Consider the following 56,954-nt stretch of genomic DNA (forward strand, 5'->3'; position numbering starts at 1 on the left):
GTCGTAGGACACCTCGATGAACTTGGCGCCCAGCGATTCGATCTGCTCCTTGACGCTGGGGCGCACGTCGCTGGCCTCGATCACCGCGCCCAGGCGCTTGGCCGTGGCAATCGCCTGCAGGCCCGCGACGCCCACGCCCAGGATCACGACGCGCGCGGCCTTGACCGTGCCGGCGGCCGTCATCAGCATCGGGAAGAAGCGCTGGTACTTGTCCGCGGCGATCATCACGGCCTTGTAGCCGGCGATGTTGGCCTGCGAGGAGAGCACGTCCATGCTCTGAGCGCGGGTGGTGCGCGGGGCGGCTTCCAGCGCGAAGCTGGTGAGGCCGGCCGAGGCCAGGCGCTGCAGGCCGGCGGCGTCGAAGGGGTTGAGCATGCCGATGACGACGGTGCCGGGCTTCATGCGCGCGGCCTCGTTGTCGAACGGGGTGCGCACCTTCAGCACGATGTCCGCGCCATAGGCGCCATCGAAGTCGGTGATCTCCGCACCGGCCGCCTGGTAGGCCGCATCGGGCACGCTGGCGGCGATGCCGGCGCCCGATTGAATGCGTACCGTGTGGCCCTGGGCTACAAGTTTCTTCGCCGTCTCGGGCGTTACCGCCACTCGGGTTTCGCCGGCGGTGGATTCGCCGGGCACGCCAATCAGCATAGATTTCTCCTCAGGCCAATCGCCTCTGATCCTCAATGAAATTCGCGGCAGACTTTAACTGAAGGGGCTACCGGCTCCCACTCCCCCGGTAAGCAATTGAACGGCTGCTACCAATTTGATAGCAACAGGGCGCATTTGAGGGTTAGTGCTGCCAAGGACCGTCATTGGTACTTTTGTCCATTTCTGACCATTGTTGACGATTAAGGCCCAACTCCGTGCGGAAGTTGACGATTGAGTTCCGTTTGGAGTGCGTTGGGCCACGAAGACGCCCCTAGACTCGGAGTTCTAATAAAACAAGATACAGGGAAACAGGCATGCGAATCGCAGCGCTGGATGATGAACCGTCTCAGCTCGAACTGGTACGGCACACGATAGAAGGCATCGGGCACGAATGCCATGGATACACCGAAGGGAAGGCACTGCTGCGCGATTTGCGCCATCAGAGCTTCGACCTTCTGGTCCTCGACTGGACGCTACCGGAAGTCTCCGGCCCGACGATCGTCAAGTGGATCCGCCAGGACCTTGCCAGCCGGATGCCGATCCTGTTCGTGACGAACCGTCGCGAAGAAGCCGACATGGTCGAGGGCCTCAGCGCCGGCGCCGACGACTTCATGGTCAAGCCGATCCGCGTGGGCGAACTCGAAGCGCGCGTCAAGGCGCTGCTACGCCGAGCCTATCCGAGCCAGCATGAGGCCGAAGTGCTGTTCGGACCCTACCACTTTCATCTCAATTCGCGCACGCTGCATGTCAAAGGCGTTCCCGTGGAACTCAAGCACCGCGAATACGAACTCGCGCTGTTCCTGTTCCAGAACATCGGCCGCCTGCTGTCGCGTGAACATCTGCGCGAAGCCGTGTGGGGCATCGGTCCGGACGCGCCGTCGCGCTCGCTCGACACGCACATGTCGCGCTTGCGCACCAAGCTCGACCTGCGCCCATTCAACGGCTTCCTGCTGTCGGCTGTCTACGGCCTGGGCTATCGACTCGAAGCCTTTGACGTCGATTCGCTCGGCTCGATGTCGGAGAGCCAGCTGGGCCCTCTCACCGCAACCACCTGAGCTTGCGATGGGCTCGCAAGACTGGTCGCCGGGGCGCGCCGCCATCGGGCTCGCCATGGTGCTCGGAAGCACCGGCGCATGGGCAGCACCGGCTGGCTACGTGCAATACCGCGTGATCGCGGGTGAAACGTTGGCGTCCATCGGTGCGCAGTATCTGCGCACGCCGACCCTGTGGCGCGAACTCCAATCGCTCAACAACATCGTCGATCCACAGCAGCTGACGCCCGGCAGCATCGTGAAGTTGCCACGCCGTCTGTTGCGGCCAGCGGGCATGGCCGTCGCACGAGTCGAGTTCGTGCAGGGCGCCACCACCGCCAGCAGGCCGGCAGGCAAGGCCGAGCAGGCACCGACACCGCTGGCCGCCGGTGACGCCGTCACCGAAGGCGCCCGTCTCAGCGTCCCCGAACACGGCTACCTTCGCCTGAAGCTGGCCGACGGCTCCGTGGTGCGGGTGCTGGCCGATTCGGACGTGGAACTCAAGCGCCTGCGCGGCAAGCGCCCCGGCAACTCCTACCAGTCGGTGATCCAGGTGAACAAGGGCAAGGTCGAGTCCGAAGTGGCGCCGCAGCCCAAGGGGCGGACCTTCGAGGTCCAGGCGCCCGGCGCCGTCGCGAGCGTCCGTGGCACCCGTTTCGACGTGGCCGTCGGCCAGGACGGCCAGACCTATGCGGCGGTCACGGAAGGGACGGTCCTGATGAAACCCCGCGCTTCCCGCAAGAACGGCACGACGGCCCTGATGGCGGCCGGGCAGGGTGCGGTGTTCGACGGCAAGGGCAAGCTCCATTCGCGCCAATCGCTGCCCGATGCGCCCGATCTCTCGACCTTGCAGCACGACTTCGAAGACCCCAGCGCATTCACGCTGTCGATGGCACCGTTGGCCAGGGCGGGCAGCCGCTACGAAGTGCGTATCGCGCGCGACGAAAACCTGCACAAGGTGCTGCGCAACGGCGTCTTCAGCGAGCAAGTGAAGTTCGCGGTGCTCGAGAACGGCGACTACACGCTGGGCGTCCGGGTGATCAATCCCGACGGCCTGGCCGGCCCGGAGGCACGGCACACGATCCGGGTGCATGCCAAAAATCGCGCCGGGCTGGCGACGAGCGATGGCGCGCCCGTCGAGCGTCCGTAGCGCGGCAGGGTTCCCGCCTCCATTGCGCGCAGTGCCCACCATTCATGCCGTACCGGCCGCCTTCGCCTATTGACGCCAACCGCCCGCAGCGCTGGCGGCGCAGTCTGCGCAAACGGGTTCACTGGATGCTGCTGTCGCTGGGCATGCTCACGTTCGTCGCGGTGCTGGTGCTGACGCAACCGCTGCCGCGCGTCGACCGCATGCTGCAGGACAACGCGAGCGCCGAGATCAGCCAGCCACCCACCCACGAGATCGTGATCGTCGCGATCGACGAAAAAAGCATCGGGTCGATCGGCCGCTGGCCCTGGCGCCGCGCCTTGCACGCGGAGTTGCTGCGCCGCATTGCAGCCGATTCGCCGCGCTGCATCGGCCTCGACCTCCTGATGTCCGAGCCGGATACGCGGCACCCGGATGACGAAAAGGTGCTGGCCAACGGCATTTCGGACAGCGGCTGCGTGGTGTTGCCGATGGCGCTGCAGGTGCGCGGCGGCAAGACGCAATCCGAACTGTTGCCGCTGCCGATCCTGGCCAACGCGGCGACATCCATCGGCCATAGCCATGTGTCGATCGACGACGACGGCGTTGCCCGCACCGTCTATATGCACGAAGGCTTTGCCGGCCGGACCTGGCCGCACTTCAGCAAGGCACTGGAAGAGGCGGCCAACGCCTATGCCAAGGGCACCGCATTGCCGCCCGCGCCCCAGCCGCTCACCGTCGTACCGGAACCAACCGGACCGTGGCTGCGGACCGGCCATGAGGTCGTCGTGTTCACGAAGGGCGACCCCCCCTTCAAGATCGTCTCGTATGTCGACGTCATCCAGGGACTGGTGCCTGAAGGCACCTTCACGAGCCGCTACGTACTGGTGGGCACCACGGCGGCCGGTTTGGGCGACCTGTATGCCACCTCGGCCACGTCCACTTCGGGGCTCACCCCCGGCGTCACCATTTTCGGCAGCGTGCTGCAAGGCCTGATCACCGACCGGCAGGTCGTCCTGGCGACGCCGATGCAGGATCTTGCGTTCAACCTCGGTCCGTTGGTGGTGGCGCTGCTGGGCCTGCTGTGGCTGCGACCCGTCGGCGTGGTGATCCTGATCTGCTCGATGCTCGCATTGCGGCTGGGGCTCCATGCATCACGGCCGTGGGTCGGCATCCAGTTCGCGCCGGCAGCGGGCTTTTTCGGGCTGTTGCTGGTGTATCCCTTCTGGAGCCTTTTGCGCCTGACGGCCACCATCCGCTATCTGCGCTGGGGCACCGAGCAACTCAACGAGGCGATGGCAGACCTGCCGCCGATGCCCCTGCGCCCGCCGAGCGGTGACTTTCTGGACCGCGAGATGGCCGTGACCTCGCAGGCCGGCCTGCGCATGCGCGACCTGCAGCGCTTCATTCGCGACGGCATCGACCACCTGCCAGACGCGACCATGAGCCTGAGCCGCGTCGGCGTGGTCTTCCTGGGCAACATCGCCGCGTCGCAGCACTGGCGGGCCGGGCCCGACGGACTGGTCGGGCGCGATGCCCACGAGTTGATGGGCGACCTGCGCTGGCGCACCACCGGCGCACCGATGATGCCGCCGGGCGCACTGGCGGGGCCCGAGCCGCAACCGATCCTCGGAGAGGGGCTGGATTCGCAAGGGCGCTTCGTGCTGCTGCGCTGCGTGCCGTTCTACAACGCCGGAAACTCGCACGCGGGTTGGATGGTGGCGCTGGTCGACATCACGCGCATGCGCCAGGCGCAGAGCCAGCGCGACGAAGCCTTGCGCTTCATCTCGCACGACATCCGCGAGCCGAGCGCGGCCATCCTCACCATCCTGGAACTGATGCGTGCCAGTCCCGGCACGCTCAGCGACGAGCAAGCGACGCAGCGCATACGCCGGCATGCCGAGACGGGACTGGAACTGGCCGACGGCTTCGTGAACCTGGCCCGCGCCGAGGCGCAACCGTTTCGTGCCGAAATACTGGACCTGGTCAGCCTGCTGGAGCAGACCACGGACGACGCCTGGGCACACGCGCGCAAGCGCAACGTGCGCATCGTGCTGTTCAACACCCTCGACGAGGCCCTGTGCCTGGCCGACCGCGGCCTGCTCGTGCGTGCGCTGAAGAACGTGCTCAGCAACGCACTCAAGTATTCGCCCGCGGGCATGGACCTGCGCTGCCACGTGATCGAGCGCCCGGCGCATTGGGCGCTGGCCATCCAGGACCAGGGACCGGGCATTCCGGCCGCGATGCAGTCGCAACTGTTCCAGCCCTTCCACCGCCTGCACAGCGAGTCGCACCCCGAGGTGCTCGGCGTCGGCCTGGGGTTGTTGCTGGTGCGCACCGTGGTGCAGCGCCATGGCGGTACCGTCGAAATCGACAGCGTGGAGAATGCGGGCTGTACCGTGACGCTGGTGCTGCCGAAGCCCACCGCCTCGGAGCTTGCCGCACTCGGCGACGACAAGGAAGACACATGAATCGGCCCATGAGGATCAAATTGCTGCTCGGCCTGTCGCTGCTCGCCGCCTGGCTGGTGCCGGCAACGGCGCAGGAAGTGGAAGCCAGCGACATGGTGCGCGGCGGCATGCAGGTGATCCAGATGGTCGACCAGGGCAAGACCGGCGAACTGTGGGACGGCGCCACGGCCGCGACCAAGAAGCAGGTGGCCCGCGGCGAATTCATGACGCAGATCTCCAAGGCGCGCGGCCCCCTCGGCGCGCCGGTGCAGCGGACCTGGGTTGCCGTCAATCGGCAGGTGGTGGCCGACAGCAATGCCGACGTGGCCGGCCAGTACGTGAGCATCGAATACGAAACCCGCTTCACCAATGCCGCAGCCAACCGCAACTCGATGCGCGAACTGGTGAGCTTTCACCTGGACGGCGACAAGGTGTGGCGCTTCAGCGGCTATCTCCTGCGCTGAAGCCACCGCAGACAGGCACCCTCATGCACAACCCCGAAAGCGCCCCCAGCCCGCTGCGCTGGAAGCCCAACGTGACGGTCGCCGCGGTGATCGAACGCGACGGCCGCTTCCTGCTGGTGGAGGAGCATACGGCCGGCGGCCTGAAGCTCAACACGCCGGCCGGGCACCTCGACCCCGGAGAATCGCCAGCCGAGGGTTGCACACGCGAGGCGCTGGAGGAAACGGCGCATCACTTCACGCCGACTGCGCTAGTCGGGGTGTACATGGCCCGGTTCCAGAAGCAGGCCGACGGCGAGGACATCACCTACATGCGCTTCGCATTCGCCGGCGACCTGGGCGCCTTCGAGCCCGACCGCGCGCTGGACACCGGCATCGTGCGCACGCTCTGGCTCACCGCCGACGAGATTCGCGCCAGCACGGAGCGGCACCGCAGCCCGCTGCTGCTGCAATGCATCGAGGACTACCTGGCCGGCCAGCGCCATCCGCTCGCCCTGATCCACGTCGACACGTCGGTCAAACAAGGCGGCCCCACCCCCTAGCCGCAACACCTCGCCCCCCTTCCAGCCTTGCCCCTTCCAGAAACACCGCGGAAACCGGCTTTGCCGGGCCGCTGGTGTTGCCCCCGGCAACGGGTGAGAGGAGCGCACGCAGTGCCGCGATCTTGGGCACGAGCCCCCAGGCTCGCCCTGCCCCTTCGTGAAACACCACGGAACCGGCTTTGCCGGGCCGTCGGTGTTGCCCCCGGTAGGGGGAGGGAGGAGCGCACGCAGTGCGCGGAGCCTGGGGGCGAGCAACATAATCCACGGTCATGAAAAAGCAACGCGTCGTGGTCGGATTGAGTGGCGGGGTCGACTCCGCGGTGACGGCGCACCTGCTCAAGCAACAGGGCCACGAGGTCATCGGCATCTTCATGAAGAACTGGGAAGACGATGACGACAGCGAATACTGCTCGTCGAACATAGACTTCATCGACGCGGCCAGCGTGGCCGACGTGCTGGGCATCGAGATCGAGCACGTCAACTTCGCAGCCGACTACAAGGACCGCGTGTTCGCCGAGTTCCTGCGCGAGTACCAGGCCGGCCGCACGCCGAACCCCGACGTGCTGTGCAACGCCGAGATCAAGTTCAAGGCCTTTCTCGACCATGCAATGCGACTGGGCGCCGAGAAGATCGCGACGGGACACTATGCGCGGGCGCGCTTCAACGAGGCCACGCAGAAGCACGAGTTGCTCAAGGGACTGGACCCATCGAAGGACCAGAGCTACTTCCTGCACCGGCTCAACCAGTCGCAGTTGTCGAAGACGCTGTTCCCGGTCGGCGAACTGCACAAGACCGAGGTGCGCCGCATTGCCGACGAAATCGGCCTGCCCAACGCGAAGAAGAAGGATTCGACGGGCATCTGTTTCATCGGCGAGCGGCCGTTCCGCGAGTTCCTGAACCGCTACATCAGCAAGGCGCCCGGGCCGATCAAGGACGCGCGCGGCCGCACCATCGGCGAACACCAGGGTCTGAGCTTCTACACGCTGGGGCAGCGGCAGGGCCTGGGCATCGGGGGTTTGAAAGAGAAGGGGGCGCAGCGCGGCAGTGGTGACCATTCGCCATGGTTCGTGGCGCGCAAGGACGTCGAGAAGAACACGCTGTGGGTGGTGCAAGGGCATGACCACCCGTGGCTTCTGAGCCATTCGCTGGAAGCCGACGACACGAGTTGGGTGGCAGGCGCTGCGCCCGTGATCGGCGGCTATGCGGCGAAATCGCGCTACCGCCAGGCCGACGCCGATTGCGCCCTGGCCGATGGCGCCAATGGCCGAATCCGCCTCGACTTCCCCGAGGCCCAATGGGCGGTGACGCCGGGCCAGTCGGCGGTGCTCTACGACGGCGAAGTCTGCCTGGGCGGCGGCGTGATTGCACAGGCCGGCTGAAATCCCGATTTCGCTGCGGCGGGTTCGGCGCGCGGCGCCGCCCAATCCGCACAAAAGCGCTGCGCATACGCTCGGCCTGCGAGTAGCATCGCGCGACGAGACAACTCCCGAGGAGACCGGCAACATGGCCAAGAGCGGACTATCCATACTCAACCCTTTGGAAATGTGGCGCGAAGCGCTCACGCAATGGGAAGGCACGACCAACAAGGTGGCTGGCAAGCAGATGAACACGGAAGAGTTCGCCAAGGTGCTGCACTCGGTTTCGGGCGCCACGCTCGGCGTGCAGCAGGCCGTGACCAAGGCCAACAAGGCGGTGCTCAAGGAGATGAACCTGGCGAGCCGGGAAGACCTCGTCGAGATCGGCGAGCGCCTTCACCGCATCGAGGACATGCTCGAGTACCTGTGCCGCCAGACGGCCGGCAAGCCGCCGTCCACGCCGACGTCCCCGCCCATGCCGCCGCGCACGCGCAAACCGCCCACGGCGGCTGCGCCAGTTGCCACGGCGCCCGCATCCGCAGTCGCTCCGAAGGTGGCCGCCGACGCCGCGCCCGAGCCTGCATCCAAGCCCGCCCCCAAGGCCAAGGCAACCCCCTCCGCCAAGCGCCCGGCCCGCAAGAAGGCCTGACCGCCATGGCCAGCCCCAAGGCAGAAGCAGCGGTGGCGCCCGACGAGTCCTGGGTGACGCGCGTGCGCGAGGAAATCGAACGTGCGGTGCAGCGCAGCGTCAAGGGTGCGGAATACCTTGTCGCCGGCCCGGCCACGGTGGGCACCACGCCCAAGGACGTGATCCACAACCGCGGCACGCTGAGCCTCTACCACTACCGCCCGATGGCCGACGAGATCTACCGGATCCCGTTGCTGCTGGTGATGGCGACGACCAACAAGGCCTACATCTTCGACCTGGCCCCGGGCCAGAGCCTTGTGGAGTTCCTGCTCAAGGCCGGCTACGACGTCTACGTCATTGACTGGAACCCGCCGCGCGCCGACGAAGCCGGCCTGCGCTTCGAGGACTACACACAGCGCTTCATTCCCGACTGCGTGCGCCGCGTGCAGGAACACTCGGGCGTGCAGGACGTCAACATGATCGGCTACTGCATGGGCGGCGTGCTGGCGACGATCTACGCGGCCACGCACGGCGACGGTCCGGTGAAAAACCTGGTGTGCTTCACCACGCCGATCGACTTCAGCAAGATGACGCAGTTCCAGGCCTGGTCGGACAAGCGCCATTTCAAGGTCGACGAGATGGCCGACCACATGGGCATCGTGCCGGCGCCCATCATCACCAGCGGCTTCGACGCGCTGCGCCCCACCGGGCGGCTCACCGGCACGATCCGCTTGTGGGACAACATCTGGAACGACGCCTACGTCAAGCAGTACCGCATGATGGACCGATGGGGCACCGAGACGCTGCCGCTGGCTGGCGCGTATTTCAAGCAGACCATCAAGTCGCTGATGTGGGGCAACGAGCTATACACCGGCACGCTCAAGGTCGGTGGCAAGACGGTCGACCTCGGCAACATCAAGGTGCCGCTGCTGTCGATCGTGGCCGAGCACGATCACATCGTGCCCTACGACTGCGCGCATCCGCTGATGGAGAAAGTCGGCTCGACCGACAAGGAAGAAGTGATCCTGAAGGGGGGACATGTGAGCCTGGTGGCGGGACCGAACGCCGTCAAGCGCATGTGGCCAAAGCTGGACCAATGGCTCGGAGAACGATCGACATGAAGCAGGCAGCCGCCACCAAGAAGGAAACCGCCGCCCACACCTACCCGCGCGGCGTGCACTGCAATGGCACCGATGTGCAGATCGACTTGCTGCGCGCCGGCGACGAGGCCGAACTGCTGGCTTTTGCGCAATCGCTGCCGGAGCACGACCTGCTTTTCATGTCACGCGACATCGCGCAGCCGCCCGTGTTGAAGGCCTGGATCCGCGAGTCCGTCGAGTTGGGTCGCATGCCGAGCCTGCTGGCGCGTGCAGGCGGCAAGGTGATCGGCTGCAGCGCGCTAATGCACGACGGTCATTCATGGTCGCCGCACGTGGGTGAGTTGCGCGCAGTGGTCGGCGCCGGCGCGCGTGGCCTCGGGCTGGGCCGGCACCTGATCCAGGAGAGCTTCGTGCAGGCGCTCGCGATCGGCCTTGAAAAGCTCGTGGCCCAGATGACCACCGACCAGCGCGGCGCCATCGCGCTGTTCGAGAGCATGGGCTTCCGGCCGGAAGCGCTGCTGGCCCAGCACGTGCGCGACCGCAGCGGGCGCAAGCACGACATCGTGGTGCTGAGCCACGACGTGGCTGCCGTGCAGGGAAGATTGGCGGCGTTCGGCGTGGGGGAGTAGAGAAAGACCCGGGCGCCGCCCTCGGCGGCGCGGTCAGGCTTTCGACAGCGCCCCGCGATGCACCTCGGCGAGCAGTTCATAGGAACGCAGCCGCGCCTTGTGGTCGAACACCTGCGAGGTGATCATCAGTTCGTCCGCGCCGGTGCGTGCGATAAAGGCATCGACCGCGGTGCGCACCGTGTCGGGTGAACCGACGGCCGAGCAGGACAGCACCGAATCCAGCAAGGCCCGTTCGGCCGGACCGACACGCTCGTAGTAGCCCTCGACGGGCGCCGGCAGGCGGCCCGGACGGCCGCTGCGCAGGTTGACGAAGGCTTGCTGCCACGATGTCGCATTGAATCTGGCCTGCTCGTCGGTGTCGGCCACGAACACGTTGAAGCCGAGCATCACATACGGCTTCTGCAATTGCGCCGAAGGCTTGAAGGTGCTGCGGTAGATCTCGATGGCTTGCATCATCTGCTGCGGCGCAAAGTGCGAGGCAAAGGCATAGGGCAGGCCGAAGTGCGCCGCGAGCTGCGCGCCGAAGGTGCTGGAGCCCAAGATCCACACCGGCACCTCGAGGCCCATGCCCGGCACGGCGCGCACGGCCTGGCGCGGCGCCTTGGACATGAAGTCCATGAGTTCGAGCACGTCCTGCGGGAACTGGTCGGCATCGGAATCGAGGTTGCGACGCAGCGCCTGCGCGGTGCGCTGGTCGGAGCCCGGCGCACGGCCCAGGCCGAGGTCGATGCGTCCGGGGTAGAGCGATTCGAGCGTGCCGAACTGCTCCGCGATGACGAGCGGCGAATGGTTCGGCAGCATCACGCCGCCGGCACCGATGCGGATGGTGGACGTGCCGGCGCCGACGAAGGCAAGCAGTACGGCCGTGGCCGCGCTCGCGATGCCGGGCATGCCGTGGTGCTCGGCCAGCCAGTAGCGGCGGTAGCCAAGCTTTTCACCGAGTTGCGCGAGTGCCAGCGAGTTGCGGAACGACTGCGCCGCGTCGCCGCCCTCGCAGATGGGCGAGAGGTCGAGGATGGAAAGGGGGAGCATGCGCGGCATGATGCCGCAGGTCTCAAGCCCGTGCCGCCGCGGGGTTTGTCTTGGCGGGCTGCGCCTGCTCCTGGGGCAATGGATCGAACTGGCTGTGCGGGCGGTCGTTGCCGGCGCCCTGCGCAACGCTGAACCCGACCGTCGTCATGCCGCCCTCCGAGCGCGCGAACACGGTGCCGTTGTGCATCACCGCCACGGCCTTGACGATCGCCAGGCCCAGCCCATGGTTTTCGCCGCTGTTGCGGCGAGACGTATCGACACGGTAGAAACGGTCGAACAGGCGTGGCAAGTGGTCTGCCTCGATGGGCGCACTGGGATTGGAAAAGGCCACCTCGGCCGAGCGCTCCCCTTGCGTGATGCGCACGCGGACATGCGAGCCGGGACGCGAATGCTGGATCGCGTTCTGCAGCAGGTTGGTGAGCGCGCGGCGGAACAGCGAGGTCTGGATCGGCGCGACCGCATCGCCTTCGACCTGCACCGTCATGCCGGCCTCGTCGAGCAGCAGATCGAGGAATTCGATGGTCTTGCCGACTTCCTGCGCAATCGACGATGCGACCAGGTCGCGCGCCCGCACGCCCTGCTCGGCGCGCGCGAGGAACAGCATGTCGGCGACGATGGCGCGCAGGCGCTCCAGCTCCTCCAGGTCGGACTGCAGCACCTCGCGCAGCGCATCGGCATTGCGCTCGCGCGCCAATGCGACCTGCGTCTGTCCGATCAGGTTGGCGAGCGGCGTGCGCAGTTCGTGCGCGACGTCGTCGCTGAAAGTGGCGAGTTGGCGGTAGGCCACGTCGAGCCGGTCCAGCGCCGCATTGAACGATGCGCCCAGGTCGGCGAGTTCGCCCGGCAACGCGGGCAACTGCAATCGCTGCGCACGGTTGTCCGGGCCGATGCGCTGCGCGTCGGCCGACAGCCGCTGCACCGGCGCCAGGCCGATGCGCGCGATCCAGTAGCCCAGCGCGGCGGAGAGCGCCGTGCCGAGCAGCGTGAGCACCAGCACGGCCGTCTCGAAGGTGCGCAAGGTGATGTTGAAGGGCTCCGCATCGACGCCTGCGATGAAGCGCACCGCCGGCCGCGTGCCGCTGGCGGGCATCGACAGCGCGCGCACCCGCATGCGCCGGGCCGGCGAGCCGACCATCACTTCCACATCGGCCTGCTGGTCGGCCGCGATCTGCGGCATGTCTTCGCCGAAGCGGTAGGACGGGTCCTCGCTCCACATCCACGAGCGGGTATGGGTGTCGGCCGCGCCGAGCGTGTCGAGCTTTTCCTGGATGCGCTGGCCGAGGTCCACGGCGCGGCCGTGCTGCAGCATGTAGCTCATGTCCTCGAGCCGCGCGCTGATCTGCCCCTGCTGGTGCCGTTCGAGCTCGCCGGCCAGCACGCGGTGCAGCGCGCCGCCGATGAGCGCAAAGCCCACCAGCGCCGCTGCCGCAAACATCAGCGCGAGCCGGACGGCAATCGACTTCTTCATCCCTTCTCGTCCAATTCGACAGTGCGTTCGTTGCTGCGGTCTTCCAGCAGATAGCCCATGCCGCGGATGGTGTGCAGCAGGTTCGTGCCAAATGGTGCATCGATCTTGGCGCGAAGGCGCTTGATGGCGACTTCGACCACGTTGGTGTTGCTGTCGAAATTCATGTCCCACACGAGTTCGGCGATCACCGTCTTCGAGAGGATCTCTCCCTGGCGTCGCGCCAGCACGGCGAGCAGCGCGAACTCCTTGGCGGTGAGGTCGATGCGCTGGCCCTGCCGCATCGCCTTGCGGCCGATCAGGTCGACGTGCAGGTCGCCGACGCGCAGCAGCGTCGATTCATGGCTGCGACCACGGCGCGTGAGGGCCTGCAGCCGCGCCAGCAGTTCGATGAAGGAGAACGGCTTGACGAGATAGTCGTCGGCGCCATCCTGCAGGCCGCGCACCCGGTCCGCCACGCCATCTCGCGCCGTCAGCATGATCACCGGCGTGTTCTTCACGCTGCGCAGCGACTTGAGGACCGAAAAGCCGTCGAGCCCCGGCAGCATCACGTCGAGCACGATCACGTCGAAGTCGTAGTGCAGCGCCATGTGCTGCCCGTCGATGCCGTCGAAGGCGAGGTCGACCGTGCAGCCCTGCTCGGTCAGGCCCTGCTGCAGGTACTCGGCCGTCTTGCGCTCGTCTTCGACGATCAGCACTTTCATCGGATGCCCGCCGTTGTCATTCGCTGGCGGCGCCGGCCGGCGCGGCTTGCGGCGGCAAGCCCTTGCGGCGCTGGCGCGCATCCTTGCGGCGCACGTACCAGTGGTGCGCGCGGTCGAGGTAGAGGTACACCACGGGCGTGGTGAACAGCGTGAGCATCTGCGACAGGATCAGCCCGCCCACCATCGCGTAGCCGAGCGGCCGGCGCAGTTCGGAGCCGGCGCCATGGCCCAGCATCAGGGGCAGGCCGCTCAACAGGGCACACATGGTGGTCATCATGATCGGTCGGAAACGCAGCAGGCAAGCCTCGTAGATCGCATCTTGCGGCGACATGCCCTTGTCACGTTCGGCATGCAACGCGAAGTCCACCATCATGATGCCGTTCTTCTTCACGATGCCGATCAACAGGATGATGCCGATGAGCGCGATCACGCTCAGATCGTACCCGCCCGCCATCAGGATCAACAGCGCGCCCACGCCGGCCGAAGGCAGCGTCGACAGGATGGTCAGCGGATGGATGTAGCTCTCGTAGAGCAGGCCCAGCACGATGTAGACCGAGATCAGCGCGGCGGCGATCAGGTAGGGCTGCGTGCGCAGCGAATCGCCGAAGGCCTGCGCCGTGCCCTGGAAGGTGCCCGTCAAGGTCTGCGGCACGCCCATCCTGGCCTGCGCGACGTTGATCGCATCGACCGCCTGTCCCAGCGAGGTCCCAGGCTTCAGGTTGAACGAGATCGTTACGGCCGGGAACTGGCCCTGGTGCGCGATGGCGAGGTAGCCGGTCTTGCTGGTGTCGACCGAGACGAAAGTCGACAGCGGGATCTGCTGCCCGTTGATCGGCGACGTGAGGTAGAGATGGGAGAACAGCGAAGGATCACGCTGCAGCTCGGGCGTGACTTCGAGCACCACGTTGTAGCTGTTGAGCTGGGTGAAGTACTGCGCCACCTGGCGCTGGCCGATCGCGTCGTAGATGGTGGCATCGACCATCGCGGGCGAGATGCCGTAGCTCGACGCGCGCTGTCGGTCGACCGTGACCATCGCGGTCGGCGCGCGGTTCTGCTGGTCCGACGTGACGTCGGTGAGTTCCGGCAGTTCCTTCATCGTCTCCAACAGGCGCGGCGACCAGGTGTTGAGCTCGGCCAGGTTGGAGTCGGTGAGCGTGTACTGGTATTGGGTGCGCGACAGCCGGCCGCCGACGGTGATGTCCTGCCCGGCCTGCATGAACAGCGTGACGCCCTGCACCGCCGCGAGCTTCGGCCGCAGGCGGGCGATGACTTCATCGGCGTTGGCCTTGCGCCCTTCGTCCTTGGGTCGCAGGCCGATGAAGAAGTTGCCGGAATTGAAGGTGCTCGCACCGGCCTGCAGGCCGAAGGTGCTGACGTCCGGATCCTTGCGGATGATGTCGGCCAGCTGCAGCATGCGGTCGTGCATGATGTTCGAGGATGAGTCCTGCGCCGAGTCGGCCGAGCCGAAGATGAAGCCGGTGTCCTGCTGCGGGAAGAAGCCCTTGGGGATCACGATGAACAGTGCCACGGTTGCGGCCACCGTGGCGATGAAGCTCATCAGCGTGATGAACGGATGGTCGAGCACCACATGCAGGCCGCGCTTGTAGCCATTGAGCATGGCATCGAAGAAGCGCTCGAACAGCTGGTAGAGACGCCCGTGCTTCTCGCCGTGCTCGTGCGTCTTCAGGAACTTCGCGCAGAGCATCGGCGTGAGCGTGAGGGAGATGATCACCGACACCGCGATGGTCAGCGTCACCGTCACCGCGAACTCGCGGAACAGCCGCCCGACGATGCCGCCCATCAGCAGCAGCGGAATGAACACCGCCACCAGCGACACCGAGATCGAGATGATGGTGAAGCCGATTTCACCGGCGCCCTGCAGCGCGGCCTCCATCGGCTTCATGCCGTCCTCGATGTGCCGGTAGATGTTCTCCAGCATCACGATCGCATCGTCGACGACGAAGCCGACCGCGATGGTCAGCGCCATCAGCGAAAGGTTGTCGAGGCTGTAGCCGACGACGTACATCACGGCGGCGGTGCCCAGCAAGGCGAGCGGCACCGTCACGCTCGGGATCAGCGTGACCGTCACGTTGCGCAGGAACACGAAGATCACCGCGACGACGAGTGCGATCGACAGGATCAGCGTGAACTCCACGTCCTTCACCGAGGCGCGGATGGTCTGGGTCCGGTCGATCAGCGTGTCGACCGTGACGCTGGGCGGAATGGCCGCGCGCAGCTTGGGCAAGGCGGCCTGGATGCGGTCCACCGTCTCGATCACGTTGGCGCCGGGCTGCTTGGTGATGGCCAGCAGGATCACGCGGCCGTTGTTGATGTCGGTGTCCTTGTCGGCCGCGGCGCCGGCGTAGCCCCAGGCGGCGATCTTCGCGTTCTCGGGGCCGTCGACGGCCACGCCCACGTCGCGCACGCGGATCGGTGCGCCGTTGCGCCAGGCCAGCACCATGTCGTTCCAGGGCGCGGCCTTGAGCAACTGGTCGTTGGTGTAGACATTGAGCGCCTGCGTGTCGCCGTCGAGCGTGCCGGTCGGCTGGCTCACCGTGGTCGTGGCGATCACGCCGCGCACGTCTTCCAGGCTCAGGCCCACGGCCTTGATCCTGGTCGGGTCGATCTGCACGCGCACGGCGGGTTTCTGCGCGCCGAAGATGTTGACCAGGCCGACGCCCGCGATGCGCGAGATCTGCTGCGCCAGCACGTTGTCGGCGTAGTCGTTGACCTGGATCAGCGGCAGCACCTTCGATTGCACGCCGAGGATCAGCACCGACGAATCGGCCGGATTGATCTTGCGGAAGCTCGGCGGACTCGGCAGGTTGTTGGGCAGTTGCCCGCCGGCCGCGTTGATCGCGGTCTGCACGTCGAGCGCCGCTGCGTCGATGTTGCGGTCGAGATCGAACTGCAGCGTGATCTGCGTGAGGCCGAGCGAACTGCTCGAGGTCATTTGCGCCAGACCGGCGATGAGCGAGAACTGCCGCTCCAATGGCTGCGCGACGTTGGAAGCCATCGTCTCCGGGCTCGCGCCCGGCAATCGGCCGGTGACCTGGATGGTCGGGAAGTCGACCTGCGGCAGCGGCGCAACCGGTAGCAGCGGCCAGGCCACACAGCCGATCAACAGGATGGCGAGCGCGAGCAGCGAAGTGCCGATGGGCCGCTTGATGAAACCGGCGGAGATGCTCACGGCTTTGCTCCCGCGGCGATGGTGGCCTGACCGGCCGATGGCGATGCTGGCGGCGATGGCGATGGCGATGGCGATGGCGATGGCGATGGCGATGGCGATGGCGATGGCGATGGCGACGGCGACGGTGATGGCGATGGTGATGCGGCAGCCGTCGCGGAATCCGCAGGCGTTGCGGCCGATGCCTGCGCGGGCGACGTGGTCGCCGCCGGTGCCGCCGCGCCCTTCGACTCGACGATCTTCGCGCCGGGCGTGAGCTTGTACTGGCCGTCGACCACGACACGGTCACCCGCGTTCAGGCCCTTTTCGATGGTGGACTTGCCGTTGGCCGTGTCGGCCACGCTGATGGCTTGCACGTGCACCTTGTCCTCTTGCCCGACGACGTATGCGAAGAAGCCGTCCGGCCCGCGCTGCACCACCGCCGCAGGCACCGTGAGCGCATTGGCGCGCTCACCCAGCACTACGCGCGCATCGACCGACTGGCCGGGCCACAGCTTGTGCTGCTCGTTCGGAAACTGCGCTTTCAACGCGATGGTGCCGGTGGCCACGTCGATCTGGTTGTTCAGCAGCACCAGCTTGCCGGCGGCCAGCGCCTCCTTCGTTTCCCGGTCGATCGCCTGCACCTGCAGCGGCTCGTGCGTGTTGCGCAGCGCATTGTTCACGGCCTGGAAGCTGCTCTCGGGCAAGGTGAACTGCACGGCGATCGGGTCGATCTGGTTGATGACCAGCAGCCCGTTTGCATCGGCCGCATGGACGATGTTGCCGGGGTCCACCAGCCGCGCGCCGATGCGCCCGCTGATCGGCGCGGTGATGGTGGTGAAGTCGAGCTGCACCTGCGCGAAATGCACCTGCGCCTCGTCGCTCTTGAGCGCGGCCTGCAACTGGTTGACGAGTGCGCGCGACGTGTCGAGCGTCTGCTGGCTGGTCGCGTCTTCCTTGATCAGGTCGCTGTAGCGCTTGAAGTCGGCGCGGGCGTTGGCGAGCATCGCTTCGTCCTTGGCCTTCTGCGCCTGCGCCTGCTCGAGCTGCGCCTGGAATGTGCGCGGGTCGATGTGCACCAGCACTTGTCCGGCCTTGACGTCCTGGCCTTCCTTGAACTCGACGCGATCGAGTTGCCCGTCGATGCGCGAGCGCACGGTGACGGTGGCCACGGTCATCACGGTACCGATGCCGCTGCGCGCGATAGGCACGGTCTCGCTGGCCACTTGCGTCGTGGTCACGGGCACGGAGGGTGCCGCGGCGGCTTTGGGCGCCTCGCGTGTCCAGAGCTTGCGGCCCGGCCCGAAGACGAGGAGCAACACGGCGACGAGCACGATGGCGGTCGCGATCCACCGGCGTATGCGGCGGCGGGAATATGGGGGAGATGCGGTCGGGTCCATGGCGTTCATTGGTCGTCGATCAGCGGGCCGCAGCGGCCCTCGGATCGGATGGGATGGGGCTCGCCGCGTCGAGGGCCTGGAGCTGGCCGGCGTTCCAACCGCCACCCACGGCCTTCACCAGTGCGACGCTTGCCGCGTATTGCCGGCCCTGCAGTTGCAGCGCGGTGCGCTCGTTGTTCAGCGCGAGGGTTTGCGAGGTGATCACGGCCAGGTAGGTGGCCGTGCCGGCGCGGTACTGGGCCAGCGACACGCGCTCGGCCACGCGAGCCGATTGCACCGCGGCGTCCTGCACGGTGCGCTCCTGCGCGAGCAGGTCGAGTGCGGCGAGGTTGTCCTCGACATCCTGGAAGCCGGCGAGCACGGTCTGGCGATAGGTAGCGGCGGCCGCGTCGAACTCCGCGCGCGCCTGCGCCACCTGCGAGCTGCGCAAGCTGCCATCGAACAAGGTGCCCGCGAGCGCCGCGCCGAGCGACCATACCTTGTCGGGCGCATTGAGCCAGGTGCCAAGGCCGGCGCCGGCGAATCCGCCCGCGGCCGAGAGCGACAGCGTCGGGTAGTACGCTGCCTGTGCGAAGCCGATGCCGGCGTTGGCCGACGCGGCGCGACGCTCGGCGCCGGCGATGTCGGGCCGGCGCTCGAGCAACTCGGATGGAATGACCACGGGTGCCTGCGGCAACGTCAGTGCCAGCGCGTCCGGCGCAAGCGAGAACTCGGATGGCGTCTTGCCGAGCAGCACGGCGATCGCATGCTCCAGCTGCCGCCGCGCGATCTCGATGTCGATAGCCTGCGCCTGCGCGGACTGCAGCGTGGTGTTGGCCAGTTCCACGTCGGCCCGCGTCACGACACCGGCACGGTACTGGCTCTGAGTTATCTGCAGCGACTTGTTGTAGGCCTCGACCGTGCGCGTATAGAGCTGTTGCTGCGCATCGGCCACGCGCAGCGCGATGTAGTTGGTGGCCATGGCGGCCTGCACCGCCAGGCGTGCCGCCGCCAGGTCGGCCTGGCTGGCCTGCGCGGTATCGCTTGCGCCTTCGACCGCGCGGCGCACGCGACCCCAGAGGTCGGGCTCCCAGGCGGCCTGCAGCGACCACGCATGGGCGTCGCCGACCGACGGCACACCCTGCGTATTCCTGGCACGCGCCCGGGTCACGCCGGCGTTCGCCCCGAGGGTCGGATACCAGGCCGACTGGGCGCCCTGCACCAGCGCTTGCGCCTGGCGGTAGTGCGCCTCGGCGACGCGGATGTCCTGGTTGGCCAGGTCGGCCTGTTGCACCAGCGTGTCGAGTTGCGGATCGCCAAAGGCAGTCCACCAGGGCTCGCCCGGATCGACGCTGCCCGGCGTCGCCGCCTTCCAGTTGCCCGATTCCTTGAACGCCGGCGCGCTCACGCCATCGGGCAACGCAGGCCGCTGGTAGTCAGGGCCGACGGCACAACCCGCCAACGAAGCGGCGAGGGCCAGACACAGTATTCGCATGCGGCCACTCTAGGCAGCGGGCACAGACGCCAGCCTGACAGGAAGATGACATTGCTGTCAGCTAGCGAGGGACTGAACTCCGACGTTTGCGACATCCGCTGCAGCCCGAGGCCCATGCATGGGGGCGGGATCACGCCGACGTCATCCGTCGCAGCCGGGGTTGATCGGCCGGCACGACGCGGCGTGTCCCGGACCGAGGGCATCGGGTGTCCCCCGCAGCGAAATAAAGGAGGAGGCCGCAGGCCAGGGGACATTCGCGGAGGGGGATACCCGGTGTCCTCGGCCCGCGCCCCCCTTTCGAGCCCCATGCGACGACCCGCAGCTCCCGCAGCTCCAACAGAAAACCGACATGGAAACAGGGCGTCATGGATAACACCAAGGGCGCCGCCCAGGCATCGCAAATATGGTGTGTGATTGACGGCTGACCAACGGCTGACCAGGAGACACCCAATGAACATGAACCGACGCGACCTGATGTCCACTGCGGCGGCCGCATCCCTGCTGGCACTTTCCGGCGGCGCGGCGGCGCAGGCCGGCACGATGAAGATCTCGCATCAATTTCCCGGCGGCACGCTGACCGAAGGCGACTTTCGCGACCGCCTGTGCCGGCGCTTTGCCGCCGACATCGAGAAGCGCAGCAACGGCGCGCTGAAGGCTGCGATCTACCCCGGCTCCTCGCTGATGAAGACCAACTCGCAGTTCTCGGCGCTGCGCAAGGGCGCGCTCGACATCAGCCTGGTGCCGCTGTCGTATGCAGGCGGCGAAGTTGCGGAAACCAACATCGGCCTGATGCCCGCGCTGGTGCCGAGCTACGAAGTCGGCGCGGCCTGGAAGACCGCCGAGGTCGGCAAGCTGCTGTCGAAGGTTCTCGACGACAAGGGCGTCATCGTGCTGAGCTGGATCTGGCAGGCCGGCGGCGTCGTGAGCCGTGCAAAACCGCTGGTCGGGCCCGAGGATGCCCAGGGCCAGAAGGTGCGTGGCGGCAGCCGCGAGATGGACATGATGCTGAAGGCGGCGGGCGCATCGGTGATCACGCTGCCTTCCAACGAAATCTACGCGGCGATGCAGACCGGCGCGATGGATGCGGCCATGACCTCCTCCACCAGCTTCATCTCCTTCAAGCTCGAGGAGATCGCGAAGAACATGACCAGCGGACGCAACCGCGCCTACTGGTTCATGTTCGAGCCGCTGATGATGTCGAAGGACGTCTTCAGCAAGCTGCCGAAGGCGCAGCAGGACATCATCATGGAAGCCGGCGCGGCGCAGGAGAAGTTCGCCACGGACGCGGCGCGTGCCGACGACAAGATCGCCGCCGAGGTCTATGCCAAGGCCGGTGCCAAGGTCTTCGACATCGACGATGCGACGATGAAGAAATGGCAGGTCATCGCACGCGACACCGCGTGGAAGGATTTCGGCGAGCGCAACGAGTCGTGCAGGGCGCTGTTGGCAGCCGCACAGAAGCTGCTGTGAGCGCGGGCGGGGAGGCACTCAGGCCGGCAGTGCAGGGGCTGGTCATTCCAGTCGACCCGGCCACGCCGCGCGTGCTGCTGCCGCTGGCGCACGCGCTGCAATGGCTGAACCGCGTCGTCATGGGGCTTGGCATGGTCGCGCTGCTGGCCGCGTCCGTCGTGCTGACCTGGAGCGTGGTGTCGCGCTACTTCCTGAAGGCATCCACCGACTGGCAGGACGAAGCCGCGGTGTTTTGCCTGGTCGGCATGACCTTCATGTGCGGCGCATTCGTGCAGACCATGCGCGGGCACATCGGCATCGAAGCGGTGAGTTCCAAGCTGTCGGCAACGGCGAACCGCTTGCGCATGGTGGTCATCGACCTGATCAGCCTTGCGTTCTGCGCCTTCTTCGCATGGAAGTCGTGGACGCTGCTGCATGAAGCCTGGGCCGACGGCATGACGTCCTCGTCGTCGTGGGCGCCGCCGCTGTGGATTCCGTACGGGCTGATGTCGCTCGGCATGAGCTTGCTGAGCCTGCAACTGCTGGTGCAGGTGGCGGCCAGCATCAACCGCCTGCGCGGTGCGGCGGAGGTGCGCTGATGTCGATGCTGACGCTGGGCCTGCTGTTCGCCGCAGCCACGTTGCTGCTGATGTTTTCCGGCACGCCGATCGCGTTCGCGCTCGGCGCCGTGGCCGTGCTGTTCATGGCCTTGTTCATGCCCGCGTCGTCGCTCGACACGGTGACGCAGAACGTCTACGAGGAGATGTCGAGCATCACGCTGCTGTCGATTCCGCTGTTCATCCTGAAGGGCGCGGCCATCGGCCGGTCGCGCGCCGGGCAGGACCTGTATGCGGCGATGCATGTGTGGATGCACAAGGTGCCGGGCGGCCTAGGCATTGCCAACGTGTTTGCCTGCGCGCTGTTCGCGGCGATGGCGGGGTCGAGCCCCGCGACCTGTTCCGCCATCGGCAGCGCCGGCATTCCGGAGATGCGCAAGCGCGGCTACTCGCCGGGCTTCGCGGCCGGCATCATCGCGGCAGGCGGCACGCTGGGCATCTTGCTGCCGCCATCGATCACGATGATCCTGTACGCGGTGGCGGCGGAGCAGTCGCTGGGACGGCTGTTCCTTGCCGGCATCGGGCCGGGCGTGCTGCTGGTCGCGCTCTTTGCAGGCTATGCGGTGTTCAACTACCGCAAGGAACACGGCCGTGCGAAGCTCGCGTTCGAGCGCAACGGCACGGCCTCGGCGCTGCTCGACGACGAGCATTTCACGGTCCGCCAGAAGTTCGAGATGCTGCCGCGCGTGGTGCCCTTCGTGCTGCTGCTGATCGGCGTGATGGTGGCGCTGTATGGCGGCTTCGCGACGCCATCGGAGACGGCCGGCCTCGGCGGCCTGCTGGCGCTGCTGCTCATCGCGGTGATCTACGGCGTCTGGCGCTTCAGGGACGTCGCGCCGATCCTCACCGCGACCATCAAGGAGTCGACGATGCTGATGTTCATCATCGGCATGTCGCTGCTGTTCTCGTATGTGATGAGCTACCTGCACATCAGCCAGTCGATGGCGCAGTGGATCGTGTCGCTGGCGCTGTCGAAGTGGGTGCTGCTCGCGGCGATCCTGGTGCTGGTGATCGTGCTCGGCTTCTTCCTGCCGCCGGTGAGCATCATCCTGATGACCGCGCCGATCTTCCTGCCGCCGCTCAAGGCCGCGGGCTTCGACCTGATCTGGTTCGGCATCCTCATGACCATCGTGATGGAGACCGGGCTGATCCACCCGCCCGTCGGCCTCAACATCTTCGTCATCAAGAACATCGCGCCCGACATTCCGCTGTCGGACATCATCTGGGGCGTGCTGCCCTTCGTGGTGCTGATGCTGCTCGCGGTGGTGCTGATCTGCATCGTGCCGGGCATTGCGACGGCGCTGCCGGACCTGGTGATGGGAGCGGTGCCGGGGAAGGGGTGAGGGCAGGCCGGTTTGCCGGCGGGATCAGTGGCTTGCGTATTCGAAGATCAGGTCCGCGATCTCCTTCTTGCTGTGCGCGCCCTGGCCCACCTTGTAGCTCCCCTTCTTGAGCTGCTCGCTCCGGCTGGACATCAGCATCGTCAGGATTTCCTCGAACTGTTTGTTCCCGTGGTTGTTGACGTTCCGGGGCTGGGCGCCCTCGTCGAACTGGAAGGCGAACAGGTGGTCCTTGCGGCCTTCCATGACCTTCTTCGACGTGCTGGTCGAGGTCTGCGTCACCGTCCGCCCTTCCAGGCTCACCTCGCACAGGAAGTGCGCGCCGGGAATCTTGACGATCGGGCGAAAGTTGGGCGTTCTCAAGTCCTGCAGCACGTAGACGACGCCCTCGGGTTTCAGCACGCTCGCGGCACTTTGCGTGAAGCTCTGGACCAGCGCGGCCGTCTCCCCCTTGTTGCTATCGTTGGTCGGGCCCAGCCAGGCGATGGCGTCGAAACGCAGGGTTTCGTACTTTGCTTTCAGTTTTGTTCCGTCGACGTTTTCATCGACATGCAGCTTGTGCTTGCCATCGTACTTTTCGGCGAGCTTTTTCAGGTCGGGTCCGGCAAGGTAGGAGGTGAGATAGACCTCGCAACCCTCGAACCCCATCCGGGTCAGAAACTCCAGCTCGACCTTTCCATCGATTGCGCCAACGAAGAGCACCTTTTTCGACATGGGATACCTCCTGAACGGTTGGTGAAAACATGCGGGCAACGGCCTCGAATTCGCGATGGTATTTGCTGGGCGCGCCGATGCTTCCGGGAATCGCCGATCGGCGTGGCGTTCAACGCACGCGGAAAAAATAGATGCCCATCGCGCCGACGACGGCAATCGAACCCACCGAGTCGATCCAGGCGCATCCCGACAGCGCCCCATCGACCTGCAACGACGCAACGCACGCGCCGTCGCTGCTGCGCCAGAGCCTGAGGCCGCCGTCCTGCGAGACCGATGCGACAAGCGACGAATCAGGGTTGACATCGCAGCCATTGACTTCGCCCGCGTGGCCCTGCAGCGTTTGCAGCAGCATGCTCTTGTCGGCATCCCACACTTTCAGGGTCCGGTCATCCGATGCGGTGACAAGATAGCGGCCATTGGGCGCGAATGCGCATCGGTTGACCGCGCGGGTGTGCCCCGCCATTGCGACTGGACGCAACGAAAGCTCCGCCGCATCCGTCGAAAGCACCGGGTGCGTGAGCCAGGCCTCCCACAGTTGCTCGTCGAAGTCGAGCGACCATCGCACGAGGTGGCCGTCGGTCGCGCCCGACATCACGTGCCGGCCGTCCGGACTGAAGGCGCAGCAGGTCGCACCCTGGTCATGCGCCACGAAGGCGAGCTTCCGGGCGCGCGAGCTCAGGTCCCACAGGCGCAGGGTCCGGTCGCTCGACGCGGAAGCGAGCAGATTGCCGCCCGGGTGCACCGCGCAGTCGTTCACCCAATCGCGATGCCCGGCGAGCAGGAACGACGCCCGGCGCTCGCTCGTTTCCCAGATCGCGACGATGTGGTCCGCCGACGCCGACGCAACCCGCGAACCATCGGGGCTCAAGGCGCAGCCGTACACGCTATCCTTGTGGCCCACGAGCCTGCGCGAGGGGGTCATGGAACGGCTGTCCCACACCATGAGCGAACGGTCGCTCGAAGCCGTGACGAATTCGGGCAGGCCGGGATGTGCGGCGCACGCGAGCACCCAGGCCAGATTCCGGTTCGATGGATATTCGCGGCCGCGCGACCAAGCGTCCCAGAGCTTCGCGGTGCCGTCCGCCGACGCCGACGCCAACACCCTGCCGTCGGCCGACGCTGCGCAGTCGTTGACCCAGTCCGTGTGCCCGGTCATGGCACAGATCGGTTCGCCGGAGGGAAGGTCCCACAGCATCAACGTGCCGTCGGCCGATGCCGAGACAAGGCTGCACCCATCGCCCACGAAAGCACAGGACGTGACGACGTGCATGTGGCGGCCCAGCGTGGTGTGTTCGCCGGTGGCGCAGTCCCAGACCTTGACTTTGCGGTCGCCGCCGGCCGTCGCCAGCAACTTGCCGTCCGGGCTGAAGCAGCAGGCTCGGACCTCGGCTTCATGGCCGGCAAGCACGCGCACGACCAGGCCGGTTTCCGCATCCCAGATGGATGCAGTCTGGTCGGCCGAGCAGGATGCCACCCAGCGGCCGTCAGGGCTGATGGCGCAGCCCAGCACGCTCGACCAATGCCCTTGGTCGCTCGGGACCGGCGCAAAGCGGCCATCGTCCTTCCATGTTCGGCCGATCGAATGGCGGACCGCGCCCGTGGTCAGGTCCCAGATCCGAAGGGTGCAGTCCGCCGATGAGGACACCAGGAAGCGCCGGTCCGCGCTGATCGCGCAGTCGGTAAGCATGTCGGTGTGGCCGACGAGTTCGCCGCATGCCTCGCCCGTGGCCAGGTCCCAGAGGCGGATGCGCCGGTCCGCGCAGGCGGCAGCGATGAGCGTGCCCTGCGCGTCGATGGCCAGCGCGATCGCCGCATGGCCGGGGAAGGCGCGCAACTCGGCGCCGGTGGCGGCATCCCACAGGCGGATGAGCGGCCCCGATCCGGCCGTGGCCACCAAGCGGCCGTCCGAAGTGACGGCGCATGCGAGGAGGGATTCGCGATGCGGCCTCAGCGTGCGAATCAGTGCGGGATCGGGCAGGTCCGGCAAGGCCTTCAGCGCATGGACCCGCACGAGGTCTGCCGCATCGGCGAGCGCAGGGAGCAGCGAGGCCAGCGCCTCGACATGCTGGAGCCGCACGTACAAGGTGGCCCGCACCTCGCCCATCGTCTGGCATCCAGCCAGGATGTGCGATGACTGCATGTAGTTGCGGCGCAGCACGCGCAAGCTGACGTCGTCCGGAAACTGTTGCCCGGCCAGGCCCAGGTCGGATTCGACGGCCAGCGGCGTCCGGGCCGCCGTCTTCGCGGCGATGTAGCGCAGGTCGAGCGCCGTGGTGCGAAGGTCTTCCATTCGCCCGGCCCCGTGCAGGTGCATGAACAATTGCGTCCACCAATAGGGCTGGGCCGTCGCGACGGATGCCCACGAGGTCTCCGCGTCCTGCGCGAAAGCGGCATCGAGCAGCTTGCCGTGAAGCGCGCCCACCGTGGCGGACACCTCGGTCAACAGGAACTGGCGGATGACGTCATGCAGGCGGACGTAGCGAGCCGTGTGATCGAACTGCAGCACCAGCGACAACCGGTAGAGCCTGCCGCACAGCGTTTCGGTGTCGAACTCGTCGAGCCCGCCGGTGCTGCCCCAATAGGCGCCCAGCAGGTCGAGCGGAATGTCCGCGTCTTCCGGGAACACTGCGAGTTCGTGAAACCGCCGCTTCTCATCCTCGTCCAGCTGCGAGATGCTCAGCACAAGAGTGTCCCGCACGGCCTGATGGCGCGAGCTGGCTTGCCGCTTGTCGAAGAAGGTAACGCCGCGCCGGTCCAGCGCCTTGTTCACATAGGCCAGCGCCTCGGCCGTGGCCTTGCGTTGCTGCAGGATGAGCTCGCGCAGCGTGGCGTTGACGATCTTGAGCAGCAAGGGCCATTCGCCCAGCCGCTGCGCAAGCGCCCGCAGTGCCGCCTCGCTTCCTGACGGCAGGCCGTGGCCGAGCAGCGCCACCGCTTCGTCTGCACGCATGGCATCGACTTCGATGCGGATCGCCTCGACCGGCACGGCGTCGGTCATCCGCGTGGTGATCAGGCGGGCGCAGCGCCGGCCACCTTGCAGGAAAGGTTGCGCATGCGCTCCATCCCACACGTCGTCGATGACGATCAGCAGGTCGCGGTCCGCCAGCAGCTCGACCAACGCGGCCGTCGCGCCCTCGATGCCGGCAAATCCCGGGCGCTTGCCCGACAGGACGAAAATCAGGTCCTCGACCTTGGCGGTCAGGTCGCCGGGCTGCTCGCCGAGCGTGACCCAGAGGATGCCGTCGTCAAAGGCATCCTGGATCGCCTCGTCGTGGCACAGGGCGCGCGCCAGCACTGACTTTCCGAAGCCGCCCGCGCCCCGCAGTGCGGCGGTGATGGCAATCGGCTCTTCGCGCTCGCGATCCAGCAAGTGGCTCACCAACCGTTCGAATTCCCGTGGGCGGCCGACGAAGTCGGCGGGAAGGTCCTCGACCATGAACGGCACGCGCACCAGCAGCGGCCGCGTGTCGAGGTCGTTGACGAACTTGGTCCATTCGTGCGCGAGCGAATAGAAATGGACCGATCGCATCCAGCGCGGGAGCGCATCGAAATCGATGGGCTGGTCGCCGACGACCGGATAGACCGCCACCCCACGCTGCCGCGCATATCGCCATTCGCGCCGCACGAGCTCCGACTGCAACGCGGCCTCGGTCATCACCAGCACGAGGAACTCGACCTGGTCGAGCGCATCGGTGATCTGCAGCCACCAGTCGCGGCCGCCCTCCATGCCTTCGCGATCGCGCCAGAGCGGAATGCCGGCGGCCGCGAGCCGCTCCCGCAGATCGCGCGCGAGGGCTTCACCGTCCTTGCGTGCGTAGGAGACGAACACCCGCGGCAGGTCGCGCGCGAACTTCATGACCAGCGTCCTGGCAGTCGCAGCGCCGGCAAGTCACGGGCTTTCATGGCGACGATTGAACAACAAAACGGCCCGTAGTTGTCGAACAGAGAGAGGGAGAAACGGTCCCGTGGATATGTTGGGCACTTGAACGTCATTGCCTGCCTGCTCATGGTCTGTCACAGCCGGTTGACATCTGGCCGGCGCGCACAATTACTCGCCGCCAAATCAGGTTTCTTATGATGGGAGAACGTAATGAAAACAAGGCTATCCGCTTCGCTTCTCGGCCTGCTGGCCGGCGCGATGCTCGGGTTCACGGTCCACGCGCAGCCGGCACAGGCCCCCCGCACCAGCAGCGACCCCGGACAATACTTTCAAGGGTGTCATCAAGCTCGACATCCGGGATTCGAAGCCGGACTGGGGACCGTACACACCGAAGAAGGCACCCGCCGGCGCACCGAACTTCCTGTTCATCCTCTATGACGACACCGGGCTCGCGGCGTGGTCACCGTACGGTGGCCGCATCAACATGCCCACGCTGGACAAGCTCGCGGCCAATGGCGTGACCTACACGCAGTTCCATACGACCGCGCTGTGCTCGCCGAGCCGCTCCACCATGCTCACGGGACGCAACCACCACGTCAACGGCATGGCCGCCATCACCGAGGCCGCGAATGGCTTCCCCGGCGCCAGCGGACGCCTTCCCGACCAGGCGGCCACCGTCGCGCAGATCCTGCAACACCTTCTGGGTCGGCAAGAACCACAACGTGCCCGAACAGGACGTTGCTTCCGGCGCGAGCCGCAAGCAGTGGCCGCTGCAGAAGGGCTTCGACCGCTTCTACGGCTTCATCGGCGGCGAGACCAACCAGTGGTACCCCGACCTCATCGAGGACAACCGCTTCATCGACGCGCCCTATGGGCCGGAGCAGGGCTATCACCTGTCCAAGGACCTGGCCGACAAGGGCATCGCGATGATCCGCGACCAGAAGGCCACCAACCCGTCTCGCCCGTGGTTCATGTGGTTCAACCCCGGCGCCAACCACGCCCCGCATCACGCGCCGAAAGACTACATTGCCAAGTACAAGGGCAAGTTCGACGACGGCTACGAGGCCTACCGCACCTGGGTGCTGGAGCGCATGATCGCCAAGGGTGTGCTGCCCAAGGGCACGCAACTCACGCCGCTCAATCCGCTGCCGAAGGACGTGGCGAACGCGGCCGACTACGTGCGGCCATGGGACACGCTCACGCCCGATGAAAAGAAGCTGTTCTCCCGGCTGGCCGAGGTCTATGCGGCATTCTCTGAATACACCGACGTGCAGATCGGCCGGATGGTCGACTACCTGCAGCAGAGCGGCCAGCTCGAGAACACGGTGATCCTCTATGCCGCCGACAACGGCGCTTCCGGTGAAGGAAGCCCCAGCGGCTCGGTCAACGAGAACAAGTTCTTCAACGGCTATCCCGACACGGTCGCCGAAAACATGAAGTACATCGACGTGCTCGGCAGCCCGGACACGTATGAGCACTTCCCCACCGGATGGGCGGTCGCCTTCTCGACGCCGTTCCAGATGTTCAAGCGCTATGCGGAGTATTCGGGCGGCACCTCCGATCCTCTCGTGATCTCATGGCCCAAGGGCATCAAGGCGCGCGGCGAGATCCGTAACCAATACCATCATTCGACAGACATCGTGCCGACGATTCTCGACATCGCCGGGCTGGAGATGCCCAAGACCTACAAGGGCGTGCAGCAGTACCCGCTCAACGGCGTGTCGATGCGCTACACCTTCGATGCGAAGCCGGATGACCCGACGCAGAAGAAGCGCCAGTACTACGCGATGCTCGGTACGCGCGGCATCTGGGAAGACGGCTGGCTCGCCGCAGCGGTGCATGCGCCGCTTACCGGCAAAGGGCATTTCGACCAGGACCAGTGGCAGCTCTATCACGTGGACGTCGATCGCTCCGAGTCGAAGGATCTCGCGAAGGAGAACCCCGAGAAGCTGCAGGCACTGATCAAGACCTGGTTTGAGGAGGCGGACAAGAACATGGTCCTGCCGCTCGACGACCGGTCGGCCATCGAGCAACTCGGCGTCGAGCGCCCGTCCGACGAGCCCGCGCGCGAACGGTACATCTACTACCCCGACACCTCGCCGGTGCCCGAAGGGGTGGCGGTCAACGTGCGCGGCCGCTCGTACAAGATCCTTGCCAACGTCGATCTCACCGATAACGCATCCGGCGTGATCTTCGCCCACGGTTCCCGCTTTGGTGGGCACGCGCTGTTCATCAAGGACAAGAAGCTGCACTACGTGTACAACTTCCTCGGCATCAAGCCCGAGCAGGACCTGGTCTCCAAGGTGCCGCTCAAGCCGGGCAAGCAAACGCTCGGCATGGAGTTCATCCGCGAGAAGACCGGTGAGCATGGCGAGTCCATCGGACGCGCGAAGCTCTACGTCAACGACACGTTGGTGGCCGAGGGCCCGATGAAGACGCAGGCCGGCAAGTTCACACTCTCTGGCGACGGACTCTGCGTCGGCTTCGATAGCGGCGACGCAGTGAGCCAACAGTACAAGTCGCCTGGAAGGTTCAAGGGCGGAAAGATTGACCTGGTCGGCGTCACCGTCGAGAAGACGCAGTACCTTGACCTGCAGAAGGAAGCGGAGCGGGTCTTGAAGGTCCAGTGAGGGCCTGCTGGCGCTCCGCCAGCTGGGAGGGAGCGGTGCGGGCTCCCGACCTGCGTTTCCCCTGACAAAGTAGAAAGGCCGACTCTGGAAAGAGTCGGCCTTTTTGACTTAGTAGGATTACTCCTGCTGCGAGGGGAGGCGCAGACGCATGACTCAGAAAAAGATCTACCAGCGGTATATCAACTCAGGCGCAATTACAAGTATTGCTGAGTTGCTTTGCTTTGTGGCCAACGAGAACCTGACCTTGACGCGACATGGTGGATCGTATGTCGGCGTCAAAGACGCGACTGGTCGCCGGTTTAGGCTTTTCTTGCCAGACCATCCGAAGGCGGCCATCAAGGCTGGTTTCGCTAGCTGTAGCAGTCAAGGTCTGACGTACGACTTTTGCATCTACGCATTGTTTGCCTGCCACGCCGATAACGTGGCCTGCTATGTAGGACAGACTCGGAGCGTTTCCAGACGTATTCGAGAGCATTGGAAGCGTCGATCTGGCACTAGGGCCTCGGGGCCGCTTTTCGATTGGGCCGAACGTCACGAGATCGAAGTCAACTTCGTCCTGTTGCAGTCGTCGCACGGCCGGCAGCTTGATGCGAATAGTGCCGAAGCCGAATGGAAGGTACGGGCAGCGCGGTCTGGTCTTCATTTCCCGTCTCGTGAGTTCTTGGAGAGAGCGATGCGACGCCTCGCATCGACCGACCCGTGGCCTTTTCATGCCGCGGCACATAACTCCCAGCCGATTGAACAGTTGGCGACCAAAGTCATAGCGTTGGCATCTATCGAGGAGAACTCGGTGCTTTGTGAGGATGGCTATCGACTTCGATTGATTGGCACAAGGTGACGGCTGCAGAACCGAGGAATGTGACGTAATGACAAAGACATTACGTCACGCTAAAATATCTTCTTCAAAGGAGGTACCCGTCATGCCCGCAACCAGAGCCGTTGTCCTCAAACGCGAAACCCTGAACATCCGCATCAGGGCGGAGGAGCGCAGCCTTATTGATCGTGCGGCCCATATTCGGGGCAAGAACCGCACGGATTTCATGTTGGACGCAGCTCGTTCCGCTGCTGAAGAGGCCCTGCTTGATCAAACGATCATCACCGCGCAACCGGATGCCTATGCCGCCTTCCTGGCGCGATTGGACATGCCTCCTGTGCCGAATGAACGCCTGCGCAAGACCATGCAAATGCCTGCGCCGTGGGACAAGGCGTGACGCTTGCAGCGCCGGAGCCACTGACTGCAACGCACCAGCTGGAACTGTTTTCATCGGGAGTTGAAAGCCTCGACAACTGGCTCCAGCGCCGAGCCTTGAAAAATCAGGCGACCGGCGCTTCTCGCACCTTCGTCGCTTGCGAGGATCGGCGGGTCCTCGCGTATTACGCCCTTGCCTCCAGTGCGGTCACAGTCGACGCCGCGCCGGGTCGATTTCGTCGCAACATGCCCGACCCGGTGCCAGTGGTCGTTCTCGGCCGGCTCGCGGTGGACCAATCTCTGCACGGCAAAGGCATCGGTCGTGCCTTGGTTCGTGACGCAGGGCTGCGCGTGATCCAGGCGGCAGACACCATCGGCATTCGGGGCATGATCGTGCATGCCCTGTCGATGGACGCAAAGACCTTCTATGAGCGTATGGGCTTCGAGCCATCGCCTCTGGAGCCGATGATCTTGATGGTCACGTTGTCCGACCTCAAGGCCAGTTTGTGAGCAGAGATCGGGATTTGTGCGGCGTCAACCAAGTGTCAGCGGCATAGCTGGACAAAGGCCTATGCAATGCCGATCGACACGGGCCGAGTCCTTGATCTGCCGGATCCTGTGACCTGCCCGGCCTAAGCAGGAAAGGCGGCTTTAGAACGGGATGTCGTCGTCCATGTCGTCGAAGCCCGACGACGATTTGGCGGGCGCCTGACGTGGCGCCGGCGCGGGTGCGCGCGGTGCAACGGCCGGGGGGCGCGAGTAACCACCGCCGCCACCGGCTTGCGAATAGCCCCCGCCGCCTTGACCGTAGCCGTCGTCGTCGCCGCCGCCCGAAGGCGCGCCCTGGCCCTGCCGGCTGCCCAGCATCTGCATCTGGTCGACGCGGATGTCGGTGGCGTACTTTTCGACGCCGTCCTTGTCGGTGTACTTGCGCGTGCGGATCGAGCCTTCGACGTAGATCTGCGAACCCTTGCGCAGGTATTGCGCGGCGATCTCGGCCAGGCGGCCGTTGAACACGAGGCGGTGCCACTCGGTGGCCTCGCGCATCTCGCCGCTCTGCTTGTCCTTCCACTTGTCCGTCGTGGCGATCGTCACGTTGCAGACCTGGTCCCCGCTGGGGAATGTCCGGGTTTCCGGGTCGCGCCCGAGATTGCCGACGAGGATGACTTTATTGACCGATGCCATGTGCACTGCCCCTGATGAATGGATGAAAGAGGAGGAATCGAGGAAAACGAGAGGCGAGATTGTGCCCCATCGCGAGGAGGTGGCCTGCGGCTGCCGGCCTGGTTCTCACGCCGCTGGCGCCGCCCGCCTGCCCAGCCGCCGAATCCGCGCTCCTGCGCCGGAGCGCCCGGCGATTTATCATGCCCGGTTGCCCTGAACCGACCGCCTGCCTTGAATTCATCCTCCGACGACGCCTACCTCGGCGCCCTGCTGGCGCAGCAGCGCATCAGCATCCGCGGTGCGCGCACGCACAACCTCAAGAACATCGACCTCGACATCCCGCGCAACAAGCTGGTGGTGATCACCGGCCTGTCGGGCTCGGGCAAGTCGAGCCTGGCCTTCGACACGCTGTACGCCGAGGGCCAGCGCCGTTATGTCGAGAGCCTGTCTGCCTATGCGCGGCAGTTCCTGCAGTTGATGGACAAGCCCGACGTCGACGTGATCGAGGGGCTCTCGCCCGCGATCAGCATCGAGCAGAAGGCCACCAGTCACAACCCGCGCTCCACCGTCGGCACGGTGACCGAGATCCACGACTACCTGCGCCTGCTCTACGCACGCGCCGGCACGCCGTACTGCCCCGACCACGACCTGCCGCTGCAGGCGCAGACCGTGTCGCAGATGGTCGACGCGGTGCTGGCCATTCCGGGCGAGCGCGCAGGCGAGCAGGATGCGCCGCGCCTGATGATCCTCGCGCCGGTCGCGCGCGAGAAGAAGGGCGAGTTCCTGGAGCTGTTCGCCGAGATGCAGGCGCAGGGCTACGTGCGCTTTCGCGTCGACGGGCAGACGTACGAATACAACGACCTGCCCAAGCTCAAGAAGACCGAGAAGCACGACATCGACGTCGTCATCGACCGCCTGCGTGCGCGCCCTGACGTGCAGCAGCGCCTGGCCGAGAGCTTCGAGGCGGCGCTTCGGCTGGCCGACGGCCGTGCGATCGCGCTGGAGCTCGGCGCGGAAGGCGCACCCGACAAGGAGCACCTCTACAACGCGAAGTTCGCCTGTCCGATCTGCCACTACTCGCTGGCCGAGCTGGAGCCGCGCCTGTTCTCGTTCAATTCGCCGGTGGGCGCCTGCCCGACCTGCGACGGCCTCGGCAACCGCGAGGTGTTCGACTGGGCGCGCGTGGTCGCATTCCCGTCGCTGTCGCTGGCGAGCGGCGCGGTCAAGGGCTGGGACCGGCGCAACGGCTACTACTTCAGCATGCTCGAGTGCGTGGCCAGGCACTATGGCGTGGACATCGACAAGGCCTTCGAGGACCTGCCCGAAAACGCGCGCCATGCCTTCCTGCACGGCTCCGGCGACGAGGAGATCAAGTTCAGCTACGTGATGGAGTCGGGTGCGCAGTCGGGCCGCAAGCTCACGCGCAAGCATCCGTTCGAAGGGATCATCCCGAACATGGAGCGGCGCTACCGCGAGACCGACTCGGTCGCGGTGCGCGAGGAGCTGGCCCGCTACCGCAACATGCAGCCCTGCCCCGACTGCCACGGCTCGCGGCTGCGGCGCGAGGCGCGCAACGTGTTCCTGGTCGACGAGTCGGGCGCCGAGAAGCAGCGCATGAGCATCTTCGCGATCAGCCACGCGACGCTGCGCGACAGCCTGGCCTGGTTCCAGACGCTCAAGCTGCGCGGCGCCAAGGCCGAGATCGCCGACAAGGTGGTCCGCGAGATCGGCCTGCGGCTGAAGTTCCTCAACGACGTCGGCCTCAACTACCTGAGCCTGGACCGCAGTGCCGAGACCTTGTCCGGCGGCGAGGCGCAGCGCATCCGCCTGGCATCGCAGATCGGCTCGGGCCTCACCGGCGTGATGTACGTGCTCGACGAGCCCAGCATCGGCCTGCACCAGCGCGACAACGACCGGCTCATCGGCACGCTGAAGCACCTGCGCGACATCGGCAACAGCGTGATCGTGGTCGAGCACGACGAGGACATGATCCACGCGGCCGACCACGTCATCGACATGGGCCCGGGCGCCGGCGTGCATGGCGGGCGCGTGATGGCGCAGGGCACGTTCGAGCAGGTGCGCGACAACCCAGCCTCGCTCACCGGCCAGTACCTGCTCGGCACCAAGCAGATCGCCGTGCCGCAACGGCGCACGCCGTGGCTGCCGGTGCTGCGCAAGCCGGAGGACGAGGCGCGCAAGGCGCCGGTCAAGCCGAAGTTCCCGCCCAGCCCCGCCGCGCTGAAACGGCAGGCGCGCGAGGCGGCGCACCTGGCGTCGCAAACGGACCTGCAGGAGATCCGCGTGATCGGCGCGACCGGCAACAACCTGAAGAACGTGAGCGTCGCGTTTCCGGTCGGCCTGCTGACCTGCGTGACCGGCGTGTCGGGCTCCGGCAAGTCGACGCTGGTGAACGACACGCTCTACACCGCGGTCGCGCGCACGCTCTACCGCGCGCACGAAGAGCCGGCCGAGCACGAGTCGGTGGAAGGCATCGAGTATTTCGACAAGGTCATCAACGTCGACCAGTCGCCGATCGGCCGCACGCCGCGCAGCAACCCCGCGACCTACACCGGCCTGTTCACGCCGATCCGCGAGCTGATGGCCGAGACCAACACCGCACGCGAGCGCGGCTACGGCCCGGGCCGTTTCAGCTTCAACGTGGCCGGCGGCCGCTGCGAGGCCTGCCAGGGCGACGGCGTGGTGAAGGTCGAGATGCACTTCCTGCCCGACGTCTACGTGCCCTGCGAGGTGTGCCACGGCCAGCGCTACAACCGCGAGACGCTGGAGGTGCAATACAAGGGCCGCAACATCGCGCAGATCCTCGAGATGACGGTCGAGGCTGCCCACGAGTTCCTGAAGGCCGTGCCGACCATCGAGCGCAAGCTGCACACACTGCTCGACGTGGGCCTGAGCTACATCAAGCTCGGCCAGGCCGCGACCACGCTCTCCGGCGGCGAGGCGCAGCGCGTGAAGCTCGCGCTGGAGCTCAGCAAGCGCGACACCGGCCGCACGCTCTACATCCTCGACGAGCCGACCACCGGCCTGCACTTCGCCGACATCGAGCTGCTGCTGAAGGTGCTGCACCAGCTGCGCGACGCGGGCAACACCATCGTCGTGATCGAGCACAACCTGGACGTCATCAAGACCGCCGACTGGATCATCGACATGGGTCCGGAAGGCGGCGCGGGCGGGGGTACGGTGGTGGGCGATGGCACGCCGGAAGACATCGCGGCGAACGAGGAGAGCCACACCGGCAAGTACCTCCGGCGGCTGCTGGCGTAAGCCGTCGCCGTCGAAGCCCTTTGGGGCGGCTCAGTTCAGTGCTGCATCACGCTGGAGCGTCTTCCGCGACGCAAAACCAGGTGGAAATGACCCACCCCCGAAGCGCCTGCGGCGCCTCCCCCTGAAGGGGGCGATACCAGCGGCCCGGCAAAGCCGGTTCCGCGGTATCCCTGGCCACTTGACGGCGCCGGTTTCATGCGTTCGCGGCTCGCGCGCAGCGCGGTGGAGCAACTGAAATGAAACACCCCCGCCCCAGGGCCTTGGGGGAGGCGCCGCAGGCGCATCGGGGGTGGTTCACTTCAAGGCAGGTTGATCGCGGTCGCGCCCTTGGCCGCGAACCAGATCACGCCGCTGCCCATCATGGCCTGCCCGTTCATGACGGACATGTCGTGCGGCAGCGCCACCTTCAGCGCCTCGATGCACGGCTTCGTGAAGACCTGGTCCCACGCGGCGACCAGTTGCTCGGCGTTTGCGATCTGGCGCGTCTTGCCGCCCTGCTTCACCTTCAGCGGGTAGTCGACAAAACGCGCGGCCTCGGCACGCTCGCTCGCGAGCACGGCCTTGTGGAACTCCTGCACGCGGGCCTCGAAGGCCGCGTCGGGCTCGCTGGTGACTTTCTCGTAGCGGCGCCCGCTGGTCTCGCGCTTTCCGATGTTGCCAATGGACACGTCCAGCCGCCGCCTGGCTTGCGTCCACGTCCCGGTGGCGCCGATGCTGTTGCCCAGTTCGAGCGGCTTGCCGCCATCGCCGCCTGCGCCCACGAGTTCCAGGTCGAAGACACCGCCGCCCTGCTCGACCAACACCAGCCGTCCCCCCTGCTGGCTGCCGGTCAACGGGACGTCCGCCAGTGCCTTGCCGAGGAAGTAATGTCCCGTCAGCTGGCCCTCGGCATCCTTGACCGGCGCCAGCGTCATGCCGATGGCATCGGTGCCCAGTGCGCCTTCGTACAGGAATTCGACCGGGCCCGGAACAGGCCCGGCCATTGGCCCCGTTGGCCCCATTGGCCCCATTGGCCCCGGTGTCGGCGCCTTCGCCGGCCGCGCCTGCCGCTCCCGGGTCCAGCCGCTGGCAGCGCCGCCCAGCACCGTGGAGGCCAGCGCGAGGCGCATGAGCACCCGGCGCGTTGCGGACGGCTTGGACGGCGGCATGGGGTTCATTGCAAAAGGTTTCGGGACACTGGCGCGACATGACATTACACCGACATGCATGACCTGCGGCGTTATCGACGCCCCGAAGCCAAAGCACGACAGTGAAGGCACATCAACAACCCGCACAAGGAACCCGGCCATGAACGGCTTCGACATCCTCCCACTTGGCGTTTCGCTGCTCATCGGCATTGCCGCATTCGGCTCCTGCGTCGGAATCGGCATCGTGGGCTCGAAGTTCCTCGAGGGCACCGCCCGGCAGCCGGAACTGGTCGACACGCTGCAGACCAAGTTCTTCCTGATAGCGGGCGTGACCGACGGCGCCTTCATCATCGCCACCGGCATCGCACTCTGGTTCGCGACGTCGAATCCGTTCCGCGGTTGAGCGGTGCACGGGTGCCGACGAATGGGAGACATGAAGCCGCGATTGGCGTCCAATCGGGCCCATGGACCTGCATATCCGCACCCTGCGGCCGCCCGAGATGCGCCTCGCCATCGACTTCGCCGCGCTCGAGGGCTGGAACCCGGGCCTGCATGATGGGGCCTGCTTTCTTGCAGCCGACCCCGAGGGCTTCCTGATCGGCGAATGCGATGGCAAGCCGGTCGGCTGCATTGCCGCGGTGCGCTACGAGGAGCATTTCGGCTTCATCGGCTTCTACGTCGTGGCGCCGCCGTGGCGCGGGAAGGGCTTCGGCCTGCAGTTATGGCAGGCCGGCATGGCGCGCCTCGAAGGGCGCGTGGTCGGGCTCGACGGCGTCCCGGCGCAGCAGGACAACTACCGCCGCAGCGGCTTCACGCTGGCCTGGCAGAACGCTCGATTCGCGGGCGTGGCGCGCCCCGCCGGGCAGGCCGTGGCGGGGCAGATCGTGCCGCTGGCGGGCGTCAACTTCGAGCTGCTGCGTACCGACGACCGGCGTGTGTTCCCTGCGGCACGCGACGCTTTCCTGCGCGCCTGGATCAGCATGCCCGACGCCTGCGGTGTCGCGTGGATGGAACGCAGGCGCCTGGCAGGCTGGGGCCTGATCCGCCGATGCCGCGAAGGCCACAAGATCGGCCCCCTGCTGGCAGAAAGCCGCGAGGTGGCCAAGGCGCTCTACCTGGCACTGTGCCGCAGCGTGCCCGTGGGCGACACGGTCTATCTGGACGTTCCGCTGCGAAATGCCGATGCGGTCACGCTGGCCACCTCGCTCGGAATGCAGCGCGTGTTCGAGACCGCGCGCATGTACGCGGGGGCCACGCCCGCGTGCGAGATCGATCGCGTCTACGGCATCACTTCGTTCGAACTCGGCTGAGCGTCTCCGGGTCGATCAAGCGCACCACGCCTTCCTGCGCCACCGACGCAACCAGCCGGCCGTCGCGCGAATGGATCTCGCCGCGGCAGAGGCCGCGCGAATCCACGCCGTTGGGCGAATCGATCGAATACAGCAGCCAGTCGTCCATGCGGAAGTCGCGGTGAAACCACATCGCGTGGTCGAGGCTCGCTGCCACCAGGTCGGGCTGCATGAAGCTGAGGCCGTGCGGCAGCAATGCCGCGCGCAGCAGGCCGTAGTCCGAGGCGTAGGCCAGCATCGCGCAATGCAGCGCATGGTCGTCCGGCAAGGCCGTAATCGAGCGCATCCAGAGCCGGTAGTCGTCCGGGCGCGGCTCCGGTTCGAGCAGGTCCGGCGGATCGACGGTGCGGTATTCGATCGGCCGCTCGGCATCGAACCTGGAGCGGGCGGCCAGGTCCGGCTCGCGGGCCACCATGGCGCGACGCAGGGCGGCGTCGCTCACCAGCGACTCCGGCGCGGGCGCGTCCGGCATCGCGTGCTGGTGTTCGAGCGCGCCCGCCTCGCCGGCCTGGAACGAGGCCATCATGGTGAAGATGATGCGGCCCTTCTGGATTGCCGACACGCGGCGCGTGGCAAAGCTGCGGCCATCGCGCACGCGGTCGACCGAGTAGTCGATCGACTCGCGCTTGTCGCCGTGCAGCAGGAAATAGGCATGCAGCGAATGCACCCGCCGCGATGCGTCGACAGTGCGGATGGCCGCCATCAGGGCCTGGCCCAGCACCTGCCCGCCGAACACGTTGCGCGTGCCGATGTCCTCACTGGCGCCACGGAACCGGTCGGCCTCCAGTTGTTCCAGCCTCAGCAGCGTGACGAGGTCCTTGACGATGCGGTCGGCGTGGGCGGTGGTGGCGTTCATGGTTCGATTTTGCCGCGACCGGATCGGCGCAATGCCGGGGCGCGTCGCCTTGGTTCCAGCGGCGACTACTGGCGCGCAAGAAGCACGCCATCAGCCGCCAGCGCTCGCTGCAGCCCGGTCACCTCGACCGAACGCATCGCCGCTCCGCCTGCCAACGCCGCCGCGGTGCCGGCGGCCTGGCCCATTACAAAGCAGCCGCCACTGGCACGTGCCGCCGACTGGCCTTCGTGCGTCATCGACGCGCAACGGCCGGCAATCAGAAGGTTGTCGACCCCGTTCGGAACGAGCATGCGCCAGGGCAGGTCGTTGCAGGCGTTGGCGGCATTGCGCGGAAAGACCCAGTCGACGCGGCCCTCGCGGTGCAGCTCCATCGGCCAGGCGTTGATGCCGATAGCGTCCTCGAAGCGGGCCGACGACAGGATGTCTTCACCGGTGAGCGCATAGGCGCCATCGATGCGCCGGGTTTCGCGGATGCCGACCTGCGGCGCGATGTCGACGATCTGCGCATGGGCAAAGCCCGGCACCTTCTCCCGCATGAAGCGGAAGTACTCGACGATCTGGCGCCGGCCTTCGGTTTCGCCGTCGCTGAGTTGCCGCGCGTCCACGCCGCTCATCGCGCGGCCCTCGGCGTTGCGGATCTGCGTGACGTTGGCGCGCCACTCGCTCGGGTTGATCTGCGGCCGCACGATGGCGCCCTCGCGCGAAAATTGGTAGCGGCCAGGCTCGTCGCGCAGCGCGGCCTCCATCAGGTCGTTGATCGCCTTGAACTCGCCGATGGCCGCGAGCGCCTGTTGCGCCTCGACATGGCCGATGCGGAACATGGTGGTCGGGAACAGGCTGTTGCCATGTCCGTCGCCCACCTCGAACGGCACGCCGGCGAAGGCGGCCACGTCGGCGTCGCCGGAGCAGTCGATGAAAGTCCTGGCGCGGATGGCCTGTCGGCCGGACTTGGTCTCGACCACCAGCGCGGCGATGCGCGCGCCGTTCGTTTCGTCCATCAGCACGGCAGCGGCCCACGCGTGGAACAGCACGGCCACGCCGGCCGCGAGCAGCAACTGGTCGGCCGCGCACTTGTAGGCCGACACATCGTAGGAGCGCACGCGGATGCGACCCTGCATGCCGTCCTGCGGCTTGTTCAGGCCACCAAGCGCATCGATGCGCTCGAGCAGTTCGTCGACGACGCCGTGCACCACCTGCGTCATCTCGCCGCCGCGGCGGCCGTAGAGGCCGGCAAAGTTGGTTACGCCGCCGGCCGTGCCCATGCCGCCCAGGAATCCGTAGCGCTCGACGAGCAGGGTGCGGGCACCGTGGCGCGCGGCGCTGGCGCTCGCGGCCAGGCCAGCCGGCCCCCCGCCGACGACGACCACGTCGTACTCACCGAACACCGGCAGGCGCCGCGCTGGTTCGGTCAGCGTGCCGGCGCCCTCACTCGACTCACTCAAGCTTGATGCCCTTGGCGGAGATGATGCTCGCCATGATGGCGGCCTCTTCCTTCACCCGCGCGCGCATGCCATCTGGCGAGGTGCCCACGGCCTGCCAGCCCTGGTCGAACAGCTTTTGCCGCACTTCGGCGGATTTCATGATCGGCGCCAGTTCACGCTCGATGCGTTGCTGCGCGGGCTTCGACAGGCTGGCCGGCCCGAGCAGGGCGGCCCACACCTCCAGGTTGAAGTCGCGTACGCCAGCGTTGGCGAGCGGCGCAACTTCGGGCGCAAGCGGGCTGCGTCCGCTGGTCAGGCCGATAGCCTTGAGCTTGCCGGCGCGCACCTGCGGCAGCGCCACACCGGGCGGAATCAGGGCCATCTGGACCTGCCCGCCGAGCATCGCCGTGATCACCTGCGGATTGCCCTGGAACGGCACATGCACCGGCGCAAAACCGCGCACCCGGCTCTTGAGCAATTCCATGCCGAGGTGCCCGACCGAGCCGGTGCCGACCGAACCGTAGTTCCACTTGTCGCCCGCGGCCCGGGCCGCATCGAAGAACGCGGAACCCGGAGGCAGCGTGGGCAGCGCCACCAGCACCAGCGGCGCGGTGACCAGCAGCGACAGGGCGGTGAAATCGCGCGCAGGGTCGTAGGGCAGGTTCGGATAAAGGATCTTCGATGACGTGAGGTTGCCGTTGATGACGATGCCCAGCGTGTGGTCGTCCGTGGCCTTGGCCACGTAGTCGGCGGCAATGTTGCCGGAGGCGCCCGGCTTGTTGTCCACGATGACGGGCTGGCGCAGCGCACGCGCCAGCGGTTCGGCCAGCACGCGCGCGGCGATGTCGGGCGTGGAACCGCCGGGAAACCCGACGACAAGATGAACCGGGCGGTTCGGCCAGGTGTTGCCCTGGGCGTGGCTGATGAGGGGAGCGGCGGTTGCCGCGAGCAGGAGGTTTCGACGGGAAATTGGCATGGCCGGCATGATCGCACTCTTCACTGGGGGCGTCGGTGGACGCCTGGCGGCGTTCATTGCGCGTCATCGTGCACTGTTCGCACGGGCTCGACCTCGGGATAATCGATCGGTCGCGGCGCCAGCCGCTCCCAAAGGGTTTCATGTCCTCCATCACGCTTCGTTTTCTCGCCGAGCCGAGCACGGTCAACTTCGGCGGCAAGGTTCATGGCGGCACCGTCATGAAATGGATCGACGAGGCCGGCTATGCCTGCGCCACGAGCTGGGCCAAGCGCTACTGCGTGACGGCCTTCATCGGTGGCATCCGCTTTCACCACCCGATCATGATCGGCGATCTGGTCGAAGTGGAGGCACGGCTGGCCTACACCGGCAAGACCAGCATGAACATCTCGGTCGAGGTTCGCAGCGGCGACATGAAGGGCGGCGAAATGGCCACGACCACCGAATGCCTGATCGTGTTCGTCTCGGTCGATTCGCACGGCCGGCCGATGCCGGTGGTCCCTCTTACACCCAGCACGCCGGGGGAAATGGCGCTGGCGGAACGGGCGAAGCTGCACCTGGATGCGGCGCGGGCGGCGGCGACGCCGGCGGCCTGAGCGTTGTGCGCCGCGCGTCGACGTGACCGTTCGCGAAGCGACCCATTGCCATTGCCCGCCGGGGCGACGCTGTCGGGGCGGACTTGAGCCGCTCGGCAATGACGTCCACGGCCAACCGCCCTATTCACCGGATTCACCATGTCCAAACCAGCTTGGCTGCTGCTTGTCATTGCGGCACTGATCTTTTCGTACTACGCGCGCCCTTTTTACGACTTCTCCTGGGTCGTCATGAGCAGGATCCGCGACGCTGTCACCACCAGGCTGGGCGCCCCGATGCTTCGGCAGGAGAGGCAGCAGGTATTGGATTCCGCGGACGGGCAGGCCAGGGAAATGGATGCTTACCTGCAAGGCTTGCGTGATGCGCAATCCCTGGACAGGACGCTTGCTGCCCTCGATTTTTCAAGCACGGACAACTACGTACTCTCGACCAAGGCCATGCGCGCGCGCTTCCAGGAAAGCCTGCGCTATCCGCCGCCGGGTTACCTGGATGCGATCACCGGGAAAGTAGCCGACGAGCCTGCCGGCGAAGACGGCATCGCCACCTATCGCCGATTGGAAATTCCGGTGTTGCCTGGCGTCCACGCAATTGGCTACTACATGCGGCCCAGGAATGCGGGCGCACGCGACAAATTGCCGCTCGTCATTGCAGCGGCGGGCAGGGGCGGCATACCGGAGCCGACGGCCGACGGAAAGCTTCCCATCGTCCAGCACGACTCGAAGGATTTTGCTTGGGAGGCATTGCGCCGCGGTTATGCGGTGTGGCTGCCAACCTTTGCTCATTTCGCCTTTGGCAGCAACGACTACCGGGATCGCCTGGCCGTCAACGCATGGGAGTCGGGCACCTCGTTGCCCGCCATCGAGATCGCAAAGGTCGTCAAGGCCCTGGATGTCCTGACCCAACGCGACGACATCGATCCGCAGCGCGTCGCGATGATCGGGCACTCGTACGGCGGCTTCTACACGCTCTACACCAGCGCGCTCGAACCCCGTATTCGCGTGGCCGCGGTTTCGGCGTATCTCAATGACCGCGCGAAGGTGCTCGATGCTTCGGCGCCTGGCGGCTTTCTCGATTGGCGCTACCCGGACAGCCTGACGCTGTGGCGCGACCCTGCCGTTGTCGCGCTGGTGGCGCCGCGACCGTTGCTGTTCATCGCAGGCAATCAGGATCAGTTGTTCCCGATTGAAGGCGCGCGGCGCACCGCGCCGGAGGCGGCCCGCGTCTACAAGCAATTGGGTATCGGCGAGCGCTTTGAATTCAGCGAATTCGTGGCACGGCACGACTTCAACGGGGCGGCCGCGCTGGACTTCGTCGACAAGTACATGGGGCGCGGGGCGGGGAGCCCGAAATAGCCAGTCTGCCGACCGCAAGCCCTGCCGGCCGCGGAAAACTGAAATGAACCGCAAGACTCGTTCCGCGCCGCCTCAGCCAACCACCGTTCCGCTCACTTCACCCAGCCCGATGCGCACCGCCCCCTTGCGCTCGCAGTGGCCGCGAATGGTGAGCGTGTCGCCGTTCTCGAGGAAGGTACGGCGCTCGCCGTTGGGAAGCGTGATCGGGTTCTTGCCGCCCAGCGTGAGTTCCAGCAGCGAGCCGGCCTGGTCGGGCTCGGGGCCCGACAGCGTGCCCGAGCCCAGCAGGTCGCCGGGCTGCAGGTTGCAGCCGTTGACCGTGTGGTGCGCGACCAGTTGCGCCGGCGTCCAATAGGCCGCCTGCGTGGTGTTGCCGCGCGTGAGGCGCGTGGCGGGCTCGCCGGCGGCGCGCATCTTCGCGGTCTGCAGCCAGACCTCCAGCGTGATGTCCAGGGCGCCGGTGTGCCGGTTCACGTCGCTGTCGAGGTAGGGCAACGGCGCCGGGTCGCCGGCCGGGCGCTCGAAGGCCTTCGCGCGAAACGGCGCGAGGGCTTCCATCGTCACGAGCCAGGGCGAAAGCGTGGTGGCGAAATTCTTCGAGAGAAAGGGTCCGAGCGGCTGGTATTCCCAGGCCTGCAGGTCGCGCGCCGACCAGTCGTTGAGCAGGGTCACGCCAAACAGGTGCTGCTCGGCCTCTACGATGCCGATTGGCTCGCCCAGCGCATTGCCCTGACCGATGAAGAAGCCCAGTTCCAGTTCGTAGTCCAGCCGCTTGGAGGGGCCGAAGGTGGGGGCCTCGGCATCCGCGGCCTTGGTCTGGCCCATCGGCCGCTTGAAACGCTGGCCGCTCACGCCGATGGACGAGGCGCGGCCGTGGTAGCCGATGGGCACCCACTTGTAGTTGGGCATCAGCGGCTGGTCGGGGCGGAACAGCTTGCCGACCGTGGTGGCGTGGTGGATGCCGGTGTAGAAGTCGGTGTAGTCGCCGATGGTGCAAGGCACGCCCATCTCGACGTCAGCCTGCGCATATAACGCGAGTTGCCAATGCTTCTGCTTGGGGCTGCCTTCGCGCAGGTCCTCGGACAGCACCGCTCGCAGGGCCGCCCGCTCGGCGGGTGATGCGGACATGACCAGGTTCATGTCGGAGTGCTCCAGCACATGGGCGGCTTCGAGGTCCAGCACGCGGTCGCCGATGGCAACGCCGATGCGGAAGGCTTCCTTGCTGCCGGCGGGCCTGAAGCGGCCGAACGGCAGGTTCTGGATCGGGAAATCGCAGCCCGGCACGTTGGCGGTTGCGACCCAGCTGCGCAGGCTGGGGCCATGCGTGGCATTGATTTCGAAGCTCATTGGTGCCCCCTGACGGAAGCGTCATGATGTGTGCCGAACGGGACGATGGTCATCTCGGGAATCTCCGCGAAAGCAGAACTTTGATAGTAGTGCTTCCGCGGCCAAACGCGGTGGCCGTCCTATCGATGCGGGGACTTAACGCCCGGCAGTGCGTAGTCGTTGGCGTCGATATCCGTCTTGCCATCGATGACGATGTCGGCCATCAGCTTGCCCGATCCGCAGGACATGGACCATCCACTGCCGCCATGTCCCGTGTTGATGAAGAGGTTCCCCAGGCGAGTCCGGCTGACGAGCGGCACCCCGTCCGGCGTCGCGGGCCGCAGCCCGGTCCAGAAAGTGGCGGCACGGCGGTTGGCGGCATTCGGGAAGGCGGCCTCGAAGGCGGCGGACAACTGGTCGCACCGTGCCCTGTCCAGCCGTGCGTCGTAGCCGACCACCTCGGCAATGCCTGAAACCCTGATTTCATTGCCCAGCCGTGCCATGCCGGTCTTGGTCGCAAAGTCGAACATCGAGTGCCGCGGCGCGTTCTCCATGTCCTGCAGCGGCGCAGTCATCGAATAGCCCTTGATCGGATAGAGCGGCACGTCGACGATGCCTTTCAGGACGCGCGGTGTTTCCGCCCCGGTCGCAAACACATAGGCATCGGCATGAATGACCGTGCCGCCTCGGCAGGCAATGGCCATTACACGGCCGGCGGACGCCCCCGATTCATCGACGACGACCCGCTCGACCGGCGTGCTCCACAGGAACCGGCCACCCTTGCGCTGAATGGCATCGACCAGCTTGCGGGTGAAGACGGCGCAGTCCCCCGAGAGATCGCCGGGCAGGTGCAGGGCGCCGAACAGGCCCGGCGCCGAACGCGCGAGCGCCGGCTCCATGGCGAACACCTGCGCTGCCGACAGGAACGTGCCCGGGACGCCCATGGTTTCGAGGTACTTCAGGTGGCCGTCCACCAGCGCGGCCGGCACGGGCTCGCGGTAGAGCTGCAGCACGCCGTCGTTGCTGCGCTCGTAGTCGATCTCCACGGCCGCCTCGACCGCGCGCAGGCACTCCAGCGCGTAGATGCACATGCGCGTGAGCCGCGCGCGGTTGCCGGCGAACCGCTCCGGGCGGCACTCCTTCAAGGACTTCAGCATCCAGGTGACCTGCCGCAGCGTGAAATCGGGCTTCCACTTGAACGCAGCCGACTTGTCGAACTGCGACTTGAATGCCATTCCGACAGCGCCAGGCGCGGACCAGGGCGCGGAAAGTCCGGCCGAGAAGAAGCCGCCATTCGCATGGCTGGCGCCCTCGGCGGGCCCGGATTGCTGATCGAGAACGGTGACCACGCAGCCTCTTTGCTGCAGGAAGAAGGCGGTGGTGGCGCCCATGACTCCCGCGCCGACGATGACGACATGCATCTGAAATTGTTCCTGGTGTGCGCGGCAAGGCACCGCGCTTGTTGCAGCGGCGAACTCTATTTGCGTGCCTTTGCTGCGGGAAGGTATCCTTTCACCTGGTGAACATTGACGTGCAACCCACGAACGACCCGGATGGCGCCGGCGGTGTCAAATCTATTGCCGCGCTGCAGCGTGGCTTGCGTGTCCTGCAGGCGATTCAGCAGGCACCCAGGATCACGCTGACCGAACTCCAGCGGCACACGCTGCTGCCGCATGCGACCTTGCTGCGCATCCTCAAGACGCTGGACGAAGAAGGCTGGATCGAACGGGACGCCCTCACCAAGCGCTATGCCACGCGGGCCGCACCCCGCGCCGTGCAGCCGCGGAACGATTGGCGCGACCGCCTGTCCTTGATATCGAGGCCGATCCGCACGGCCCTGCAGCGCAAGATTTCCTGGCCCGTCAATCTGGCGGTGCGCGATCGCACCAGCATGCTGATTCTCGACACCGAATCCACCGGAAGCCTGACGCCCAACTACCACGCGCTGAGCTTCCGGCCGCCGATGCTCAAGTCCTCCATGGGACGGTGCTACCTGGCGTACTGTCCCGACCAGGAACGCGAGGAAATCCTGCGCGCCCTGGCACGCTCGCCGGACCACGCGGACTCAGGCATCCGGGCCGACCGGATTCGCCGCATGGTGGCCGAGATACGCCAGCGCGGCTACGCGCTGCGCGATGATCCGTCGAACGAGCCGCTCGATTCACCGGAGCGATTCAGCGCCCTGTCCGTCCCGATCCAGTGCGAGCAACGCGTCATCGCGTGCCTGGCGTGCGTATGGGTTCCTTCGTTGGCGAATTCGGACGACATGGTCGGCAGGCACCTGTCCAGCCTGCAGCATTCGGCGAAGGCCATCGAAGCCAGGTTACGCCAGGCGGGTTTCCCGGCCGCCGGCTGAACCGCCGCGTTCAGCTTCCGGTGCGCCGGCCCCGCAACCGCTCCCGGATCGGCCCCAGCACTTCCTCGTCGTGCTGCCCGAGCAGCGGCGGCGGCGTCACCGTCAACGCACGTTCCCCGTCGAAGCTCACCGGCGAGCGCACGGTGCGCCAGGTGCCCATCGTCGGATGCGGCGCCTCGATGGCCAGTTGCAGGTGCCTGGCCTGCGGGTCTTCCAGCGCCTCGCTGGTGTCGTACATCGGCGCGTGCGGCACGTCGCGCGCCAGCAGGCGCGCACACCATTGCTCGCGCGTGCGCCGCTTGAACAGCCCGCTGAGCACCTGGATCATGTCGTCCTGGTGCGCGATGCGGGCCTCCCGCGTCGCGAAGCGCGGATCCTGGAATATGTCCGTGCGCTCGACCGCGTCGGCCAGGCCCTGCCAGAACTTCTCCGGCGAGGACATGTGCAGCGCGATCCACTTGCCGTCCGCGCATTCGAGCACGTAGGACTGCGACACGCTCGGCCGGCTGTACGGCCCCATCACTTCGCCTTCGGAGAAGTAGTGGGTGAACGCATCCAGGTTGAAGTGGCACATCGCCTCCAGCATCGACACCTCGACACGCCGCCCGACGCCGGTGCGCCCGCGCTCGATCAGCGCGCCCATCACGCCGTAGGCCGCATAGAAGCCCGTCATCGCATCTGCGAGCGCGGGCCCGACCACGCGCGGGTTGGCCGGATTGACCAGCAGCTTCAGGTAGGCACTCGCGGCCTGCGCGACCGTGTCGTAAGCGGGCCGTCCTGCCGCCGGGCCGTCCTGGCCGAAGCCGCTGATTGCGCAATACACGAGCCGTGGGTTCAGCGCATGCAGCCGCTCCCAGCCCGCGCCCAGCCGCTGCGCCGCGCCGGGCCTGAAGTTCTGGATATAGACGTCGGCCTCACGCACCAGTTCGTCGAACGCGGCCGCGTCTTCGGGCTTCTTGGTGTTGAGCGTGACGCTCTGCTTGTTGCGGTTGTAGGTCTGGAAGTGCGGGCTGTAGAGGCCGCCGCGAAAGGCGCGGAAGGGATCGCCGGTCCCCGGTTGCTCGATCTTGATCACGCGCGCGCCGAGGTCGGCGAGCAGCATGCCGGCAGCCGGGCCGGTGATGAAGGTTCCCTGCTCAAGGACGGTGATGCCTTCGAGGACTTTGGACATGGTGTGGGTTCCTGTGAGGGCTTGTCTGTCGCGTCAATCCACCTGCGCGCCCGACCGCTTGACCAGTTCCGCCCACTTGGTGACTTCGGTACCGGTGAAGCGGGCCAGTTCGTCGCCGCGCATCGGTCGCACCTCGACGCCTTGCACGGCGAGGCGGGATTGGGTGTCAGGATCCATCAAGGTGTCGTTCGCGACGGCGCGCAGGCGCTCGAGCGCCGGAGCCGGTGTTGCCGCCGGCGCGTAGAGGGCGAACCAGGCAACCAGGTCGAAGCCGGCCAGGCCCTGTTCGGCGAGCGTCGGCACGTCGGGCGCGGCCTTGCTGCGCTCGGCGCTGCTGACGCCCAGCGCCCGCAGCTTGCCGCTCTTGATGTGCTGCAGCACGGCGGTCGGGTGATAGAACATGAAGTCCACGTTGCCCGCCATCAGGTCGGTCAGCGCCTGTGCGCCGTCCTTGTAGGGCACATGGATCATCGTCCCGCCCAGCTTCGCCAGCAACTCCCCGGCGAGGTGCCCGGAAGTGCCATTGCCCGCGGACGCAAAGGTGATGCCCTTCGGTCGCTGCGCCATGCGGGCGAGGTCGGCAGGGGTCTTGGCGGGGGAGTCGGCCGGCACGACCAGCAGCAGCGGCGTGTAGCCGACGAAAGCGACCGGCGCGAACTGCTTCTGCGGGTCGTAGGGCAGCTTGCGGTAGAGCGACGCATTGATCGCGTGGGTGCCGACCGTGCCCATCACCAGCGTCGCGCCGTCCGGCTGCGCCCGCGCGACCTGCTCGGTGCCCATCGAGCCGCCGGCGCCCGGCCGGTTGTCGATGATGACGGGCTGCCCCAGCCGTTTGCCCAGCGGCGTGCCGACCACGCGGGCCACGTTGTCGGTAGTGGTCCCGGCGGAGAACGGCACGACCATGTGCACCGCCATGGTTGGCTGCTGCGCGGCAGCCGTGCCGGCATTCGCCAGCCCGAGCAAGCCGATGGTGGCGCCGAGTGCGCAACGCGCCCAGCGCCGGATATTCGAATGAATGATCATGATCACCTCAGTGGTCCATCAGGGTGCGCGCCACGCACGGCGCATGGAATGAACGGGCAGCGCAGCAAGGCCCGTCCGTGGGCGCTCGGGGAGCCGTCAACACGAAGTGAGCAGGCAACGGGGGCGGACTCAATCCACACGAATATTCTTGGCCTTGACGATGCGGCCATAGATGTCCGAGTCGCGCGCGACCAGCTGCGCCATTTCCGAACGCTCAAGCCCCAGCGGCTCGCAGTTCAGCTCCTTGATGCGGCGCTGGACGTCGGCGTCCTGGCTGGCGGCCCTCAGCGTGGCATGCAGGCGATCGACGACCGGCGCCGGCGTGGCCGCGGGTGCCCAGATGCCGTGCCACGACGTCATCGACAGCCCGGGCGTGCTCTCCGCGAAGGTCGGCACGTTGGGTATCGCGGGATGGCGCTGCGGGCCGGAGTAGGCCAGCGCCTTGACGCGCCCGCCGGTGATCAGCGGGTAAGCCGTCGCCATCGGCTCCAGCACCATGTCGACCTGCCCCCCGATCAATTCGCTGATCGGCGAGGCGCGATACGGCACATGCAGCATGCTCGTCCTGGTCTCGTCCTTGAGCCACTCCATGACGAGGTGGGACGGGCTGCCGGCGCCATAGGAGGCATGAGACAGCGTGTCGGGCTTGCTGCGCGCCATGGCCACCACGTCCTTCACCGAGCCGGCTTCCAGCTTGGGGCCGGAGATCAGCACCAGGCCCTGGCGCATGGTCGTCGCCACGGGCACCAGGTCCTTCTGCGGATCGAAGGGCAGCTTGGCGTAGATGTACGGATTGATCGTGAAGGCCGTGGAGACGTTGTAGAGCACCGTGTAGCCGTCGGCCGGCGACTTGGCCACGGCGTCGGTCGCCAGGTTGCCCGCCGAGCCCGGCCGGTTGTCGATGACGACGGCCACGCCCAGCGTCTTCGCCGCGTACTCGCCATAGATGCGGGCGAAGACGTCCGGCGGCGTGCCCGCGGCAAATCCGACCACGATCCTGATCGGCTTCGTGGGCCAATCGGCCTGCGGCGACTGCGCCCACACGCCCGCGCTCGTGAGCGCCAGGGCTGCTGCCGCGATCAACTGCCTTCTTGCGATTTCCATATGCGATGTCTCCTGTTGAATTTGTCGTCATGCGTGCGGAAGGATCGGCGTTGGACGGCCTCGTGGCCGCCATGCATTTCAGTGCGCGGCGCCGAAGCCCCTCGGCACGTCGCCTTCGTAGACCACCTCGCGCGATGCCTGGTACGACAGCGCGAACCCGATCGACTGTTCAAGCTCTTCGTTGAGATGCGCGATGAGGCCCGCCGTCCGGGCCAGGATCGGGACGCCCTTGAGCGCCGCCAGCGGGAAGCCGATGCCGAGCAGCACCGCGGGAATGGCGGCCGAGACGTTGAGCTTGAGTTCCTTGCCCAGCACTTGGGGGATCGCGCGCTCGACGGCTTCGGCGATGGCGACGAAGCGCAGGTCCGCTCCGCATGTGCGGGCCACGTCGAACAGCGCGTCCACGCGCGGATCGCGTTCCTTGTGCAGCGGATGTCCGTACCCCGGAATGGGCCTGCGGGCAAGGCGGTACTCGCCCAGCACGGCGAGCGCGGCTTCGGCCAGGTCACCACCACTGCCGGCGCGTTGGTCGATCTCGCTGAAGAGGCGGCCCGCCGTTTCGGAGGCGCCCAGGATCACCGAGCCGCAGCCCAGGATCCCGGCGGCGACGGCGCCCTGCATCGCGTCGGGGGCGGCCGCGAGCGTCATCCGGCTGGCCTGCACGCTGGGGACGAGGCCATGTTCGGCAATGGCGACCAGCGTCGCGTCCAGCACCGCCGTTCCCGCGGCATCGGGCATCCTGCCAGTGACCAGCAAGTGGAAGTAGTCGGTGAACGACACCTTGCCGATCAGCTCGGCGCACAGGTTGCGGCCACGCACGACGATCGTGTGCTCGTCGGAGGTCGAGATCGCGGTGCGGGGCACCGTCTCCTTGCCGATCTTCATGTCAATCCTTTTCGCTTCGGAGGGCGAACCTTAACGATTGACGGAAGTGCAAGGAAATGAAGAATTTCGATGCAATTGATCGATGCTGTCGATCTAAGGCTTGAGCTGCAGGCTGCGATTGAGCGCCGCCTTGCGGATGTCCCGCGCGAAGGACTTGACCGCCGCGCTCTGCCGCGCATCGCGCTTCCACAGCAGGCCGGGCGTGCGCATCGGCGTAGGGCTCTCCAGCGGAATCACGCGGATGTCATCGCGCGCCGGCACGGCGTTGCGCGACACGATCGCCGCGAGGTGCGTGCGTGCCACCAGGTCGATCATCGGCGCGATGGTGTTCAGTTCGGCGGCGACCACCGGCTCGGCGCCGCAGCTCGAAAAGCATTGCTCGAGCAGCGTGCGCGTCGTGAACATCCTGGGCAGCAGCACCAGGGGCTGCTTGTGCAGCTCGACCATGCGCAGGCGCTTGCGTGCCGCGAAGGCGTGCCCGGCGCCGACGACGAGCACCATCTCCTCGTTGTAGAGCGGCTCGAACCACAGCACCTCGGGGTCGGTCGGCTCGTAGGCGATGCCCACGTCGAGCGTCCCTTCCGCCAGGCGCTGGCCGATGGCGGCGGCCGCCAGTTCGTCGACGCAGACCTTCACCGTCGGGTGCCGGGTCAGGAAGGCCGCAAGGCACTCGGGCACGAAGGCGATGTTGAAGGTATGCGTGGCGCCGATGCGCACCTCGCCCGACAGCGCACCGGCCGAACGCTTCAGTTCGCCGAGCCCCTGGTCGACCTCGCGCAGGGCCTTCGAGGCATAGCCCAGGAAGGTTTCGCCGGCCTCGGTCAGCAGCACGCGCCTGCCGATGCGATCGAACAGTTCATGGCCCAGTTCGTCCTCGAGTTGCCGGATCTGGTGCGACAAGGTCGACTGCGTCACGTGCACGCGCTCGGCCGCCCGGGTGAAGTTCAGGCATTCCGCCAGTGCGCAGAAATAGCGAAGGTGGCGCAGCTCCATCTCGGGGTCCAATTCAATCGATGACGTAGATGGACTTTATCGAAATATTTCACTTTCACTGCACCGCGTCTATGGATAACGTAGGCGCCCGAATACAAAGGAGACCCCGATGGCCGAAGCCACCCACGCGACCCAGAGCCTCACCGACGAAGTCATTGCCCGCCTCGAAGGCTGCACCGACGCCCGATTCAAGGAGGTCATGACTTCGCTGGTGCGCCACGTCCACGACTTCGTGCGCTCGGTCGACCTGACCGGCGACGAGTGGATGCAGGCCATCCAGTTCCTGACCGCCACCGGCAAGGCCTGCACCGACAAGCGGCAGGAGTTCATCCTGCTGTCGGACACGCTGGGCGTCTCGATGCTGGTCGTCGCGCTGGCACAGGCCCGCGCGTCGGAAGCACCGGCGGGCGCCACGCCGGCGACCGAGGCCACGGTGCAGGGCCCGTACTACTGGGCCGGCGCGCCCGAACGCCCGCTGGGCTACGACATCGGCGAAGGCGTGCCGGGCGAGCCCGCGCTCTACACCGGCCGCGTGACGGACACCGACGGCTGCCCCCTGGCCGGCGCGGTGCTCGATGTGTGGTCCGGCGACGGCGAGGGCGTCTACGACATGCAGATGGAGGGCAGCGGCCAGATGCGCGCGCGCGGCGTCTTCCGCACCGATGCGCAGGGACGCTTCTGGCTCTGGTCGATCCGGCCCAGCTTCTACCCGATCCCGATGGACGGCCCGGTGGGCCGCATGATCGAGCGCATGGGACGCGACCCCAACCGGCCCGGCCACATCCACATGATCGTCTCGGCCGAAGGGCATGTGCCCGTGACCACGCACCTGTTCGTCGCCGACAGCCCGTACATCGAGTCCGACATCGTCTTCGGCGTGCGCGAAAGCCTGATCGTGCCGTTCGAGCAGCACGCGCCCGGAACGGCCGCGGACGGGCGCGCGATGAGCAAGCCGTACTGGTCGGCGCACTACGACTTCAGGCTCGCTCCCGCGAAGCCGGCGTGAAGCCCGCGCTCCAGGTCATTGTCTGCAACACTTGGCCTCAGCGGATCGGCAGCCTGGTCGAACCTGGAAAGTCGGGGCTTGCGCAGCGGCCACCCCGGCCGGGCGGCGATGGTGTTGTTGCGCCCTCAGCGTACCGGTTTCGGCGCCTGCGTCGCGCGCTGTAGAGCCAGCGCACCGGGTAGGCGCAATGCCTCTTCCGGCGTGAAGATCTGCTGCTGCAACTGGGCTTGAGTGCTCGCGTCGGCGGCCGCGTAGCGCGCCAATCGGGCCTGCCAGTCTTGCTCTTGCTGGTCTAGCGCGGCGAGGCGTTGCGCCGCTTCGTAGCCATAGGCCTGCTCGCGCAGTTGGAAGCGTTCTTGCGGCGAGGCGCCGCGGGCCTCGAAGGCAACACTCTGTTCGGCCACGGCCAGATGCGCAATCGCGTCGATACGGTCCTGCCGCTGCTCGGGGGTGAGCCAAGTCGCGGCTGCCTGGTCGAGCGCCTCGCGGCGTTGTTCGGCACTGAGCACGGTGTTCTGCTCCAACTCACGCTTTTCGAGCATGTAGCGGTCGAGTTGCTCGTCGGGCCCGAACAGGCCCGTCACTTCTTCATGCGCGAAGTAGCGCGCACGCAGGGCGGCGCGGGCGTCAAAGGCTTGACGCAATGCTACCGGGTCGCGTGGATCGGGCGCAGTCAGTGCGCTCAGTGCTTCACGGTAGTCGACGTAGCGTTCCAGCAGCGCCAACCCACGCACCCGCCACTCCGGCGGTAGGTAGACATCGATGCTGGCGCGCATCTCGGCCAGCAAGCCGGCCTTGTCCTTGGCGCGCGCGTCACCGAGCATCTGTTCGAAGATGCGGACGAGTTCGGGTGTCAGCAGCGGATCGGCCAACGGCGCGCCGACACCTGACCGGCTGGACAGGCGCTCTCGATCTATCGCAGGCAAGGGCATGCGTGCATCGGCCGACGGCGTGGCTGCCACCACCGGCGCCGGTGTGTCGGCAAACCAGAACCTCGAGAAGACCGCGAATGCGACGCAGGCCACCACTGCGCCTGCCACCTGCCAAGAGCGCGACGCCAATTCAGATGCCCAGGGACTTGAGGCGGTTGGCCTGCTGGCGGTACAGCGTCACCGGACTCACCGAAAACAGGTCGCGCAGGCCGAAGAACTGGTTGATCTCGTCGAGGTGGTTCTGCCGGTAGTCGCCAAGATGACGCCCCAGCCGGCTGCTGCAGACCGTCACAAGGCCGTCGTTGGCTTCGCCGTGTATTGTGCTGAGCAGGGCCATCGGCACATCCGATGGGTCGAGCAGATTGGTGACGGGCTGGGTGCCAGTCCAGGAGAAGTAGCGCACGCCGTTCACGAGTTCGGGGCCGTCGCCGCAATCCGAGGGCATGCCCTGCGGAAAACGGGCGTTGAAGGCCGCCGCACCCGCAGTCGACAGCGACATGACCGGGCCCAAGGGCACTTCGGGCAGATTCTGCTTGCCTGACAGCATTCCGATGATCGTGGCCAAGGCCTTGGCCGTACCCGCGAGGATCGCTTCGCCGGGGCTGCCGGGCGGGAAGGTTTTGGCCACGTCATCAGCCAGCTTGCTGCCACGATGGGGACTGCCCACCGCGGTGACCGAGGCCACCAGTTGAGGCGCCACGGCGGCGACGTAGCGAGCGGTAGGCCCACCATGCGAATGGCCGATCAGATTGACCTTTTGAGCACCGGTGATGGCGAGAATATTGCGGATCTGCGTGAGCAGTTGCTCGCCTCGGGCCTCGGTGGTGTTGAGGCCCGACACCTGGGTGACGTAGACCTTGGCGCCTCCTTCGCGCAGCGCACCGGGGATGCCGTAGAAGTGGTCGTAGCCCGCAATATCACCCCAGCCCAACATGCCATGGACCAGCACGATGGGATAGCGCGTCTGCGTGTAGGCGTCGGCCAGCGCGGGCACCGCCGCAAACACCCCAAGCATCCAAATCAGAACTATGCGCCGCAAGCGAATCATCCATGTCGTCATGTTTTTTCTCCCCTGTCAATTTGATTAAACGAACGATTAAGTATAAATAATGTGAATGAAAAGTAATTGAAATACCTGCGCGCGAATGAAATGCGGCCGCTCCAGCGAGCAGCTTGAATACGCCCAGTTTGAGCTCGGGAGCACAGGCAGGAACGCCGCCGATGGCGAGCAACAGAAATCCAGCGGCACGTTCGCCCCAAGCTCGCCTGCTCGAGCTGCGGCACGATCACGCAAGCGTCGGCGCCGAGCCGCCGCCCGAGGAGGACGCGGCCTTCGGGGTCATGCTGGATGAACTGCCGCGCTGGGCCGAGGTGCACCGTCAGGAAACGGCGCCCGTCCCGGTCAAGTAGCTGCGCTCAGCCGCGGGCCGCGTGCAGCATGTCGCGCGTGCGCCGGGCCTCGCGCCGCGCGGCTTCCTCGAAATCGTCGCCGGACGATGCGTAGCAGATGGCACGCGATGAGTTGACGACGATCGGCGCGTCTTCGCGCCAACCCGCGCGCACCGTGGCGGCCGCATCGCCGCCTTGCGCGCCCACGCCGGGGATCAACAGCGGCACGGTCGGTGCGAGCGTGCGCACGCGCTCGATCTCGGCGGGATAGGTCGCGCCCACCACGAGGCCGAGCTGCCCGTTCAGGTTCCACGGGCCTTGCGCCAGCCGCGCGATGTGTTCATAGAGGAAGGGTTCGCCCTCGACGCTCGCGAGCCGTTGTCCCTGCAGATCCGACCCGCCGGGGTTGCTGGTGCGGCACAGCAGGAAGGCGCCCTTGCCCGCGTGCCGCAGGTAAGGCTCGACCGAATCGAAGCCCATGAACGGCGACAGCGTGACCGCATCGGCGCCGTAGCGCTCGAAGGCTTCGATGGCGTACTGCTCGGCGGTCGAGCCGATGTCGCCGCGCTTGGCATCGAGGATCGTGGGCACATGGGGCGCGTTGCGCCGCATGTGTTCCATCAGTTGTTCAAGCTGGTCCTCTGCGCGGTGCGCGGCGAAGTAGGCGATCTGCGGCTTGAAGGCGATCGCCAGGTCGGCCGTCGCATCGACGATGCGCGCGCAGAAGTCGTAGATGCGGCTGGCATCGCCCTTGAGCTGCGCCGGGAAACGGCTCGGTTCCGGATCGAGGCCGACGCACAGCATGGATGCGTTTTGCTGCTCGGCCGCGCGCAGCTTGTAGAGAAAAGTCATGGCCCGGGATTCTAGGTTCCGGGCTGGTGGCACTCAGTCGACTTGCGCGGCGGCCAGGCAGAGGTCGGCCCAGGCGCGAGCCTTGTCGGCCGGGTTGCGCAAGAGGTAAGCCGGGTGGTAGGTCGCGACCACTTGCACGCCCGTTTGGCCCGCCAGTTCGGCCACGCGGCCTCGCAGCTTGCCGAGCGGCTCGTTGCGCTGCAGCAGGCTTTGCGCCGCGAGCGGGCCCATCGCGAGCACCATGCGCGGCGCGACCGTTGCGGCATGGGCGTCGAAGCTCTGTTCGAACGGCTGCGACGAGCATGCCGAGGAGGTGGTGCCACGGTGCGTGCGCATCAGGTGCACTGGCGTTGCGCCGCTGTTCAGCTGCAGCGCGCGCAGCATGTTCTCGAGCAGCCGCCCGGCATCGCCCGCGAACGGCTCGCCGTGACGGCCATCGGGTTCGGGCAGCATGTCGGCCACGATCAGCCATCCGCCTTGTGCCGCGCTGCCGCCGTAGAGGCGCTGCGGCGGTTCGATTTGCACCGCTTCGCCGACGACAGCGGCAGCCGGCCGGGCGGGCGCCGAAGGTGAGGGCGCCGGGCGTGCGGCCGGGGCGGGCGCTGCCACGGGCGACCGGGTTCCCACAGGGCGCGTCGGCTCTTCGTGTTGCGCGGTGCGACGCGTGTCCATGCGCGACGTGGCCACAGCGGATTCCGACGCACTCACGGCCGGATCGTCGCCAACCGACGCAACCGGTTCCGCTACGGCCCGAGGCGGAAACCAGACC

General features: G+C 66.7%; 49 protein-coding genes and 1 pseudogene (1 of these 50 running past the window's edge). 25 read left to right on the forward strand and 25 right to left on the reverse strand.

What is annotated here, in order from left to right:
* On the reverse strand, positions 1-648 hold a 648-nt coding region (locus tag WKW80_RS31395), incomplete at its 3' end, for a Rossmann-fold NAD(P)-binding domain-containing protein (RefSeq protein ID WP_479694162.1).
* A gap of 314 nt (positions 649-962) precedes the next feature.
* Between WKW80_RS31395 and WKW80_RS31400 the strand changes: the two genes are divergently transcribed.
* The 9 genes from WKW80_RS31400 (at position 963) to WKW80_RS31440 (ending at position 9,970) form a co-directional block, all read left to right on the forward strand.
* Positions 963-1,703, forward strand: coding sequence for a response regulator transcription factor (locus WKW80_RS31400; protein WP_340367515.1), 741 nt, complete (start codon positions 963-965; stop codon positions 1,701-1,703).
* A 7-nt stretch (positions 1,704-1,710) separates the two neighbouring features.
* On the forward strand, positions 1,711-2,829 hold the full coding sequence (locus tag WKW80_RS31405) for a FecR domain-containing protein (protein ID WP_340367516.1): 1,119 nt from the start codon (positions 1,711-1,713) through the stop codon (positions 2,827-2,829).
* A gap of 125 nt (positions 2,830-2,954) precedes the next feature.
* Positions 2,955-5,276, forward strand: coding sequence for a CHASE2 domain-containing protein (locus WKW80_RS31410; RefSeq protein WP_340367517.1), 2,322 nt, complete (start codon positions 2,955-2,957; stop codon positions 5,274-5,276).
* Positions 5,277-5,284: 8 nt separating this feature from the next.
* Complete coding sequence (locus WKW80_RS31415) at positions 5,285-5,719, forward strand: DUF4019 domain-containing protein (protein ID WP_340367518.1); 435 nt, start codon at positions 5,285-5,287, stop codon at positions 5,717-5,719.
* A 23-nt stretch (positions 5,720-5,742) separates the two neighbouring features.
* On the forward strand, positions 5,743-6,258 hold the full coding sequence (locus tag WKW80_RS31420; protein WP_340367519.1) for an NUDIX hydrolase: 516 nt from the start codon (positions 5,743-5,745) through the stop codon (positions 6,256-6,258).
* A gap of 269 nt (positions 6,259-6,527) precedes the next feature.
* Entirely contained in the window at positions 6,528-7,637 is a 1,110-nt protein-coding gene (mnmA, locus tag WKW80_RS31425; protein ID WP_340367520.1) for a tRNA 2-thiouridine(34) synthase MnmA, read from the forward strand.
* Between the two features lie 124 nt (positions 7,638-7,761).
* Positions 7,762-8,262, forward strand: coding sequence for a hypothetical protein (locus WKW80_RS31430; protein WP_340367521.1), 501 nt, complete (start codon positions 7,762-7,764; stop codon positions 8,260-8,262).
* 5 nt (positions 8,263-8,267) lie between these two features.
* Positions 8,268-9,362: a PHA/PHB synthase family protein gene (locus WKW80_RS31435; RefSeq protein ID WP_340367522.1), complete on the forward strand. Its 1,095-nt coding sequence runs from the start codon at positions 8,268-8,270 to the stop codon at positions 9,360-9,362.
* On the forward strand, positions 9,359-9,970 hold the full coding sequence (locus WKW80_RS31440) for a GNAT family N-acetyltransferase (protein ID WP_340367523.1): 612 nt from the start codon (positions 9,359-9,361) through the stop codon (positions 9,968-9,970). Before WKW80_RS31435 ends, WKW80_RS31440 begins: the two co-directional genes overlap by 4 nt.
* A gap of 33 nt (positions 9,971-10,003) precedes the next feature.
* Here the strand turns inward: WKW80_RS31440 and WKW80_RS31445 are convergent, their stop codons facing one another.
* The 6 genes from WKW80_RS31445 to WKW80_RS31470 are packed head-to-tail and all read right to left on the reverse strand — an operon-like array spanning position 10,004 to position 19,211.
* Complete coding sequence (locus tag WKW80_RS31445; protein WP_340367567.1) at positions 10,004-11,002, reverse strand: LLM class flavin-dependent oxidoreductase; 999 nt, start codon at positions 11,000-11,002, stop codon at positions 10,004-10,006.
* Positions 11,003-11,024: 22 nt separating this feature from the next.
* Positions 11,025-12,470, reverse strand: coding sequence for a heavy metal sensor histidine kinase (locus tag WKW80_RS31450; protein WP_340367524.1), 1,446 nt, complete (start codon positions 12,468-12,470; stop codon positions 11,025-11,027).
* Entirely contained in the window at positions 12,467-13,171 is a 705-nt protein-coding gene (locus WKW80_RS31455; RefSeq protein WP_340367525.1) for a heavy metal response regulator transcription factor, read from the reverse strand. Before WKW80_RS31455 ends, WKW80_RS31450 begins: the two co-directional genes overlap by 4 nt.
* A 16-nt stretch (positions 13,172-13,187) precedes the next feature.
* Entirely contained in the window at positions 13,188-16,361 is a 3,174-nt protein-coding gene (locus tag WKW80_RS31460) for an efflux RND transporter permease subunit (RefSeq protein WP_340367526.1), read from the reverse strand.
* Positions 16,358-17,746, reverse strand: coding sequence for an efflux RND transporter periplasmic adaptor subunit (locus WKW80_RS31465; RefSeq protein WP_340367527.1), 1,389 nt, complete (start codon positions 17,744-17,746; stop codon positions 16,358-16,360). The genes WKW80_RS31460 and WKW80_RS31465 overlap by 4 nt, the downstream gene beginning before the upstream one ends.
* A gap of 10 nt (positions 17,747-17,756) precedes the next feature.
* A complete protein-coding gene (locus WKW80_RS31470) occupies positions 17,757-19,211 on the reverse strand; it encodes an efflux transporter outer membrane subunit (RefSeq protein ID WP_340367528.1) in 1,455 nt (484 codons plus the stop codon).
* Positions 19,212-19,661: 450 nt separating this feature from the next.
* On the opposite strand from WKW80_RS31470, the gene dctP reads away from it, so the two are divergent.
* The 3 genes from dctP to WKW80_RS31485 are packed head-to-tail and all read left to right on the forward strand — an operon-like array spanning position 19,662 to position 22,620.
* Positions 19,662-20,681 carry a TRAP transporter substrate-binding protein DctP gene (gene dctP / locus WKW80_RS31475; RefSeq protein ID WP_340367530.1) on the forward strand — a complete coding sequence of 340 codons (1,020 nt, stop codon included), beginning with the start codon at positions 19,662-19,664 and terminating at the stop codon, positions 20,679-20,681.
* Positions 20,678-21,259, forward strand: coding sequence for a TRAP transporter small permease (locus WKW80_RS31480; RefSeq protein WP_422823002.1), 582 nt, complete (start codon positions 20,678-20,680; stop codon positions 21,257-21,259). Before dctP ends, WKW80_RS31480 begins: the two co-directional genes overlap by 4 nt.
* Positions 21,259-22,620, forward strand: a complete 1,362-nt coding sequence (locus WKW80_RS31485; RefSeq protein ID WP_340367531.1) for a TRAP transporter large permease — start codon at positions 21,259-21,261, stop codon at positions 22,618-22,620. Before WKW80_RS31480 ends, WKW80_RS31485 begins: the two co-directional genes overlap by 1 nt.
* A 24-nt stretch (positions 22,621-22,644) precedes the next feature.
* Here WKW80_RS31485 and WKW80_RS31490 read toward each other — a convergent pair whose 3' ends face one another.
* Both WKW80_RS31490 and WKW80_RS31495 read right to left on the reverse strand, forming a co-directional pair.
* On the reverse strand, positions 22,645-23,331 hold the full coding sequence (locus tag WKW80_RS31490; RefSeq protein WP_340367532.1) for a hypothetical protein: 687 nt from the start codon (positions 23,329-23,331) through the stop codon (positions 22,645-22,647).
* Positions 23,332-23,440: 109 nt separating this feature from the next.
* Positions 23,441-27,187: a TIR domain-containing protein gene (locus tag WKW80_RS31495; RefSeq protein ID WP_340367533.1), complete on the reverse strand. Its 3,747-nt coding sequence runs from the start codon at positions 27,185-27,187 to the stop codon at positions 23,441-23,443.
* Positions 27,188-27,638: 451 nt separating this feature from the next.
* Here WKW80_RS31495 and WKW80_RS31500 point away from each other — a divergent pair.
* The 5 genes and pseudogenes from WKW80_RS31500 to WKW80_RS31520 form a co-directional block, all read left to right on the forward strand.
* A pseudogene (locus WKW80_RS31500) lies at positions 27,639-27,845 on the forward strand (sulfatase-like hydrolase/transferase); the annotation flags it as partial.
* A complete protein-coding gene (locus tag WKW80_RS31505; RefSeq protein ID WP_340367534.1) occupies positions 27,841-29,841 on the forward strand; it encodes a sulfatase-like hydrolase/transferase in 2,001 nt (666 codons plus the stop codon). The pseudogene WKW80_RS31500 and the gene WKW80_RS31505, both read left to right, overlap by 5 nt.
* 148 nt (positions 29,842-29,989) lie before the next feature.
* Positions 29,990-30,679 (forward strand): GIY-YIG nuclease family protein, encoded by a 690-nt coding sequence (locus WKW80_RS31510; RefSeq protein ID WP_340367535.1) that lies wholly within the window; start codon positions 29,990-29,992, stop codon positions 30,677-30,679.
* Between the two features lie 82 nt (positions 30,680-30,761).
* Positions 30,762-31,052 (forward strand): type II toxin-antitoxin system TacA family antitoxin, encoded by a 291-nt coding sequence (locus tag WKW80_RS31515; RefSeq protein WP_340367536.1) that lies wholly within the window; start codon positions 30,762-30,764, stop codon positions 31,050-31,052.
* Entirely contained in the window at positions 31,049-31,540 is a 492-nt protein-coding gene (locus WKW80_RS31520; protein WP_340367537.1) for a GNAT family N-acetyltransferase, read from the forward strand. Before WKW80_RS31515 ends, WKW80_RS31520 begins: the two co-directional genes overlap by 4 nt.
* 141 nt (positions 31,541-31,681) lie before the next feature.
* Here WKW80_RS31520 and ssb read toward each other — a convergent pair whose 3' ends face one another.
* Positions 31,682-32,215 (reverse strand): single-stranded DNA-binding protein, encoded by a 534-nt coding sequence (gene ssb / locus WKW80_RS31525; protein WP_340367538.1) that lies wholly within the window; start codon positions 32,213-32,215, stop codon positions 31,682-31,684.
* A gap of 210 nt (positions 32,216-32,425) precedes the next feature.
* Between ssb and uvrA the strand changes: the two genes are divergently transcribed.
* The gene (gene uvrA, locus WKW80_RS31530; protein WP_340367539.1) at positions 32,426-35,476 is read left to right on the forward strand and encodes an excinuclease ABC subunit UvrA; all 3,051 of its coding nucleotides are present in this window, start codon (positions 32,426-32,428) and stop codon (positions 35,474-35,476) included.
* Positions 35,477-35,775: 299 nt separating this feature from the next.
* On the opposite strand, the gene WKW80_RS31535 is transcribed toward uvrA, so the two are convergent.
* A complete protein-coding gene (locus WKW80_RS31535) occupies positions 35,776-36,624 on the reverse strand; it encodes a hypothetical protein (protein WP_340367540.1) in 849 nt (282 codons plus the stop codon).
* Between the two features lie 139 nt (positions 36,625-36,763).
* On the opposite strand from WKW80_RS31535, the gene atpE reads away from it, so the two are divergent.
* Both atpE and WKW80_RS31545 read left to right on the forward strand, forming a co-directional pair.
* On the forward strand, positions 36,764-37,006 hold the full coding sequence (gene atpE, locus WKW80_RS31540; protein WP_340367541.1) for a F0F1 ATP synthase subunit C: 243 nt from the start codon (positions 36,764-36,766) through the stop codon (positions 37,004-37,006).
* Between the two features lie 61 nt (positions 37,007-37,067).
* Complete coding sequence (locus WKW80_RS31545) at positions 37,068-37,913, forward strand: GNAT family N-acetyltransferase (RefSeq protein ID WP_340367542.1); 846 nt, start codon at positions 37,068-37,070, stop codon at positions 37,911-37,913.
* Here the strand turns inward: WKW80_RS31545 and WKW80_RS31550 are convergent.
* The 3 genes from WKW80_RS31550 to WKW80_RS31560 form a co-directional block, all read right to left on the reverse strand.
* Positions 37,891-38,808, reverse strand: coding sequence for an acyl-CoA thioesterase (locus WKW80_RS31550; protein WP_340367544.1), 918 nt, complete (start codon positions 38,806-38,808; stop codon positions 37,891-37,893). The two genes, WKW80_RS31545 and WKW80_RS31550, sit on opposite strands and share 23 nt — an antisense overlap.
* Positions 38,809-38,873: 65 nt before the next feature.
* Positions 38,874-40,250: an FAD-dependent oxidoreductase gene (locus tag WKW80_RS31555; RefSeq protein ID WP_340367545.1), complete on the reverse strand. Its 1,377-nt coding sequence runs from the start codon at positions 40,248-40,250 to the stop codon at positions 38,874-38,876.
* Positions 40,243-41,214, reverse strand: a complete 972-nt coding sequence (locus WKW80_RS31560) for a Bug family tripartite tricarboxylate transporter substrate binding protein (RefSeq protein WP_422823003.1) — start codon at positions 41,212-41,214, stop codon at positions 40,243-40,245. The genes WKW80_RS31555 and WKW80_RS31560 overlap by 8 nt, the downstream gene beginning before the upstream one ends.
* 131 nt (positions 41,215-41,345) lie before the next feature.
* Here WKW80_RS31560 and WKW80_RS31565 point away from each other — a divergent pair, with 131 nt between their 5' ends.
* Both WKW80_RS31565 and WKW80_RS31570 read left to right on the forward strand, forming a co-directional pair.
* Positions 41,346-41,798 (forward strand): acyl-CoA thioesterase, encoded by a 453-nt coding sequence (locus WKW80_RS31565; RefSeq protein WP_340367546.1) that lies wholly within the window; start codon positions 41,346-41,348, stop codon positions 41,796-41,798.
* 138 nt (positions 41,799-41,936) lie between these two features.
* Positions 41,937-43,148 carry an alpha/beta hydrolase family protein gene (locus WKW80_RS31570; protein WP_340367547.1) on the forward strand — a complete coding sequence of 404 codons (1,212 nt, stop codon included), beginning with the start codon at positions 41,937-41,939 and terminating at the stop codon, positions 43,146-43,148.
* 72 nt (positions 43,149-43,220) lie between these two features.
* Here WKW80_RS31570 and fahA read toward each other — a convergent pair whose 3' ends face one another.
* Together fahA and WKW80_RS31580 are read right to left on the reverse strand one after the other, a co-directional pair.
* Positions 43,221-44,495, reverse strand: coding sequence for a fumarylacetoacetase (fahA, locus tag WKW80_RS31575; protein WP_340367548.1), 1,275 nt, complete (start codon positions 44,493-44,495; stop codon positions 43,221-43,223).
* A gap of 119 nt (positions 44,496-44,614) precedes the next feature.
* Positions 44,615-45,895 carry a D-amino acid dehydrogenase gene (locus tag WKW80_RS31580; RefSeq protein ID WP_340367549.1) on the reverse strand — a complete coding sequence of 427 codons (1,281 nt, stop codon included), beginning with the start codon at positions 45,893-45,895 and terminating at the stop codon, positions 44,615-44,617.
* A 110-nt stretch (positions 45,896-46,005) separates the two neighbouring features.
* On the opposite strand from WKW80_RS31580, the gene WKW80_RS31585 reads away from it, so the two are divergent.
* Positions 46,006-46,830 carry a helix-turn-helix domain-containing protein gene (locus WKW80_RS31585; protein WP_340367550.1) on the forward strand — a complete coding sequence of 275 codons (825 nt, stop codon included), beginning with the start codon at positions 46,006-46,008 and terminating at the stop codon, positions 46,828-46,830.
* A 10-nt stretch (positions 46,831-46,840) separates the two neighbouring features.
* On the opposite strand, the gene WKW80_RS31590 is transcribed toward WKW80_RS31585, so the two are convergent.
* From WKW80_RS31590 to WKW80_RS31610, 5 genes are all read right to left on the reverse strand, one after another.
* Positions 46,841-48,001, reverse strand: a complete 1,161-nt coding sequence (locus tag WKW80_RS31590) for a CaiB/BaiF CoA transferase family protein (protein ID WP_340367551.1) — start codon at positions 47,999-48,001, stop codon at positions 46,841-46,843.
* 33 nt (positions 48,002-48,034) lie between these two features.
* On the reverse strand, positions 48,035-49,024 hold the full coding sequence (locus WKW80_RS31595; RefSeq protein ID WP_340367552.1) for a Bug family tripartite tricarboxylate transporter substrate binding protein: 990 nt from the start codon (positions 49,022-49,024) through the stop codon (positions 48,035-48,037).
* Between the two features lie 129 nt (positions 49,025-49,153).
* Positions 49,154-50,128 carry a Bug family tripartite tricarboxylate transporter substrate binding protein gene (locus WKW80_RS31600; protein ID WP_340367553.1) on the reverse strand — a complete coding sequence of 325 codons (975 nt, stop codon included), beginning with the start codon at positions 50,126-50,128 and terminating at the stop codon, positions 49,154-49,156.
* A gap of 78 nt (positions 50,129-50,206) precedes the next feature.
* Entirely contained in the window at positions 50,207-51,013 is an 807-nt protein-coding gene (locus WKW80_RS31605) for a citryl-CoA lyase (RefSeq protein ID WP_340367554.1), read from the reverse strand.
* 93 nt (positions 51,014-51,106) lie between these two features.
* Entirely contained in the window at positions 51,107-52,006 is a 900-nt protein-coding gene (locus tag WKW80_RS31610; protein WP_340367555.1) for a LysR substrate-binding domain-containing protein, read from the reverse strand.
* A gap of 109 nt (positions 52,007-52,115) precedes the next feature.
* Between WKW80_RS31610 and WKW80_RS31615 the strand changes: the two genes are divergently transcribed.
* Positions 52,116-53,012, forward strand: coding sequence for a dioxygenase family protein (locus WKW80_RS31615; RefSeq protein WP_340367556.1), 897 nt, complete (start codon positions 52,116-52,118; stop codon positions 53,010-53,012).
* A 125-nt stretch (positions 53,013-53,137) separates the two neighbouring features.
* Here the strand turns inward: WKW80_RS31615 and WKW80_RS31620 are convergent, their stop codons facing one another.
* On the reverse strand, positions 53,138-54,073 hold the full coding sequence (locus tag WKW80_RS31620) for a lipase secretion chaperone (protein ID WP_340367557.1): 936 nt from the start codon (positions 54,071-54,073) through the stop codon (positions 53,138-53,140).
* Position 54,074: 1 nt separating this feature from the next.
* A complete protein-coding gene (locus WKW80_RS31625) occupies positions 54,075-55,004 on the reverse strand; it encodes an esterase/lipase family protein (RefSeq protein ID WP_340367558.1) in 930 nt (309 codons plus the stop codon).
* Positions 55,005-55,165: 161 nt separating this feature from the next.
* Between WKW80_RS31625 and WKW80_RS31630 the strand changes: the two genes are divergently transcribed.
* Entirely contained in the window at positions 55,166-55,354 is a 189-nt protein-coding gene (locus tag WKW80_RS31630) for a hypothetical protein (RefSeq protein ID WP_340367559.1), read from the forward strand.
* 6 nt (positions 55,355-55,360) lie between these two features.
* Here the strand turns inward: WKW80_RS31630 and pyrF are convergent, their stop codons facing one another.
* Positions 55,361-56,185: an orotidine-5'-phosphate decarboxylase gene (gene pyrF / locus WKW80_RS31635; RefSeq protein WP_340367560.1), complete on the reverse strand. Its 825-nt coding sequence runs from the start codon at positions 56,183-56,185 to the stop codon at positions 55,361-55,363.
* A 33-nt stretch (positions 56,186-56,218) separates the two neighbouring features.
* Positions 56,219-56,954, reverse strand: partial view of a uracil-DNA glycosylase gene (locus WKW80_RS31640; RefSeq protein WP_340367561.1) — the 3' portion only. The gene runs 59 nt beyond the window's last position; the window shows 736 of its 795 coding nt (coding positions 60-795); its start codon lies beyond the right edge, outside the window — the gene reads right to left on this strand; the stop codon is at positions 56,219-56,221.

Origin of the sequence: Variovorax humicola (assembly GCF_037889915.1) — a bacterium.
GTDB lineage: Bacteria > Pseudomonadota > Gammaproteobacteria > Burkholderiales > Burkholderiaceae_C > Variovorax > Variovorax humicola.

Coding starts and splice junctions, on each gene's coding strand:
- WKW80_RS31400 (WP_340367515.1), top strand. CDS start 963: ATGCGAATCGCAGCGCTGGATGATGAACCGTCTCAGCTCGAACTGGTA.
- WKW80_RS31405 (WP_340367516.1), top strand. CDS start 1,711: ATGGGCTCGCAAGACTGGTCGCCGGGGCGCGCCGCCATCGGGCTCGCC.
- WKW80_RS31410 (WP_340367517.1), top strand. CDS start 2,955: ATGCTGCTGTCGCTGGGCATGCTCACGTTCGTCGCGGTGCTGGTGCTG.
- WKW80_RS31415 (WP_340367518.1), top strand. CDS start 5,285: ATGAGGATCAAATTGCTGCTCGGCCTGTCGCTGCTCGCCGCCTGGCTG.
- WKW80_RS31420 (WP_340367519.1), top strand. CDS start 5,743: ATGCACAACCCCGAAAGCGCCCCCAGCCCGCTGCGCTGGAAGCCCAAC.
- mnmA (WP_340367520.1), top strand. CDS start 6,528: ATGAAAAAGCAACGCGTCGTGGTCGGATTGAGTGGCGGGGTCGACTCC.
- WKW80_RS31430 (WP_340367521.1), top strand. CDS start 7,762: ATGGCCAAGAGCGGACTATCCATACTCAACCCTTTGGAAATGTGGCGC.
- WKW80_RS31435 (WP_340367522.1), top strand. CDS start 8,268: ATGGCCAGCCCCAAGGCAGAAGCAGCGGTGGCGCCCGACGAGTCCTGG.
- WKW80_RS31440 (WP_340367523.1), top strand. CDS start 9,359: ATGAAGCAGGCAGCCGCCACCAAGAAGGAAACCGCCGCCCACACCTAC.
- WKW80_RS31445 (WP_340367567.1), bottom strand. CDS start 11,002: ATGCTCCCCCTTTCCATCCTCGACCTCTCGCCCATCTGCGAGGGCGGC.
- WKW80_RS31450 (WP_340367524.1), bottom strand. CDS start 12,470: ATGAAGAAGTCGATTGCCGTCCGGCTCGCGCTGATGTTTGCGGCAGCG.
- WKW80_RS31455 (WP_340367525.1), bottom strand. CDS start 13,171: ATGAAAGTGCTGATCGTCGAAGACGAGCGCAAGACGGCCGAGTACCTG.
- WKW80_RS31465 (WP_340367527.1), bottom strand. CDS start 17,746: ATGAACGCCATGGACCCGACCGCATCTCCCCCATATTCCCGCCGCCGC.
- WKW80_RS31470 (WP_340367528.1), bottom strand. CDS start 19,211: ATGCGAATACTGTGTCTGGCCCTCGCCGCTTCGTTGGCGGGTTGTGCC.
- dctP (WP_340367530.1), top strand. CDS start 19,662: ATGAACATGAACCGACGCGACCTGATGTCCACTGCGGCGGCCGCATCC.
- WKW80_RS31485 (WP_340367531.1), top strand. CDS start 21,259: ATGTCGATGCTGACGCTGGGCCTGCTGTTCGCCGCAGCCACGTTGCTG.
- WKW80_RS31490 (WP_340367532.1), bottom strand. CDS start 23,331: ATGTCGAAAAAGGTGCTCTTCGTTGGCGCAATCGATGGAAAGGTCGAG.
- WKW80_RS31495 (WP_340367533.1), bottom strand. CDS start 27,187: ATGAAGTTCGCGCGCGACCTGCCGCGGGTGTTCGTCTCCTACGCACGC.
- WKW80_RS31505 (WP_340367534.1), top strand. CDS start 27,841: ATGGCTTCCCCGGCGCCAGCGGACGCCTTCCCGACCAGGCGGCCACCG.
- WKW80_RS31510 (WP_340367535.1), top strand. CDS start 29,990: ATGACTCAGAAAAAGATCTACCAGCGGTATATCAACTCAGGCGCAATT.
- WKW80_RS31515 (WP_340367536.1), top strand. CDS start 30,762: ATGCCCGCAACCAGAGCCGTTGTCCTCAAACGCGAAACCCTGAACATC.
- ssb (WP_340367538.1), bottom strand. CDS start 32,215: ATGGCATCGGTCAATAAAGTCATCCTCGTCGGCAATCTCGGGCGCGAC.
- WKW80_RS31535 (WP_340367540.1), bottom strand. CDS start 36,624: ATGCCGCCGTCCAAGCCGTCCGCAACGCGCCGGGTGCTCATGCGCCTC.
- atpE (WP_340367541.1), top strand. CDS start 36,764: ATGAACGGCTTCGACATCCTCCCACTTGGCGTTTCGCTGCTCATCGGC.
- WKW80_RS31545 (WP_340367542.1), top strand. CDS start 37,068: ATGGACCTGCATATCCGCACCCTGCGGCCGCCCGAGATGCGCCTCGCC.
- WKW80_RS31550 (WP_340367544.1), bottom strand. CDS start 38,808: ATGAACGCCACCACCGCCCACGCCGACCGCATCGTCAAGGACCTCGTC.
- WKW80_RS31560 (WP_422823003.1), bottom strand. CDS start 41,214: ATGCCGGCCATGCCAATTTCCCGTCGAAACCTCCTGCTCGCGGCAACC.
- WKW80_RS31565 (WP_340367546.1), top strand. CDS start 41,346: ATGTCCTCCATCACGCTTCGTTTTCTCGCCGAGCCGAGCACGGTCAAC.
- WKW80_RS31570 (WP_340367547.1), top strand. CDS start 41,937: ATGTCCAAACCAGCTTGGCTGCTGCTTGTCATTGCGGCACTGATCTTT.
- fahA (WP_340367548.1), bottom strand. CDS start 44,495: ATGAGCTTCGAAATCAATGCCACGCATGGCCCCAGCCTGCGCAGCTGG.
- WKW80_RS31580 (WP_340367549.1), bottom strand. CDS start 45,895: ATGCATGTCGTCATCGTCGGCGCGGGAGTCATGGGCGCCACCACCGCC.
- WKW80_RS31590 (WP_340367551.1), bottom strand. CDS start 48,001: ATGTCCAAAGTCCTCGAAGGCATCACCGTCCTTGAGCAGGGAACCTTC.
- WKW80_RS31595 (WP_340367552.1), bottom strand. CDS start 49,024: ATGATCATTCATTCGAATATCCGGCGCTGGGCGCGTTGCGCACTCGGC.
- WKW80_RS31600 (WP_340367553.1), bottom strand. CDS start 50,128: ATGGAAATCGCAAGAAGGCAGTTGATCGCGGCAGCAGCCCTGGCGCTC.
- WKW80_RS31605 (WP_340367554.1), bottom strand. CDS start 51,013: ATGAAGATCGGCAAGGAGACGGTGCCCCGCACCGCGATCTCGACCTCC.
- WKW80_RS31610 (WP_340367555.1), bottom strand. CDS start 52,006: ATGGAGCTGCGCCACCTTCGCTATTTCTGCGCACTGGCGGAATGCCTG.
- WKW80_RS31615 (WP_340367556.1), top strand. CDS start 52,116: ATGGCCGAAGCCACCCACGCGACCCAGAGCCTCACCGACGAAGTCATT.
- WKW80_RS31625 (WP_340367558.1), bottom strand. CDS start 55,004: ATGACGACATGGATGATTCGCTTGCGGCGCATAGTTCTGATTTGGATG.
- WKW80_RS31630 (WP_340367559.1), top strand. CDS start 55,166: ATGGCGAGCAACAGAAATCCAGCGGCACGTTCGCCCCAAGCTCGCCTG.
- pyrF (WP_340367560.1), bottom strand. CDS start 56,185: ATGACTTTTCTCTACAAGCTGCGCGCGGCCGAGCAGCAAAACGCATCC.